General features: G+C 68.0%; 50 protein-coding genes. 23 read left to right on the top strand and 27 right to left on the bottom strand.

The features are described 5' to 3' along the window. Positions 1-184: 184 nt before the first annotated feature. Positions 185-1300 carry a GlxA family transcriptional regulator gene (locus DTA15_RS15290; protein WP_012493530.1) on the top strand — a complete coding sequence of 372 codons (1116 nt, stop codon included), beginning with the start codon at positions 185-187 and terminating at the stop codon, positions 1298-1300. A gap of 60 nt (positions 1301-1360) precedes the next feature. Here DTA15_RS15290 and DTA15_RS15285 read toward each other — a convergent pair whose 3' ends face one another. Beyond that, a complete protein-coding gene (locus DTA15_RS15285) occupies positions 1361-2770 on the bottom strand; it encodes a discoidin domain-containing protein (RefSeq protein ID WP_006488982.1) in 1410 nt (469 codons plus the stop codon). 275 nt (positions 2771-3045) lie between these two features. On the opposite strand from DTA15_RS15285, the gene DTA15_RS15280 reads away from it, so the two are divergent. Beyond that, positions 3046-4467, top strand: a complete 1422-nt coding sequence (locus tag DTA15_RS15280; protein WP_006488994.1) for an aminotransferase-like domain-containing protein — start codon at positions 3046-3048, stop codon at positions 4465-4467. On the opposite strand, the gene DTA15_RS39060 is transcribed toward DTA15_RS15280, so the two are convergent. Further along, positions 4464-4751, bottom strand: coding sequence for a hypothetical protein (locus DTA15_RS39060; RefSeq protein WP_227743168.1), 288 nt, complete (start codon positions 4749-4751; stop codon positions 4464-4466). The two genes, DTA15_RS15280 and DTA15_RS39060, sit on opposite strands and share 4 nt — an antisense overlap. Here DTA15_RS39060 and DTA15_RS15275 point away from each other — a divergent pair. Beyond that, the gene (locus tag DTA15_RS15275; RefSeq protein ID WP_012493531.1) at positions 4671-5444 is read left to right on the top strand and encodes a hypothetical protein; all 774 of its coding nucleotides are present in this window, start codon (positions 4671-4673) and stop codon (positions 5442-5444) included. The two genes, DTA15_RS39060 and DTA15_RS15275, sit on opposite strands and share 81 nt — an antisense overlap. Before the next feature lie 163 nt (positions 5445-5607). Continuing rightward, positions 5608-6495, top strand: a complete 888-nt coding sequence (locus DTA15_RS15270; RefSeq protein WP_006488985.1) for a DMT family transporter — start codon at positions 5608-5610, stop codon at positions 6493-6495. Here DTA15_RS15270 and DTA15_RS15265 read toward each other — a convergent pair. The 9 genes from DTA15_RS15265 to DTA15_RS15220 all read right to left on the bottom strand — a co-directional run bounded on the left by DTA15_RS15265 (position 6484) and on the right by DTA15_RS15220 (position 17417). Next, on the bottom strand, positions 6484-7398 hold the full coding sequence (locus tag DTA15_RS15265) for a LysR substrate-binding domain-containing protein (RefSeq protein ID WP_006488990.1): 915 nt from the start codon (positions 7396-7398) through the stop codon (positions 6484-6486). The genes DTA15_RS15270 and DTA15_RS15265 overlap by 12 nt on opposite strands. Positions 7399-7551: 153 nt before the next feature. Continuing rightward, complete coding sequence (fdhA, locus tag DTA15_RS15260; protein WP_006488979.1) at positions 7552-8748, bottom strand: formaldehyde dehydrogenase, glutathione-independent; 1197 nt, start codon at positions 8746-8748, stop codon at positions 7552-7554. Between the two features lie 226 nt (positions 8749-8974). After that, positions 8975-10165: an HlyD family secretion protein gene (locus tag DTA15_RS15250; RefSeq protein ID WP_006488980.1), complete on the bottom strand. Its 1191-nt coding sequence runs from the start codon at positions 10163-10165 to the stop codon at positions 8975-8977. Then, complete coding sequence (locus DTA15_RS15245) at positions 10165-11949, bottom strand: efflux transporter outer membrane subunit (protein ID WP_341772294.1); 1785 nt, start codon at positions 11947-11949, stop codon at positions 10165-10167. The genes DTA15_RS15250 and DTA15_RS15245 overlap by 1 nt, the downstream gene beginning before the upstream one ends. A gap of 80 nt (positions 11950-12029) precedes the next feature. Further along, positions 12030-12968, bottom strand: coding sequence for a glycosyltransferase family 2 protein (locus DTA15_RS15240; RefSeq protein WP_006482184.1), 939 nt, complete (start codon positions 12966-12968; stop codon positions 12030-12032). 10 nt (positions 12969-12978) lie between these two features. Beyond that, positions 12979-14580: a DHA2 family efflux MFS transporter permease subunit gene (locus DTA15_RS15235; protein ID WP_006498734.1), complete on the bottom strand. Its 1602-nt coding sequence runs from the start codon at positions 14578-14580 to the stop codon at positions 12979-12981. Then, positions 14577-15860, bottom strand: coding sequence for a glycosyltransferase (locus DTA15_RS15230; RefSeq protein WP_006498733.1), 1284 nt, complete (start codon positions 15858-15860; stop codon positions 14577-14579). The genes DTA15_RS15235 and DTA15_RS15230 overlap by 4 nt, the downstream gene beginning before the upstream one ends. 17 nt (positions 15861-15877) lie before the next feature. After that, entirely contained in the window at positions 15878-16447 is a 570-nt protein-coding gene (locus tag DTA15_RS15225; RefSeq protein WP_006482692.1) for a methyltransferase family protein, read from the bottom strand. Between the two features lie 67 nt (positions 16448-16514). Continuing rightward, the gene (locus DTA15_RS15220) at positions 16515-17417 is read right to left on the bottom strand and encodes an alpha/beta fold hydrolase (RefSeq protein ID WP_006498732.1); all 903 of its coding nucleotides are present in this window, start codon (positions 17415-17417) and stop codon (positions 16515-16517) included. Between the two features lie 721 nt (positions 17418-18138). Between DTA15_RS15220 and betI the strand changes: the two genes are divergently transcribed. Genes betI through betA form a run of 3 tightly spaced genes read left to right on the top strand, consistent with a single transcriptional unit; the run spans position 18139 to position 21942 of the window. Further along, positions 18139-18723 (top strand): transcriptional regulator BetI, encoded by a 585-nt coding sequence (betI, locus tag DTA15_RS15215; protein ID WP_006482690.1) that lies wholly within the window; start codon positions 18139-18141, stop codon positions 18721-18723. A 32-nt stretch (positions 18724-18755) separates the two neighbouring features. Next, positions 18756-20225, top strand: a complete 1470-nt coding sequence (gene betB / locus DTA15_RS15210) for a betaine-aldehyde dehydrogenase (protein ID WP_006482702.1) — start codon at positions 18756-18758, stop codon at positions 20223-20225. A 16-nt stretch (positions 20226-20241) separates the two neighbouring features. Beyond that, positions 20242-21942: a choline dehydrogenase gene (gene betA / locus DTA15_RS15205; RefSeq protein WP_006482695.1), complete on the top strand. Its 1701-nt coding sequence runs from the start codon at positions 20242-20244 to the stop codon at positions 21940-21942. Between the two features lie 73 nt (positions 21943-22015). On the opposite strand, the gene DTA15_RS15200 is transcribed toward betA, so the two are convergent. The 6 genes from DTA15_RS15200 to DTA15_RS15175 form a co-directional block, all read right to left on the bottom strand. Further along, positions 22016-23119, bottom strand: coding sequence for a hypothetical protein (locus tag DTA15_RS15200; RefSeq protein WP_006482701.1), 1104 nt, complete (start codon positions 23117-23119; stop codon positions 22016-22018). A 413-nt stretch (positions 23120-23532) separates the two neighbouring features. Further along, positions 23533-24036 carry a PraA/PraB family alkane oxidation protein activator gene (locus DTA15_RS15195; RefSeq protein ID WP_006480638.1) on the bottom strand — a complete coding sequence of 168 codons (504 nt, stop codon included), beginning with the start codon at positions 24034-24036 and terminating at the stop codon, positions 23533-23535. Positions 24037-24157: 121 nt separating this feature from the next. After that, positions 24158-24982 (bottom strand): OmpW/AlkL family protein, encoded by an 825-nt coding sequence (locus DTA15_RS15190; RefSeq protein WP_006482693.1) that lies wholly within the window; start codon positions 24980-24982, stop codon positions 24158-24160. A 73-nt stretch (positions 24983-25055) separates the two neighbouring features. Further along, positions 25056-26309 carry a DUF2957 domain-containing protein gene (locus DTA15_RS15185; RefSeq protein ID WP_006482703.1) on the bottom strand — a complete coding sequence of 418 codons (1254 nt, stop codon included), beginning with the start codon at positions 26307-26309 and terminating at the stop codon, positions 25056-25058. A 71-nt stretch (positions 26310-26380) separates the two neighbouring features. Next, positions 26381-27979 (bottom strand): DUF2957 domain-containing protein, encoded by a 1599-nt coding sequence (locus tag DTA15_RS15180; protein ID WP_012493533.1) that lies wholly within the window; start codon positions 27977-27979, stop codon positions 26381-26383. A gap of 629 nt (positions 27980-28608) precedes the next feature. Beyond that, complete coding sequence (locus DTA15_RS15175) at positions 28609-28905, bottom strand: cupin domain-containing protein (RefSeq protein WP_006482698.1); 297 nt, start codon at positions 28903-28905, stop codon at positions 28609-28611. 424 nt (positions 28906-29329) lie between these two features. Here DTA15_RS15175 and DTA15_RS15165 point away from each other — a divergent pair, with 424 nt between their 5' ends. From DTA15_RS15165 to DTA15_RS15150, 4 genes are all read left to right on the top strand, one after another. After that, positions 29330-30274, top strand: coding sequence for an ABC transporter ATP-binding protein (locus tag DTA15_RS15165; protein WP_006481959.1), 945 nt, complete (start codon positions 29330-29332; stop codon positions 30272-30274). A gap of 3 nt (positions 30275-30277) precedes the next feature. After that, positions 30278-31039: an ABC transporter permease gene (locus tag DTA15_RS15160; protein ID WP_006481964.1), complete on the top strand. Its 762-nt coding sequence runs from the start codon at positions 30278-30280 to the stop codon at positions 31037-31039. A 159-nt stretch (positions 31040-31198) separates the two neighbouring features. Next, positions 31199-32623 (top strand): MFS transporter, encoded by a 1425-nt coding sequence (locus DTA15_RS15155; RefSeq protein WP_006481961.1) that lies wholly within the window; start codon positions 31199-31201, stop codon positions 32621-32623. 48 nt (positions 32624-32671) lie between these two features. Beyond that, complete coding sequence (locus tag DTA15_RS15150; RefSeq protein WP_006481965.1) at positions 32672-32974, top strand: hypothetical protein; 303 nt, start codon at positions 32672-32674, stop codon at positions 32972-32974. Here DTA15_RS15150 and DTA15_RS15145 read toward each other — a convergent pair. Then, on the bottom strand, positions 32932-33162 hold the full coding sequence (locus DTA15_RS15145; RefSeq protein ID WP_006481962.1) for a hypothetical protein: 231 nt from the start codon (positions 33160-33162) through the stop codon (positions 32932-32934). The two genes, DTA15_RS15150 and DTA15_RS15145, sit on opposite strands and share 43 nt — an antisense overlap. A gap of 155 nt (positions 33163-33317) precedes the next feature. Here DTA15_RS15145 and DTA15_RS15140 point away from each other — a divergent pair, with 155 nt between their 5' ends. From DTA15_RS15140 to DTA15_RS15120, 5 genes are all read left to right on the top strand, one after another. Then, entirely contained in the window at positions 33318-35084 is a 1767-nt protein-coding gene (locus DTA15_RS15140; protein ID WP_006481958.1) for an ATP-binding protein, read from the top strand. A 160-nt stretch (positions 35085-35244) separates the two neighbouring features. Beyond that, the gene (locus DTA15_RS15135) at positions 35245-35676 is read left to right on the top strand and encodes a YciI family protein (protein ID WP_006481960.1); all 432 of its coding nucleotides are present in this window, start codon (positions 35245-35247) and stop codon (positions 35674-35676) included. Between the two features lie 109 nt (positions 35677-35785). Beyond that, on the top strand, positions 35786-36592 hold the full coding sequence (locus tag DTA15_RS15130) for a DinB family protein (RefSeq protein ID WP_012493534.1): 807 nt from the start codon (positions 35786-35788) through the stop codon (positions 36590-36592). After that, the gene (locus DTA15_RS15125; RefSeq protein ID WP_006485429.1) at positions 36589-37329 is read left to right on the top strand and encodes an alpha/beta fold hydrolase; all 741 of its coding nucleotides are present in this window, start codon (positions 36589-36591) and stop codon (positions 37327-37329) included. Before DTA15_RS15130 ends, DTA15_RS15125 begins: the two co-directional genes overlap by 4 nt. Before the next feature lie 108 nt (positions 37330-37437). Continuing rightward, positions 37438-38298 (top strand): alpha/beta hydrolase, encoded by an 861-nt coding sequence (locus tag DTA15_RS15120; protein WP_006485432.1) that lies wholly within the window; start codon positions 37438-37440, stop codon positions 38296-38298. Positions 38299-38463: 165 nt separating this feature from the next. Here the strand turns inward: DTA15_RS15120 and DTA15_RS15115 are convergent, their stop codons facing one another. Continuing rightward, positions 38464-38694 carry a hypothetical protein gene (locus DTA15_RS15115; protein ID WP_006485435.1) on the bottom strand — a complete coding sequence of 77 codons (231 nt, stop codon included), beginning with the start codon at positions 38692-38694 and terminating at the stop codon, positions 38464-38466. A 207-nt stretch (positions 38695-38901) separates the two neighbouring features. Then, the gene (locus DTA15_RS15110) at positions 38902-39801 is read right to left on the bottom strand and encodes a hypothetical protein (protein WP_006485430.1); all 900 of its coding nucleotides are present in this window, start codon (positions 39799-39801) and stop codon (positions 38902-38904) included. A 78-nt stretch (positions 39802-39879) separates the two neighbouring features. On the opposite strand from DTA15_RS15110, the gene DTA15_RS15105 reads away from it, so the two are divergent. Continuing rightward, positions 39880-40218, top strand: a complete 339-nt coding sequence (locus DTA15_RS15105) for a helix-turn-helix domain-containing protein (RefSeq protein ID WP_006493567.1) — start codon at positions 39880-39882, stop codon at positions 40216-40218. A 210-nt stretch (positions 40219-40428) separates the two neighbouring features. On the opposite strand, the gene pqqE is transcribed toward DTA15_RS15105, so the two are convergent. The 6 genes from pqqE to DTA15_RS15070 form a co-directional block, all read right to left on the bottom strand. Next, positions 40429-41568, bottom strand: coding sequence for a pyrroloquinoline quinone biosynthesis protein PqqE (gene pqqE / locus DTA15_RS15100; protein ID WP_006485434.1), 1140 nt, complete (start codon positions 41566-41568; stop codon positions 40429-40431). 1 nt (position 41569) lies between these two features. After that, positions 41570-41851, bottom strand: a complete 282-nt coding sequence (pqqD, locus tag DTA15_RS15095; RefSeq protein ID WP_006480620.1) for a pyrroloquinoline quinone biosynthesis peptide chaperone PqqD — start codon at positions 41849-41851, stop codon at positions 41570-41572. Further along, the gene (gene pqqC / locus DTA15_RS15090; RefSeq protein WP_006485426.1) at positions 41851-42567 is read right to left on the bottom strand and encodes a pyrroloquinoline-quinone synthase PqqC; all 717 of its coding nucleotides are present in this window, start codon (positions 42565-42567) and stop codon (positions 41851-41853) included. The genes pqqD and pqqC overlap by 1 nt, the downstream gene beginning before the upstream one ends. Before the next feature lie 2 nt (positions 42568-42569). Further along, the gene (pqqB, locus tag DTA15_RS15085) at positions 42570-43493 is read right to left on the bottom strand and encodes a pyrroloquinoline quinone biosynthesis protein PqqB (RefSeq protein WP_006485431.1); all 924 of its coding nucleotides are present in this window, start codon (positions 43491-43493) and stop codon (positions 42570-42572) included. 61 nt (positions 43494-43554) lie between these two features. Continuing rightward, entirely contained in the window at positions 43555-43629 is a 75-nt protein-coding gene (gene pqqA, locus DTA15_RS15080) for a pyrroloquinoline quinone precursor peptide PqqA (protein ID WP_006485436.1), read from the bottom strand. Between the two features lie 315 nt (positions 43630-43944). Further along, on the bottom strand, positions 43945-45975 hold the full coding sequence (locus DTA15_RS15070; RefSeq protein WP_012493535.1) for a sigma-54-dependent Fis family transcriptional regulator: 2031 nt from the start codon (positions 45973-45975) through the stop codon (positions 43945-43947). A gap of 305 nt (positions 45976-46280) precedes the next feature. Between DTA15_RS15070 and DTA15_RS15065 the strand changes: the two genes are divergently transcribed. After that, positions 46281-47279 (top strand): alpha/beta fold hydrolase, encoded by a 999-nt coding sequence (locus tag DTA15_RS15065; RefSeq protein WP_012493536.1) that lies wholly within the window; start codon positions 46281-46283, stop codon positions 47277-47279. Between the two features lie 69 nt (positions 47280-47348). Here the strand turns inward: DTA15_RS15065 and DTA15_RS15060 are convergent, their stop codons facing one another. Beyond that, positions 47349-49682, bottom strand: coding sequence for a TonB-dependent receptor (locus tag DTA15_RS15060; protein WP_006486137.1), 2334 nt, complete (start codon positions 49680-49682; stop codon positions 47349-47351). Positions 49683-50113: 431 nt separating this feature from the next. Here DTA15_RS15060 and DTA15_RS15055 point away from each other — a divergent pair, with 431 nt between their 5' ends. The 5 genes from DTA15_RS15055 (at position 50114) to acs (ending at position 57626) form a co-directional block, all read left to right on the top strand. Then, complete coding sequence (locus DTA15_RS15055) at positions 50114-51835, top strand: methanol/ethanol family PQQ-dependent dehydrogenase (RefSeq protein WP_006486135.1); 1722 nt, start codon at positions 50114-50116, stop codon at positions 51833-51835. An 80-nt stretch (positions 51836-51915) separates the two neighbouring features. Next, positions 51916-53112, top strand: a complete 1197-nt coding sequence (locus tag DTA15_RS15050) for a c-type cytochrome (RefSeq protein ID WP_006486133.1) — start codon at positions 51916-51918, stop codon at positions 53110-53112. A gap of 98 nt (positions 53113-53210) precedes the next feature. Then, positions 53211-53525: a high-potential iron-sulfur protein gene (locus DTA15_RS15045; protein ID WP_006486122.1), complete on the top strand. Its 315-nt coding sequence runs from the start codon at positions 53211-53213 to the stop codon at positions 53523-53525. Further along, the gene (locus DTA15_RS15040; protein WP_006486125.1) at positions 53509-55395 is read left to right on the top strand and encodes a sigma-70 family RNA polymerase sigma factor; all 1887 of its coding nucleotides are present in this window, start codon (positions 53509-53511) and stop codon (positions 55393-55395) included. Before DTA15_RS15045 ends, DTA15_RS15040 begins: the two co-directional genes overlap by 17 nt. Positions 55396-55643: 248 nt before the next feature. Next, on the top strand, positions 55644-57626 hold the full coding sequence (gene acs, locus DTA15_RS15035; protein ID WP_006486128.1) for an acetate--CoA ligase: 1983 nt from the start codon (positions 55644-55646) through the stop codon (positions 57624-57626). Positions 57627-57671: the final 45 nt, after the last annotated feature.

Below are 57671 nucleotides of genomic sequence, written 5' to 3'. Positions count from 1 at the left end.
GTTTTATACAAGTGACCGGTCGTGCTTTTCGGGATGACCTGCCGAAACGGTATCGATGATTCACCTATGGACACGCACACCGGCAGTGCGTTTGCCGCTCATTCGGGTGCGGCCTGTCCCGGATACGGTGCAGTGCAGCATCGGCCTTACGCCCAGACAACGTATGGAGCTAGGGTTTAGCCGTATGGCACGCTTGTTGCGCTCGCTCACACAATACCGCAGCCCGATCCGTGCCCCGGGCGAAAAGCTATTAGAGATTCAAGGAACGCTCCCCATGTCGCCCGACCGCACAGCGTCGCTGTCCCACTTCGCGTTCATGCCTTTACCGAACTTCACGATGATCGCGTTCACCAATGCGATCGAGGTGCTTCGGATGGCGAACTACCTGAGCGGCCAGCCGCTCTACCGCTGGTCGGTGATCAGTCCGGACGGCGGCCCGGTCACGGCGAGCAACGGCCTCACGGTCGATACGGGCCCGGCCGAATGCGCGGGGCAACCCGACATCGTGTTCGTCTGCGGCGGCGTCGACGTGCAGCGTGCGACCACGCCTGCCCATCTTTCGACCCTGCGCCGCTTCGCGCGCGCGGGCATCCCGCTCGGCAGCCTGTGCACGGGCACCTATGCGCTTGCGAAGTCGGGGCTGCTCGCGGGCTACGCATGCGCGATCCACTGGGAGAACATGTCGGCGCTGAAGGAGGAGTTTCCGGACACACGCTTCCTGAAGGAACTGTTCGTGATCGACCGCGACCGCATCACGTGCACGGGCGGCGTCGCGCCGCTCGACATGATGCTGAACCTGATCGCCGCGCGCGTCGGCACCGCACGCGTCACGCAGATCGCCGAGCAGTTCATCGTCGAACACGTGCGCGACACGAGCGCGCAGCAGCGCATGCCGCTCGTCGCGCGCCTCGGCTCGGCAAACAAGTCGTTGTTCGAAGTGATCGCGCTGATGGAGAACAACATCGAGGAGCCGCTGTCGCGCGAGGAACTCGCGCGGCTCGCGAACATGTCGCAGCGGCAGTTGCAGCGCCTCTTCCGCGAGCATCTCGGGATGACGCCGACGCACTACTACCTGACGTTGCGGCTGCGCCGCGCGCGCGAGCTGCTGCTGCAGACCGACATGTCGATCATGCACATCACGATGGCGTGCGGGTTCCAGTCGGCATGCCACTTCAGCAAGAGCTATCGCGACGCGTTCGGCGTCGCGCCGACGCGCGAGCGCCGCAAGCAGGTCGCGCCGCTCGCGCAGGGGGCGGCGAGTGCAGCGCCGGCGTTTCCGGCGCATGTGCTGCATGTGTGAAGCGGGCAGCATTTGAAGCAAAAAAAGCGGCCTTCAATCAAGGCCGCTTTTTGCTAGCCCTTACGATCCCCACACCTGCATTTCATCGAGCGAGTACCCCCACTGCGTCGCCCGCTTCGTGCCGAGCATCCGCACGTAACGGCCCTGCCCGTTGAGGTTCGGCAGCGTCACATGGCCGTACGACACGCCGTTGCTCGTCGAGTAGATCGTCGTCCAGTTCGCATTGTCGTTCGACGTCTGGATCTGGTAGACGAGCGCGCCCGCGTCCCAGTACAGATCGATGCTGCTGATCGTCTTCGTCGCGCCGAGATCGACGGAGATCCACTGCGGATCGACGCCCGCGCCTTCCGGCGAATCCCAGCGCGTGCTCGTCGTGTTGCCGTCGAATGCCTTGTCCGGCGTGAGCGACGCGTTGTAGCTCGCCGACGCCGCGGCCGGCCGCCCCTGCGACAGCAGCGTGCGCGCCGCGGCCGGGCCGCCGTAGTAGTTCGCCCCGAGCTTCGCCTTCGTCGCATCCGCATTCACGCCGAACTGCGACAGGCTCCAGCGCTGGCCGGTCGTCACGTCGCCGACGTAGAGCTGATAGCCGCCCGCCGTCGTCGACGAGAAGAACAGGTAGTTCGTGCCACTGACAGGTGCCGGATCCGAGTTGTTGCTCATGCAGTCGTTGAGCGCCAGCGCGCTCGGCGTCGACGCCGGGTCGGCCGTCTTCGCGTAGATCTGGTCGGCCCCGCCGCTGTCCTTCCAGCGCGCGTAGTACACCATGCCGTCCGCACGCACGGTCGGGTAGTATGTTTGCAGCCCGGCCGGACGATCGAACACGGCGGTGACGCCGGTCGCGATCGTGCGCTTCATCAGCCCCATGTTCGAGCCGGTGCCGGTCGCGTAGTACACGGCGCTCGCGTCCGGCGCGAGGAACGGCATCGAGTATTCGGCGCCGGCCGGCGCGTTCGTCAGGCTCACGATCGACGTGAACACCGGGCCCGCGCTCGTGTACGACAGCGTCGCCTGCTTGACGTCGCCGTTCTGCTTGAACACGAGCGTCTTGCCGTCCGCGCTGAACTTCGGGTCTTCGTTGCGCGTGGCGCCCGTGCTGTGCGTCATGTTGACGGGCGGCGTGCCGGCGCCGAGCTGCAGCATGAACACGTTCCATGCGCCGTTGCTGATCCCCATGAACGCGAGCCACTTGCCGTCGGGACTGAACACGCCGTTCATCGGATCGGTGATGCCCCACGCGCTCTTGCTGAGTTGCGTCAGCGTGCGGGCCGAGAAATCGTAGAGGAACAGCTGGCTCGTGCCGTCGCCGTACTTGACGTAGCTGTGATAGACGAGCTTGCCGGTCAGCGCGGCGGGGAACGTCGCATTCGGCTGGGCGGCGGGATTGTTGACGCAGGCTGCGGCTGCCACGCCGCTGAACAGGTTGAGGGCGAGGCCGGCCACGAGGCCCGCGACGAGGGTCTTCAATTTCACGCTGGATACTTCCGGGTAAGGTAAGGACTAGGACGGCCGCAGAAAAGGACCCGCGCGGAAAGCGCGGGCGCCACGGATCCGCCGTCGGGCAGCGTGAATTCCGTATCGGTCGGACATCGGGAACAAAACTTGCGGGAGTGTGCCTTCTGGTCAGACGAAAGAAAAGGATCAGAGCACGCCTGAAACATACGGATCAGCGATTTGGGGCGCGCTTGCACGTGACGGCTGCCGTACTACTCTTTGTCATCGAGGCCCGATCGGCCCGGGGGACAGGCATGAAGCGCTATGCGGTGCTGGCACAGACGATCGCCGACGCCATCCGGCGCGGCGACCTCGCGGCCGGCGCGCGCATCCCGACCGTGCGAGCGGCATGCCGCGCGTATCGCGTGAGTCCGTCCACCGTGTTTCGCGCGTACTACGCGCTCGAAAGCGAGGGCCTGATCGTCGCGCGGGCGCGCTCCGGCTATTTCGTGGCGAACCTGGCCGACAAGCACGTGCGGTTCGGCCACGATCCGCCGCGCAAGCCAGGTGCGGCACAAACCGGCGACGACGACGCGTTGTTCCGCCTGCTCGACTCGCTCAAATGCGACGACGTCGTGCCGCTCGGCTCGGCATTCGCGAGCTATTCGCTGTTCCCGATGAGCAGCCTGTGGCGTCACGTCGCGTCGGCCGCCCGCAACATGGACCGCGGCAAGCTATTGGCGGGCTTGCCGCCCGGCTACGACGCGCTGCGCCGCCAGATCGCGTTGCGTTACCTGAATGCGGGCGCGTCGCTGCCGCTGGAGGAGATCGTCATCACGACGGGAGCGATCGAGGCACTGACGCTCAGCCTGCAGGCGCTGACGCGCCCGGGCGACATCGTCGCGATCGAACGGCCGGCATTCCACGCGGTGCTGCAGGTCGTCCAGTGCCTGCACCTGAAGGCCGTCGAGATTCCGGTCGACCCGCGCACGGGCCTCGATCTCGACGCGCTCGCCGAAGCGCTCGACACGCATCCGGTGCGCGCGTGCTGGTTCATGACGTCGTTCCACAACCCGACCGGCGCGACGCTGACCGACGAGCGCAAGCGCGCGCTGATCGAGCTGCTCGCGTCGCGCGGCGTGCCGCTGATCGAGGACGACGTGTATGGCGAACTGCAGTTCGGCACGGCCCCCACGCGCCCCGCGAAACTGTATGACGACAGCGGGCTCGTCCTGCATTGCGGGTCGTTCTCGAAATGTCTCGCGCCCGGGTTCCGGATCGGCTGGGTTGCGGCCGGCCGCTTCGTGCAGCAGATCCGTCAGGCCAAAGGCGCGAGCGGGCCGGCCGCCGACGTACCCGCGCAGATGGCGATTTCGAGTTACCTGCGCGACGGCGCATACGACCGGTTCCTGCGCAAGCTGCGACGCAATCTCGCCGCGCACCAGGCGCAGATGCTGTCGGCCGTGCGCGCGTATTTTCCGGCTGACACCGAAGTGTTCGCGCCGCGCGGCGGATATTTTCTGTGGATCGAACTGCCGCCGCACATGGATGCGATGCACCTGTTCGACGACGCGATGGAGAGCGGTGTCAGCATCGCGCCCGGGCCGATCTTCTCCGCGACCGGCGGCTTTCGCCGCTATCTGCGGCTCAACTACGGGCGGCCGTGGACACCGGCCGTCGAGCGCGCGCTGGAGACGCTCGGCACGCTCGCGTCCCGGCAACGGCACGGCGGCTAGCACAAGACGGGCGGCACGAAATGTGCGGCACGCGACGCGCGACATGCGCCTTGCGTTTCACGCGCGAACGACCAAGAATGAAGCGGCAGGCAGCCGCGGACGAACGGGTTCCACGCGTCCGATGTTATGGAGAATGACATGAACACCGCATGCGAACGACCGCCGATGTGTAACCCGACGATGGCGCGCGCCGGTCGCTGACGATGCGCGTCCTGCCCAACCGGCGTGTCCGCGCGCGCGATGCCTGGCGGGCCGTGCTGAACACGCGCGCCGAATCGCGGCACGCCGCTTGCTGCCGCTGCCGCGAATGCGGTTTCGTGGCGTTCCGCGCGCTCGAGCATTGCCCCGTCTGCGGTCAGTGGAACTGGCCGTTCGAGTCGATTGGCCACACACCGGCCGACGCGCGTGCCGCGCATGCGCCGCGGTCGTTCCATACATGGTCGTCGCGCATCGCCCGCGCGCTGCGCAACGCGGCGTTCCAGCGGCCGCGCGCATCGAGCGCGCCAATCCTGAGCATACTGACGCTCGTGCTGCTGGTCGGCGGCTACGTGATGGTCGACCAGACCTGCAAGGCCGATCCCGTCTGTCGGGGCTCCGGTGTGCCGGGCGCCGTCGCGACCGGAGCCGTACTTCAAGCGTCGAACGAGCCATTGATACCGGTCGTGCCGGCACCCGTCTACCCGTTTCATTCGACCGATGAAACGGCGGTGGCAGCCCGTCCGCCACTGGCCAATCCGCCACAGGACGCCCCGCTCGCCGGCAAACCCGCGCGCCGGATGGCGGTTGCACAGGCCGCGCCGTCGTTGCGCGCGCCTGACCGGACGCGCACCGGCGCGGTCCGCGTCGCCGACTGGAAAGGCAACCGCGACACCGCCCATCGCACGCGTGCGATCCGCCGCGTCAGCCTGCACACCGGGCGGACACGTCGCGCCGCGGCCAGCAACGCCGAACTCGCGAAGCTCTATCGCGGCCACTGAGCGCGCGATCCGGGCCCGCGTGCCCGTCGATTCAATTTTCTAAACCGCCCCTCACGAAACCTCGTTTGTGCCGCGACGGACGCATGACGTTCAATGGGTCATTCGCCCGCGCCGGCGCGTATCGCACGCCGGCGCAGTCCGATCCACCGAACGGAGTCTGTCGATGAATGCACTGCAGCTCGTGACCCTGGCTGCCATCTGGGGCGCGTCCTTCCTGTTCATGCGCATGGGCGCGCCGGAATTCGGCGTCGTCCCGCTGATCGCATTGCGCGTCGCGATCGCGGCCGTGCTGTTGTCCCCGGTGCTGCGCGATGCGCAAGCGCGGCACGAATTCCGCGCGCACGTCGTGCCGCTGTTCGTCGTCGGCATCGCGAACTCGGCGCTGCCATTCTGCCTGCTGACCTATGCGGCCCTGTTCGTGACGGCCGGCACCGATTCGATCCTGAATGCAACGACCCCGCTGTGGACCGCGATCGTCGCGTACGTGTGGCTGCGCGCGCCGCTGACGAGACCGCAGGCGATCGGCCTCGCGCTCGGCTTCGCCGGGGTCGTCGTGCTCGCCGGTTCGGCGCTCGGCACCGGCACGCCCGGCGCGCCGAGCGCGATCGCCGCCGCGATGCTCGCGACGCTGTCGTACGGGTTCGCGGCGCATTACTCGAAGCGCAAGCTCGCGAACGTGCGGCCGTTCGTGTCCGCGTTCGGCAGCCAGTTGTTCGCGGCCGTCGCACTCGTGCCGCTCGCGCTGCCGATGTGGCCGCACGGTCCCGTGCATGCGTCCGCATGGATCGCGGTGGTGTTGCTCGGTGCGATCTGCACGGCGGTGGCCTACCTGCTGTATTTCGGGCTGCTTCGCAGTGCGGGCGCGCAATACGCGGCGTCGGTCACGTTCCTGATCCCGGTCTTCGGCGTGGTGTGGGGCGCGATCTTCCTGCACGAGACGATCACCGTGCAGACGGTCGCCGGGTGCGCGATCATCCTGCTCGGCACGGCGCTCGCGACCGGCAAGCTCAAGGGCTTCGCCTCGGCTGCCGTGCGCGGGTCAAGCCAGTAGATCGGAGGCGTCGCGCTCGTCGCGGCCGATCTCCCGCGCCAGCCAGTCGCGGAACGCGGCGATCTTCCACTCGTGCTGGCGCACTTCGCTGCATACGACGTAATAAGAGAACTCGGTCGGCCAGGGCCGCGCCAGCACGCGAACCAGCCGCCCGGCCGCGACTTCGTCGCGCGCATAGATGTCGCGCACCAGCGCGATGCCCTGCCCGGCGACCGCGGCCCTGATCAGCAACGCATCCTCGCTGAAGCTCGCGCCGCGCGGCGCGCGTGCGTCCTCGATGCCCTGCGTGCGCAGCCACAGCACCCAGTCGGCGCGGTCGGCGTCCTGCAGCAGCGGGTACGACAGGCAATCGGCGGGGGCGTCGATCGGGCGCGCGGGATCCAGCAGTTGCGGGCTGCACACGGGCCACAGCTCCGGCGTCCAGATGCGGAACGATGCGTGCCCGGGATAGCGGCCCAGCCCGTGCCGGATCGCGACGTCGACGTAGTCGCGGCGCAAGTCGACCAGTTGCGCGCGCGTCTCGACGGTGATTTCGATTTCGGGGTACGCGGCATGGAACGAACCGAGCCGCTGCACGAGCCACGTGTTCGCGAACGACGCGGTGGTCGTCACCGCGAGCCGGACGATGCGCCGGTTCGCGCCGTGCACGCTCGCCCACGCGGCCTCGATCTCGTTGAAGCCGCCGGCGAGCTGGTCGAACAGCGCGCGGCCGGTGCCGGTCAGCTCGAGTTCGCGGCCGGTGCGCTCGAACAGGCGCACGGCGAGGCGATCCTCGAGATTGCGGACATGCTGGCTGACGGCGCCCGGCGAAATGCAGAGCAGGTCGGCCGCCTGTTTCATGCTGCCGCAACGCGCCACTTCGACGAACGTGTGCAACGCGGCGAGGGGAAGTGACTTGGCCATCCGTGGAGCGCCGCCGCGCGGCGGTGGAGGGTTCGGGAACGGGCGATGATTATCGCAGCAATTGCGCGGCCCCGCCTTTGCTCCGGCAACGAAAACGGGCGGCCCGTTTCCGGAACCGCCCGCTTCGTGTGGCGCGTGTCGAACGCTAGTGCATCACGCCGCCAGCAACCCGTGCGGGTCGATGACGAATTTGCGCGGCGCGCCGCCGTCGAACTTCTTGTACCCTTCCGGCGCCTGATCGAGCGAGATCACTTCGACGTTGACGATCTTCGCGATCGGCAGCCGGTCGAACAGGATCGCCTGCATCAGGTTGCGGTTGTACTTGAGCACCGGCGTCTGGCCCGTGAAGAACGAATGCGACTTCGCCCAGCCGAGGCCGAAGCGGATGCTCAGGCTGCCGTGCTGCGCGGCCTTGTCCTTCGCGCCCGGATCGTCCGTCACGTACAGGCCCGGGATGCCGATCGCGCCGGCCGGGCGCGTGATTTCCATCAGCGAGTTCAGCACCGTCGCGGGTGCTTCCTCCGCATGGCCCGACGAGCCGTGGCCGTGCGCCTCGAAGCCGACGCAATCGACCGCGCAGTCGATCTCGGGCACGCCGAGGATCTGCTCGATCTGCTCGCCGAGCGACGCGTCCTTGGACAGATCGACCGTCTCGAACCCCATCGCCCGTGCATGCGCGAGACGTTCCGCGTTCATGTCGCCGACGATCGTCACGGCCGCGCCGAGCAGGCGCGCCGATGCGGCCGCCGCCATCCCGACCGGGCCCGCGCCCGCGATATAGACCGTCGAACCGGGTTTCACGCCGGCGCTCACCGCACCGTGATAACCGGTCGGCAGAATGTCGGACAGGCAGGTCAGGTCGCGGATCTTCGCCATCGCCTGGTCGCGATCCGGGAATTTCAGCAGGTTGAAATCGGCATACGGCACGAGCACGTACTCGGCCTGGCCGCCGATCCAGCCGCCCATGTCGACGTAGCCGTACGCGCCGCCGGCACGCGACGGGTTCACGTTCAGGCACACGCCCGTATGCGTGTCCTTGCACATCGCGCAGCGGCCGCACGCGACGTTGAACGGCACCGACACGAGATCGCCGAGCTTCAGCGTCTCGACGTCGCGGCCCACTTCGACCACTTCGCCGGTGATCTCGTGACCGAGCACGAGGCCGACCGGCGCGGTCGTCCGGCCGCGCACCATGTGCTGGTCGGAGCCGCAGATGTTCGTGCTGACCACTTTCAGGATCACGCCGTGGCCGATCGCGCGGCCGCTCGGGTCGACCATCTTCGGATAATCGATTTTCTGGACTTCGACCTGGCCCGGTCCAAGATAGACGACACCTCGATTGCTGCTCATCGTATTGTCTCCATGTCTCGTTGGATGGCGCCGCGGCGCGCCGGCCCTTGCGGCGCACGCGCAACGTGCTGTTCGAGAGTAGTCCGGGAGGCAGGGGCGCCGATGTCTCAAACGCGACATGCGTTTGATCGGCGCCGACATCGATGGCGGAAATACGAAAGTCGGGCGGGAATCTACCGGGGGCCGGACCGGCCCTTGCGGCCGGCCCAACCTCGACGGGCCGGCGCTACCCGCCCTGATTCTCGCGGATGATCGCGGCGGCGGCCGCTTCCGCGTCGCTCGCGACGCCGTCGTGCACGCGCGTGCTGACGGCGGGCGTCGGCGGCTCGCTGTCGAGCGCGTGGCCGTTGCGGTCGTGCGTGTCGACCGTCGCGCGCATCGACAGCCCGACGCGCAGCGGATGCGCGGCGAGATCGCGCGGATCGAGCGCGATCACGACCGGCACGCGCTGCACGACCTTGATCCAGTTGCCGGCCGCGTTCTGCGACGGCAGCATCGAGAACGCGCTGCCCGTGCCCGCCGAGAAGCCCTGCACGCGGCCGCGATAGGCGATGCGCGAGCCGTAGAGATCCGACACGACCTCGACCGGCTGCCCGACGCGCATGTGGCGAATCTGCCCTTCCTTGAAATTCGCCTCGATCCACAGCCGGTCGAGCTGCACGATCGACATCAGCGGCACGCCGGGCCCGACCTGCTGGCCGACCTGCACCGAGCGCTGCCCGACCGTGCCGTCGACGGGCGCGACGATCGTCGTGCGCTTCAGGTTCCGGTACGCGAGCTTGAACTGCGCGGCCGCCTGCACGACGGCCGGGCTTTCGTCGACGGGCAGCTTGCCGCCGAGCGCGCGCGCCGCGTCGAGCTGCGCCTGCGCGGCCGCAAGGTTCGCCTGCGCACCGGCCACGGCCGCGCGGGCCCGTGCCAGTTCTTCGGGCGCGACGATCTCGACCGATGCACCCGAACGCGCGGCGAGCGCGCGCTGCGCCAGCGACAGGTCGGCGCGCCGCGCATTCACGGCCTCGACGTACATCGTGTTCGAGATCTTCGCGTTCGCGACCTGGCGCACGGCCTGCGCGAGCTGCGCCTTCGCCTGCGCGAATGCGACGGACGCCTCGGTGTCGTCGAGCCGCACGAGCGTCTGCCCGGCGCGCACGGCCTGCGTATCGGCGACCACCACGTCGGTCACGGCACCCGGGATCTGCGCGGCGACCTGCACGATGCTGCCCGCGACGTACGCGTCGTCGGTGTCTTCGTAATAGCGGTCGCTCAACAGCCAGTACGCGGTCCATGCGATCGCGGCCAGCAGCACGATCGCGAAGAACACGGTGAAGCGCTTGCGGCGCGTCGCGCGGCGCGCATCGAGGGCCGGGTCGTTCAGCGCGGCAGGCGGCGCGGCGGAATGAAGGTTGTCGTGGTGCATCAGTCGCTTTGCGTAACGATCAGACGATCGTGCTGGAAGACGGGAATCGCGGGCATCGGCGACGCGCTCCGCGCCGGACTCGCCGCGGCCGTGCGCGCGAGCACGGGCGTGCCGCGAGGCGCTGCGTCGGGACGGGTCGCGCCGACCGTCGACGGGCGCGCGGTGTCGTCGCGTCGCGCGGATTCAGGGGCGGGCGCGGCCCGCGTCGTGGCGAAGGCCGCCGACATCGCCGTGCTCGCCGTACTGGCCGCCGGCGAGTCGTTCGAAGGCCCCGCCACCGTCGCCCGGTTCGCGGCCACGGCAGTCGCGGCCCCGCGCCGGGCCGCCCCGCCGCGCGCCTGATGCACGGCCGGCGTCTGCGCCTGCGCGACCGTTGCGCCCGCATCGAACCCGCCGCCCAGCGCGCCGATCAACCCCACGCGGAGCATGCGCTGCTTGCCGAGCAACGCGATCATCTGCGTACGCTCGTCGATCAGCGTGAGATCCGCGACATCGACGTCCTTCTGCATCAGCACGCCGCGCCGATGCCGATCCGCCGCGATCTGCACGATCTTCTGCGCGGCCGCGACCGCGTCCTGCTGCTGCGCGACGAGCGTCTGCGACGTCTGCAGCGACGTGACGAGTTGCGCGACCTGCCCGAGCGCGTCGTCGACGGTCTTGTTGTACAACCCGATCGCGACGTCGGCTTGCGCGACGTCCGCGCCGAGCTTCGCCTTCAGCCGGCCGCGATCGAAGATCGGCAGCGAAATCGCCGGGCCGACGGAGCCCGCGAGCGAATCGCGCGAGAACAGCGACGCGGGCGTCAGTGCGAACACACCGCCGAGCGCGACGAGGTTCACGTCCGGATAGAACTGCGCGCGTGTCGAGTCGGCATTCGCGAACGCGGCCTCGACCCGCAGCCGCGCGGCGACGATGTCGGGCCGGCGGCCGAGCAGATCGGCCGGCAGCCGCGCCGGCACCGCGCCGCCCGCGAACGCGCCGACGCGCGGCCGCTGCAGCGCGAGCCCGCGCTCCGGGCCACGGCCGGACAGCACGCCGAGTTGCAATTGCGCGAGCTTGATCTGCTCGTCGTTCAGCGCGATCTGTTCGAGCAGGCGGCTGCGCTTGATCGACGCATCGCTCGCGTCGTACGCGTTGTCGAGGCCGCGCGCGGTGCGCTCGCGCAGCACGGCCGTCACGCGCTGGCTGATCTTCAGCTTCTGCTGCAACAGGTCGCGCACCGCGTACGCCTGGTCGAGCTGGCAATACACGGTGACGATCGCGACGGCGAGCGTGAGCCGCACCTGCTCGGCCTCGACGCCGGCCGCGTCGCGCAACGACATCAGGCTCTTCGTCGCCGCGCGGTTCTTGCCCCACAGATCCAGCTGGTAGTTCAGCCCGACGAAGATCGACGACGGCGACACGTTCGGATCGCCGAAGATCTGCACCGGCACGCGATAGCCGCCGGCCGTCACGTCGGCGATGTCGCCGGGCTTCGGCATCCGCGCGCGGCTGATCGTCGCGCCGGCCGTGCCGGTCAGCCCGGTCAGCGAATCGAACTGCTGAAGCTGCGCCTGCGCGATCCTCAGCCGCGCCTGCGCGACCTGCAGGTCGGGGTTGTGCTGCGACGCCTCGGCGACCAGATCGTCGAGTTGCGGATCCTGCAACTGCTTCACCCAGTCGGGCGCCGGCCACGCGCCGTTCGCGCCCGGGCCGGCGGTATGCACGAGCGCATCGTCGGCCGGCGCACGCAGCGACAGCGACGGCAGGAAGCCCGACGGCACGCATCCGCCCAGTGCGAGCATTGCCGCGGCGGCCGCCGCGATCAACGAACCGCCCTTCACGCCCCGCGGCACACCCGCCGCTTGCTTCGTCGGCTGCATCGTCACCCCTGTCGAACGCGCTGCGCCCGCGCGGCCAGACGCGGCCGCGTGCGCTCGAGCGGGCCGAGCCGGCCGAACAGGCCGTCCGCGACGCCGAACAGGATGCCGGCCAGCTTCGCGCGCTTGTCGCGCTCGACGAGCGCGATCTGCACGACCTGCCACACGGTCAGCAGGTTCGGCACGAGCGCCACCGGAAAGCGCAGCCCGTACTGCATCCCGAGCTGCACCGCATTGCGCGCGCTGTAGTAGCGCCGTTGCCACGAGTGATTCATCGACGTCATTTCAAAAGGGCCGATCGCGTGCCGCTGCTTCGCGCCGATCCGGTGCGGCAGCACCAGCGACGGCACGACGTAGAGCGGCACGTTGCGCGCCAGCGCGCGGAAGCTGTATTCGGTATCGACGTGATCGATGAACAGCGTCTCGTCGAACCGGCCGAGCACGTCGAACGCGTCGCGCGACACGACGCAGCCGGACGAGATCAGGAATGCGCAGCGCTGCATCGGCGTGCCCGGCTCGATGCGCAGGCGGCGCAAGCCGATGCCGTTGGTCGCGAGTTCGGGCAGGAAGCTGCGCGCGTTCTCGTCGAAGATGCGCGGGCCGGCCAGGAACGCGCGCCCCGCGAGCCCCGCGCAGACGTCGCGCATCGTCGGGAAATACGCGGCCGGCACCGACGAATCCTGGTCGAACAGCGCGACTGCGTCGACGCGGTCGCGAAACAGCGCCGCGAGCCCCGCGTTGTACGCCCCCGCGATGCCGCCGCGATTGCCGTGATGCAGCAGCGCGATGCCTTCGCGTGCGCACAGTTCACGAGCCCGCGCATCGGGCTGCGGCGTGTTGTCGACGACGAGCAGCGCGTCGCACGCGTGCCGCCATCCGCGCAGCGCGTCGAGCTGCGCGTCGCTCGGGTGATACAGGATCACGAGTGCGCCGAGTGTCGTCATGGTCCGCTCCTCAATGCCCGAACGACGCGGCCGCGCCGCGCTTGGGGCGCGTCAGCCACATCATCGCCGCGAGCGCGAGACACGTCATGCTCGCCATCCAGAACATGTCGTTGGTCGCCATCATGTAGGCCTGCTGCATCACGACGTGGTGCAGCGTCGTCAGCTCGCGCACGCCGTCCACGCCCATCGCGTTCAGCGCATGCACGAAGCGTTGCGTGTTCGCCGACGCATGCGTGACCGATTGCGACACGACGTCGTAGTGATAGGTCGCGCGGTTGTCCCACAGCGTCACGCTCATCGCGGTGCCGAACGCGGCCGACAGTGTGCGCAGGAAATTCGACAGGCTCGACGCGGCGGCGAGCCGGTCGTCCGGAATGCGCGACAGCGTCGCGGCGGTCAGCGGGATGAAGAAGCACGGCAGCCCGATGCCCTGGATCAACCCGGGTGCCGCGATCTGCGCGAACGTCATCTTCAGCGTGAAATGCGCGTCCCATGCGAGCACGGCGGCGAACACGAGAAAGCCGAACGTCGCGAGCACCCGCGCGTCGAAGCGGTGCGCATGCAGCCCGACGAGGATCGAGAACACGAGCGCGAGCACGCCGAGCGACGCGGTCGCGAGCCCCGCATGAAACGCGTTGTAGCCCATCACGGCCTGCATCCACAGCGGAAACACCACGCCGACCACGGAGAAGCTCATCATCCCGAGCGAGATGATCAGCACGCAGAACGAGAACGTGCGGTCGCGAAACAGGCTCAGGTCGACCACGGGATGCGCTTCGCCCGCTTCCCAGATCAGCAGCGACACGATCGCGAGCGCCGCGACCACCGCGAGCGTGACGATCAGCGGCGAATCGAACCAGCCGCGGTCGTGGCCGAGATCGAGCATCGCCTGCAGCGAGCCGACGCCGATCACGAGCAGCACGATGCCCGGCACGTCGATCGGGCCGGCCGCGCCGCGCTGCGCGTCGGGGCGCAGCATCGCGGTGCAGACCGCGAACGAGAACAGCCCGATCGGCAAATTGATCAGGAAGATCCACGGCCACGAGAAGTTGTCGACGATCCAGCCGCCGACCACCGGCCCGAAGATCGGCGCGAGCAGCACCGTCATCGCCCACAGCGCGAGCGCGATCGTGCGTTTGGTCGGCGCAAAGGTGCGCAGCAGGATCGTCTGCGACAGCGGCACCATCGGCCCCGAACACAATCCCTGCAGCGCGCGGCAGATCACGAGCACGTGCAGGTCGCGCGCGAGCCCGCACAGCAGCGACGTCAGCGTGAACAGCAGCACCGCGCCGACGAACAGCCGCAGCTCGCCGACGCGGCGGGCCAGCCAGCCGGTGAGCGGCACCGCGATCGCGGCCGCGACCGAATACGAACTGATCACCCACGTGCCCTGGCTGTTCGATACGCCGAGACTGCCCGAGATCGCCGGCACCGCGACGTTCGTCACGGTCGAGTCGAGCACCTCGATGAAGGTCGCGAGCGACAGCGCGAACGTCAGCAGCGCGAGCCGGATGCCGCGCACCGGCTGCGCCGCGGGCGCGGGCGCGGGCGCCGGCGCGTCGAACGCGGACGGCGCGACGGGCCCGTCGTGAAGCGGCGACGCGGCGCTCATGCGCCGGCCACCGCGACATCGGCCCGCGCGGCCAGGCGCCCGCGCCTGGGCACGAACCGTTCGATGAAACCGGCGGCCGCGTCGCAGCCGTCCGGCGCGGCCGCGAGCAGCGCGCGCGTACGTTCCGCATGCACCGCGAACGCGGGTTCGTCGAGTACGCGCGCGAGCGCCGCGCCGAGCCGCGCGCCGTCGAGCGGGCCGTCGACCCGCACGCCGCAGCCGTTTGCGACGACGCGCTGCGCGTTGTCGAACTGATCGTGCGCGAACGGCGTGACGACCTGCACGATGCCGGCTTCGCACGCGAGCGCCGCCGTGCCGATCCCGCCGTGATGCACGAGCGCGCGGCAACGCGGCAGCAACGTGCGCATCGGCACGAAGCGGCGCACGAGCAGCCGGTCGCCGCCGGGCGCCGCATCGTGCGGCGTCAGCAGGATGCCGCGCGCGCCGGTCGCGCGCAGCGCGTCCGCCACCGCACGCGCATACGCCGCATGATCGACGAGCGTCGACCCGGCCGTGAACACGACCGGGGCTTCGCCGGCCGCGAGAAACGCATCGAGTGCCACATCATCGTCGGGTGTCGCGATATCGTTGAACAACGGAAAACCGCTTTGCAGATGATTCGACGGCCAGTCGGGCTGCGGCGGCGCGAACCAGCCGGGGAACAGGCACAGCACGCCGTCGGTCGAATGCAGCCAGCGGCCGAGCACGCGCCGCGCGGGTGGCAGCCCGAGCTCGCGGCGTACCGCGTCGAGCGCGGGGCCGCACACGCGGTCGAGCACCTGCCGCTCGATCAGCGTCATCAGCGCCGATTTCACCGGCAGCGGCCAGCGCGCGGGAATCGTCAGGCGCGGGTGAGTGGGCGGCGCATGCGCGGACAGCAGTGTCGACGGCGACACCTGCACCGACACGTACGGCGTGCCGTGCAGTTCCTGCATGAAGCGCGCGGAGAACGCCCACAGCGTGCCGACCAGCACCGTGTCGGCATCGGTCAGCGCGCGCAGCGCATCGTAATGCGGGCGCAACGTCGGCGCGATCACCTGCCACAGCGTGCGGAACGACGTGCGCGGATCCCACAGCGCGGGGTTCGCCATCGCCGCGTCGTATTCCGCCGCGGTGCCGACCGGCACGAACGCGAACCCGCAGCGGCGCACGGCCGCCTCGAACGGCGCATGCGTGCAGAACACGACGTCGTGACCGCGCGCGGCGAGCGTGCGCGCGACGCCGAGCAGCGGATGCACGTCGCCCGCCGAGCCGATCGCGGTCACGATCATCTTCGCCATCGCGCGCCTCGCGGGTGTCAGTAGAAGCCGGGGATCAGCGCCGCGACCTCGCGGCGGTACTGCGTATACGCCGGCCCGAAATATCCGGTCAGCCAGCTCTCCTCGACGCGCACCTTGTACGCGAGCGACGCGAACACGAGCAGCACGCCGATCGCACCGCGCCATTCGCCGCCGATCAGCGCGGCGCCGACCAGCGCGATCAGGCAGCCGGTGTAGATCGGATGACGCACGAGCGCATACGGCCCCGTGCGCACGAGTTCGTGGTTTTCCTTCAGCGTGACCGACACGCTCCAGTTCGTGCCGAGATGCAGCCGCGCCCACACCGAAAACAGCAGGCCGGCCACCAGCACCGCGAGCCCGCACTGCGCCTGCAGCCCGAAGCGCTGCCAGTCGGGCACGAGCGCCTGCCACGACGGATCGGGCAGGATGATCAGCGCGCCGCCGACGATCAGCGGAATCGACTGCAGCGTGCGCGAGCGCGACGCCTCCTTGCGCACGGTCGTCTTGACTCCCTGCGACGTGGCGATCCAGTACGCGAGCCACGCGGCCCACGGAACGACGATGGCGATGGTCTGAACGATATTCACGGCTGGCCTGCCTCGTTGGGATGGGAATTCGGATACGCGGGACGAACGCGATGCGCGGCGGATGGCGTCACGACGACAGCGCGTGCATCGGTGCGGGTATGCACGCCGGCGCGGTCGCACGTGCGATGCCGGCCGCGACGGACGCTTCGCCACAGAAGAAATCGAGCAACGCGGCACGGGTGTATTCGCGCTGCGCACGGCCTTCGATGTCGAGGAAGTGGCCGGCGTCCGGCACCGTCGCGAACCGCGCGCGCGCCACGTGCGCGCCGAGTTGCCGCACGTCGGCCGGCGTCGTGTATTCGTCGCGCTCGCCGTTCAGGAACAGCAGCTCGCAGCCGATGTTCGCGAATTCGCTGAAATAGCGCTCGGGCTGCAGCGACAGGATCTGGTCGACGTGGAACGCGACCTGGTCCTGCTCGTCGCGCGGCAGGCGCGTCAGATACCGGTAGTTGTACAGCTTCATGATGCGCGGCAGATAACGGCCGACGGTGTCGTTCAGCAACTGCGCGGCCTTCAGGTTCTCGCCGGCCGCGATGTGGTCGCGGGCGCGCGTCACGTAGTCGACCATCGCGTCGTTCAGGAACGGCGAGAACGAACAGATCGCCGCGCGCCGCACGCTCGGGCAGCCGCGCGCGAGCGCGAACAGCGACGCGACGCCGCCCCACGACACCGACACGAGGAACGACGGCGCGAAGTGCTCGACCAGGTACTGGAGGATCGCGGCTTCGTCGTCCTTGGTCAGGATGAAGCAGCCGGGATTGTGCTGGCGCGACTGCCCCGCATACGGCAGGTCGAAGCAGATCGTGTTCATCCGCTCGCCGAGATACTGGACGGTCTGGCCGAACGACGCGGTCGTCGCGAGCGCGCCGTTGACGAGCATCGCCGTGTCGAACGCCGGGTCGAACACGTTCCGTTCGACGTAGACCTTCAGACCATTCGGCAGCGGGACCACGTGTTTTTCGGTCGGCATCGTCGTTCTCCGGTGGATGCGGCGTCTCGACGTCGCGGCATGCTGCAGGTGCGCAATGGCTGGCGCCGGCCGGGCGCGCGATCCGTCCGCGCGGCCATTGCCGACGCACCGCGGCAATGACCGGCGGCGCCATTCATTCCTCGTAGTGCGGCGCCATACTAATACGGTCGATATTACTGACTCAAGTCATTCCAAAAATCCCTCTACTCGGCCCGGAAATACACCGGATTCAAATTTTTTCATCAATTTCTATGGTATGCGGAATCCCAAAAAGAACGAACGCAATCGTTTGCGAGCAGTCCACGCCGGCATTCACAAATCCGTAAATACGCATTGTTTTCAATCAATTACATCATTTCAATCGACCGATTGAAACGGTTTTTAGAAAACCGCGCATCTTCACAATCCGATTTGACAATTTCACATCATGAATAATGTTGCAGATTTCGACACTCTTTCGATTTGTAATAGAAACAGGTGGGGAAACGGTCCATCGCATTGCGTCATTTTTTCATGAACCGTTTTAAACAGATTCAAACTTAATTAACGTTCTTTCAAGGCGTTTTTCCGCACCTGCACATGACGCTCGCGACGAACGACCGTGCCTCGTTTAGAACACCGCACCTCGTTCGGCCCCGATTTTTTGTTGATTGAACGATCAATAAAAAACCGATAAGCTCTCGACTTCCATGGACGGCCCGCCCGGGCGAAGGGAGTCGCGATGCCGAAAGTCGGAATGCGGGAGATACGCCGCGCACAGTTGATCGACGCCACGCTGCGCTCGATCGACGAAGCGGGCCTGCCCGGCACGACGCTCGCATCGGTCGCGCAACGCGCGAACATCTCGACGGGCATCGTCAGCCATTACTTCGGCGACAAGGACGGCCTGCTCGAAGCGACGATGCGACACGTGCTGCGCGACCTGTGGTCGGCCACCACGCGTCGCCGCGTCGCCGCACGCAAGGACCCGCGTTCGCGGTTGCGCGCGGTCGTCGCCGCGAACTTCGACGACACGCAGGTCAGCGCGCCGGTGATGAAGACGTGGCTCGCATTCTGGTCGCAGAGCATGCACGACCCGATGCTCAAGCGCCTGCAGCACGTGAACACGCGGCGCCTTCATTCGAACCTGTGCGCCGAGTTCGCGAAAGCATTGCCGCGGACGAAAGCGCGCGAAGCCGCCAGCGGCCTCGCCGCGCTGATCGACGGCCTGTGGCTGCGCGGCGCACTCGCCGGCGGCCCGATCGACACCCGAGCCGCGTTGAAGCTCGCCCACGATTACATCGACCTGCTGCTCGCGTCCGACTGACGCGTCACGCAGTCGCCCTCAAGGAGATCCTCATGTCCGTATACGGTTTGCAGCGCCTCTACATCGGCGGCGGTTACGTCGACGCCACCAGCGGCAAGACTTTCGACACCTTCGATCCCGCCACCGGCGAACTGCTCGCACAGGTGCAGCAGGCGAGCGCGGCCGACGTCGACCGCGCGGTCGCGTCCGCCCAGGAAGGCCAGCGCGAATGGGCCGCGATGACCGCGATGCAGCGCTCGCGCATCCTGCGCCGCGCGGTCGACCTGCTGCGCGAACGCAACGACGAACTCGCGGCCATCGAAACGCGCGACACCGGCAAGCCGATCGGCGAGACGCTCGCGGTCGACATCGTCACCGGCGCGGACGTGATCGAGTACTACGCGGGCCTCGCGACCGCGATCGAAGGGCTGCAGGTGCCGCTGCGCGCCGAGTCGTTCGTCTATACGCGCCGCGAGCCGCTCGGCGTGTGCGCGGGCATCGGCGCGTGGAACTACCCGATCCAGATCGCCTGCTGGAAGACGGCGCCCGCGCTCGCGGCCGGCAACGCGATGGTGTTCAAGCCGAGCGAAGTCACGCCGCTGACCGCGCTGAAGCTCGCGGAAATCTATACGGAAGCCGGCGTGCCGGCCGGCGTGTTCAACGTCGTGCAGGGCGACGGCTCGGTCGGCGCGCTGCTCACCGGCCATCCGGACATCGCGAAGGTGTCGTTCACCGGCGGCGTCGAAACCGGCAAGAAAGTGATGTCGCTGGCCGGCGCGTCGTCGCTGAAGGAAGTGACGATGGAGCTCGGCGGCAAGTCGCCGCTGATCGTGTTCGACGATGCGGACCTCGATCGCGCGGCGGACATCGCGGTGACCGCCAACTTCTTCAGCTCGGGCCAGGTCTGCACGAACGGCACGCGCGTGTTCATGCACCGCTCGGTCAAGGACGCCTTCACGCAGAAGGTGCTCGAACGCGTGAAACGCATCCGCGTCGGCAAGCCGACCGATGCCGACACCAACTTCGGCCCGCTCGTGTCGGCCGCGCAGCTCGACAAGGTGCTCGGCTTCATCGAAAGCGGCAAGGCCGAAGGCGCGAAGCTGCTCGCGGGCGGCACGCGCCTGACCGACGGCCATTTCGGCAGCGGCCAGTACGTCGCGCCGACCGTGTTCGGCGATTGCCGCGACGACATGAAGATCGTGCGCGAGGAAATCTTCGGGCCGGTAATGAGCATCCTCGATTTCGAATCGGAGGACGAAGTGATCGCACGTGCGAACGACACGCACTACGGGCTCGCGGCCGGGGTCGTGACCGAGAACCTGTCGCGCGCGCACCGCACGATCCATCGCCTCGAAGCCGGCATCTGCTGGATCAACACGTGGGGCGAGTCGCCGGCCGAAATGCCGGTTGGCGGATACAAGCAATCCGGTGTCGGGCGCGAGAACGGCATCACGACGCTCGAGCACTACACTCGCATCAAGTCGGTGCAGGTCGAGCTCGGCCGCTACAACCCGGTGTTTTAAGACAAGGAGATCCGTCATGACGACACGCGAATACGACTACATCATCTGCGGCGCGGGTTCCGCGGGCAACGTGCTCGCAACGCGCCTGACGGAAGATCCGGACGTCACGGTGCTGCTGCTCGAAGCGGGCGGCCCCGACTACCGCTTCGACTTCCGCACGCAGATGCCTGCCGCCCTCGCCTATCCGCTGCAGGGCCGCCGCTACAACTGGGCGTACGAGACCGATCCCGAGCCGCACATGGACAACCGCCGGATGGAATGCGGCCGCGGCAAGGGGCTCGGCGGCTCGTCGCTGATCAACGGGATGTGCTACATCCGCGGCAATGCGCTCGACTACGACAACTGGTCGACGCACAAGGGCCTCGAGAACTGGACGTATCTCGACTGCCTGCCGTACTTCAAGAAAGCCGAGACGCGCGACGTCGGCCCGAACGACTATCACGGCGGCAGCGGCCCCGTGTCGGTCACGACCAGCAAGCCGGGCGTGAACCCGCTGTTCGAAGCGATGGTCGACGCGGGCGTGCAGGCCGGCTATCCGCGCACCGACGACCTGAACGGTTACCAGCAGGAAGGCTTCGGACCGATGGACCGCACCGTCACGCCGAAGGGCCGCCGCGCGAGCACCGCGCGCGGCTACCTCGACCAGGCGAAGGCGCGGCCGAACCTCGAGATCGTCACGCACGCGCTCGCCGACCGCATCCTGTTCGACGGCAAGCGCGCGTCGGGCGTCACCTACCTGCGCGGCAGCGAGCGCGCGACCGCGCATGCGCGTCGCGAAGTGCTCGTGTGCAGCGGCGCGATCGCATCGCCGCAACTGCTGCAGCGCTCGGGCGTCGGCCCCGGCGCATGGCTGAAGGCACTCGACATTCCCGTCGTGCTCGACCTGCCCGGCGTCGGCCAGAACCTGCAGGACCACCTGGAGATGTACATCCAGTACGAGTGCAAGGAGCCCGTCTCGCTGTACCCGGCGCTCAAGTGGTGGAACCAGCCGAAGATCGGCCTCGAATGGATGCTGAACGGCACGGGCCTCGGCGCGAGCAACCACTTCGAGGCGGGCGGCTTCATCCGCACGCGCGACGACGATCCGTGGCCCAACATCCAGTACCACTTCCTGCCGGTGGCGATCAACTACAACGGCTCGAACGCGATCGAGATGCACGGTTTCCAGGCGCACGTCGGCTCGATGCGTTCGCCGAGCCGCGGCCGCGTGAAGCTGCGCTCGCGCGATCCGAACGACCATCCGAGCATCCTGTTCAACTACATGGCCGAAGCGCTCGACTGGCGCGAGTTCCGCGATGCGATCCGCGCGACGCGCGAGATCATGCGACAGCCTGCGCTCGACCGCTATCGCGGCCGCGAGCTGAATCCGGGCGCCGACTGCAAGACCGACAAGGAACTCGACGCATTCGTGCGCGCCCGCGCCGAAACCGCATTCCATCCGTCGTGCTCGTGCAAGATGGGTTACGACGACATGGCGGTGGTCGATGAAGAAGGCCGCGTGCACGGGCTCGACGGGCTGCGCGTCGTCGACGCGTCGATCATGCCGATCATCACGACCGGCAACCTGAACGCGCCGACGATCATGATCGCCGAGAAGATCGCCGACAAGATCCGCGGCCGCACGCCGCTCGCGCGGGTCGACGTGCCGTACTTCGTCGCGAACGGCGCACCGGCGAGGAATGTCGCGAAGGCCGTGCGGCAACCCGAGACGGTCTGATGCAGGCAGGCGCCTGCCCGGGCGCCGCGATACCACCCGCGCGGCTCGCGGCGTTCTCGCCGCGAGCCGCATTTCATTGCGCCTTCTCGTTTGCGCTGCGTGGCCGGGCTGCCGAAACACCCCGCATCCGCTTGGCGCGGACGATCGGGTTCCTGCGCGACGTCAGGCTCATCGCGTCACGCAAGCGGTCGAATGCGACATCTTCCTTCACCCCGAAGCGGCTGACCGCCGGCCATGCGAGCACGTGGTCGAGCCACGTTTGCCATGTGTCGCCCCAAAACCGGTGGCCGATTTCCCGAACCGTGCCCGGCGCGGCGATCACGATGCCCGCCAGCAGGTAGCAGGCCCAGAAGCTGCCGGCGCCAACGAGTCGATCGAGCCGGCACACGGCAAGTGCAGCAAGCAGCCCGTCCTTCGACGCGAGATCGGTGCGATGCGTTCTGATCGCTTGCGCGACGAAGTTGTGCCGACCGCCGTACGCCTGAATGGAAACGCCGTTGCCCGCGGCGAGTTCGGCCGCGAACATCGCGAGTGCGGCCATCTCGTCGACGCGCGCCGCGTCGTCGCGCGGGCCGCATACGCGCAACACGGTCGCATCGATGACCGCGCCGGGACGAGTCGGTGTTGCCGCGATAGCGGCCAGCCTGTCTCTCAGGTTCTTTGCAGGCGGCGTCTCGCACCGCCCGTCATGTCGAGCCGCGATGCGCGCGCCCGAGTCGCGGCCTGCGCATTCGACACCATCGGCAATCCGTTCAAGCGCGGCCCAGCCGACGTCGGGATCGTCGAACGTGCATGCATCGATCACGCCGTGCGCGGTGTCGAATACGGCGCGCGAGCCGGGGCAGCAACGCTCGGCCTCGGCGAGTTGCTGGACCGAAGGCACATGCGAGCACGCGCCGGGCGGATCGGTCGGGTCGCATGCACAACCGCCGCCGTCCGCCGCGATCCACGGGACGAGCCGATGAAAAACCGCAGTCGCTTCGCGGGAGAGGTTCGCGCCTGCGCCCGCACGGATCGCGTGCGAAGCGGCGACGGTCGCATCGCCCACGCCGGTTGCCGCCATCGCGCAAACCGCCGTGTCGAGATGGTCGATCAGGTACTGCAACCACGCGGCCGTGCGCAGCCGGTCGGGCGTCGCGCCGCGGGCATCGCCATACTTTGCTGGATCGGTCAGCATGGGTCGTCCGGGATGGTTCTGGCCAATTGGCCTGGTTTTGTTTCAATCGGATCGGGTGGCGCAATACACGCCACGCCGGCCCTGCAAGTCCGCCCGTATCGGATCGCGACACGGGCGGTCAACCGGCCGTCGCGCCGGTAAGCATGACGGCTCGCATGAATCGGAGATGCGAAAACTCGCGTATGCGCCGCACGGCTCGCATGCGCGGCGGGCGCCCCGCTTCGCGGCGCCTACTGCACGCGGCGCTTCGGCAATACATGGATGGCGGCATACACGACCACGCTGTCGGACGAATCCGGCCGCCGCGCCGATACGCGCGACGGCGCGAACCCATCGAAGCCGCGAAAACCCGCCGCGCATACCGCATGCACGGCCCTCGCGCGCGGCGGGTTCCCGCTTCGCTCGCGCGATGCTTACTGCACGTGGAACTTCGGCGACGTCAGGACCGTACCGGTCACCGTGCAGTCCGGCGTCAGCACGGAGTTGTTGAACGCCAGCGACGAGTTCGCGTCGCTCCACGCGGTCACGACCTTGCTCGGCCCGCAGGTGCCGAGCAGCGTGACGTTGACCTTCACGTTGTTGATCGACAGCTGCGTCGTGCTGTCGGCTTGCCCCGTCCACGGCGACGTGCTGCTCGCGCTGCCGCTGATCAGGCCGCACGTCGCGCCGCCCGCGAACGTCGTCGACGTGATGTTGACGATGCCGGTCGACGTGATCGTGCCGTTGAAGGTCGCGGTACAGCTGGCGTTGATCGATCCCTTGCTGAGATTCGTGAGCCCCGTCGCCGAGAACGGCTCGCCGTTCGGATTCATCGGCTGGCCGTCGGCACGCGAAACGGTGACGGCGAAAGCAGGCGCGGCCGAAACCGCGGTGAAAGCCACTGCAGCAACAAGCGATACGATTTTGCGAATGCTCATTTGAACTGCCCCCTCTCTTCACAAATGGCGGCACGCCGCCAGGAACGCGACCGTCCGGCCGGAACGATCCGGCCAGCCGGTCGCAGGAAGCCGCCGGCACGCGTCATGCGCGCCGGTCGGCTCAGAACTTGTAGGAAATCCCGACGAACGTGATCAGCGGATCGGCCTTCAACTTCGTGCGCGTGGTCGCGAGCGTCGACCCGTCGGCCGCCTTGATCACGAGCGACGAGTAGGTCTTCAGCGGCATGTACGTCAGCGTCGCCGTGAGCCCCCAGTGCTTGTCGATCGCGTAGCTCGCGCCGATGTTGTAGACCGGCGTGAACGACGACGACGCCTTGCCCTCCACCGACGTTGCCCCCGGCTTGCCGGCGCCGGCGGCGAGCACGCTGCCGAGGTTCTCGTTGATGTCCCTCGCGAAGTTGCCGTTCAGTTCGATGTTGCTGAACCAGCTGTAGGCCACGCCGATCCCGACGAACGGACGAAACTTCGCCGTCGACGAATTGAAGTAGTACTGCAGAATGATCGTCGGGCTCCACTGCCGCGCGTTCTTCACGGCCGGCTGGTTCGCCGGATTGTCCATGTTGACCGAACCGAGCGCGCCGGCCGGGCCAGGCGGCTTGATCACCCCGTGTCCGGTCAGCGTGAATTCCGGCGGCACGCCGAGCACCGACGTCACCGCGATGTGATCGGTGAAGAAGTGCGTGAGCGTGAGGCCGACCGTATCGGCGTTGTTGACCGTCAGGCTCGTGCCCGGCGACGTGAACGAACCGGGCAGGCGCAACGGTCCGTTGATCGGCATGTTCGCGAGATTCGTCGTCAGCCCGTTGGTCGAATCCTGCGGCATGATGTGCAGCCAGCCCAGCGTCGCGACGTTGTCGCCCGCCTGCTGGGCCGATGCGAGCGTCGATACGCCTGCGACGACACCCGCGACAATCAGCTTCTTCATGAAGTCTCCCCCTCATTCTGTCCGGGCGCCGCGCCTTCGCGCGCGGCGCCGCCGTGTCTCCATCCACACGCGGTCACTGCACGAACGCGCCGACCGTGAAGTACGGGTTGCTCGTATCGGCCATGTCGAGGAACCCGAACACGCCGCCGGTGAACACGAACTTGCCGGTCGCTGGCCCCGACGCCGCATCCGCATGCACGGTCGTCACGACGCCCGGCACCTTCTGCGTGTAGTCGAGGTTCAGCGCGCGCGTGAGCGCGGCCTGCGATGCGTTGAACGGATCGAGCAGCGTGGCCTGCGCGCCAACGAGCGCGGTCGCGCGGTAGTTGAACGCGCTGTCGACGCCCGTGTACTCGCCGTCCTGCGAGCCCTGCGCGATCGCCGTCCGCGGGCTCAGGAACGAGATCCCCGATTCGTCGTCCGCGCTCGGCGGGCCTTGCGTGAGGTCCGCGTTCGCGGCGCCGGTGCGGATGAAGATCGGCACGAGCTGGTTGCGCAGCTTGCCGACGATCAGGATCCCCTTGCCGGCCTTCGCCGGATCGAGCGCGGCGAGCGTCGGTGGAATCTGCGGCTGGTAGTTCAGCGACTGGAATGCCGGCGCATCGGGGCGCAGCGTGAACGGCTGATTCACCGTCGCGCTCGACGCAAGCGGCTGCCCGCCGTTCTTCTTGCCGAAGTTGTCGGTTTCCGTGTAGCTGCCATCCGCGTTGATCGTCACCTGCTGGTCGAGCGCCACCGGCTGGAAGTTCTGCGACGGCACCTGGTGATAGCCGAGCTGGTTGTACGTGCCGGCGATCTTCGTCAGGTCGGTTTCCAGCGACGAGAAGCTGATGAACGGGTAGTACGGGAACGTCGTCTTCGTGATCTTGCCGACGCCGATCACGCCGTCGAACTGGATCGTCGCGCCGGGGATCGCGCCGCCCAGCACGCCTTCGCCGAGGAACAGCCGCGCGGGCCGGCTCGGGTCGAGGCTCGCGTTCTGCATCCGGAACGTGCACTGGTTCAGCTTCACCGTCGGCAGCCCCGTCTCGTCGGCCAGCGTGCCGTCGACCACGTTCGCGGGCGCGGTGTCGCGCGTCGGCTGCACGGTACCGGTGGTGGCGGGCACCGGCGACGCGAGGTAGGTCATCCGGTACGTCATCTTCGTCGTGTCGAGCTGCACCTTCACGAGCTCGCCCGACCCGGAGCCGCCGATGAACACCGTGTTGTAGTCGATCGTCTGCGGGCACAGCCGGACCACCGGCGCGGGCGGCGGGTCGCCGTCACCGCCGCAGGCGGCCAGCACGGGCGCGAGCGACGCCGCGACCATCCAATGTTTCACATTCATAGGAATCCTCTTGAAATTCGATTCACCGGCGGCGACGCATGCGCCGCCGGTGTGACGTGTTCAATGCGGGGTTACTGGACGAACGCGCCGATCGTGAAGAACGGGTTGACCTTGTTGTTGTTGACGACCATCGCGTAGACGTTGCCGGCCGTCACGAGCCAGCCCGTGTCGCCCTTGCCGAAGATCGCCGCGTTGCCGTTCGCGCCCTTCGCGTTGAAGTCCTGCGCGGCCGTCACCTTGATCTTGCCGGGCGTGGCCTGCGTATAGTCCAGCGCGAACTGCGAGGTGACCGACGACGTCTGCGGATCGATGAACGCCGCGGTACTGCCCTGGAACAGCGTGGACGTATAGTTCGCGGCCAGCGTCGACACCGCGGTGCCGTCGTTGCAACTGCCGGCTACCGAATAGAAGGCGTTGTTGGCGAAGATGCCGGGCAGGTCCGGGTGCGGCACGTTGGGGTTGAAGCTCGGCCCCGCCGACGCCAACTTGTTCCCCTGGCCGCTGGATGTCACGATGCCGCATGCAGAGGCGCTGGTCGCGCCGATGTACCCGCCCTTCAGGGAGTTCGCGGCAATCGCTTTCGTCGACGACAGCATCGAGATGCCGACTTCGGCATCGGCGACCGATGCGAGCAGATTGACCGTATCGACGTGCGTGTAGCCGACACGAATCACGATCGGCACCAGTACGCCGTTCAGCCTGCCGACGATCATGATGCCTTTCGCCTGGCTCGGTGCAATGATCAGCGTCGAGCCCTGTCCCGCGATCGGATACCCTGCCCCGCTGGCCGGATTGCTCACGAACACATTGTCCGCCGATCCGTCCGCGTTCTTGCGCAGCGCCCACGGCGTCCCGGTCGTCTGACACGAGTAGTCGCTGCCCTGCGTGATCGAACACGAACCGTCCGCGTTCAACGTCTGATTCCAGTTGACGACGTCGGATTCCCAGCCGACCGCCCCGGTCGGGCTCTGACCGTCACCGCCGATGGGCGACAGATGGATGCCTACCTCGTTGTAGTTGCCCGCCACTTTCCTGAAGTCCGTCTCCGTGTCGGTGAAGCCGATGAACGGATAGAAATCGAAGGTGCGCGACGGTACGACGCCGAGCGTGATGCCCGGAAGCAGCGGGATACCGGCGAACGCAATCGTCGCCCCCGGAATCCCGCCGCCCACCACGCCATTGCCGACGAACAGCATCGGCGGGTCGGCGCGGTTGATCGTCACCGAATACGCGCCGTCGCTCGTCGCGCCGCTGTCGAGCACGAACGCGCAACGGTTCTGCTCGGCCGTCGGGAGATTAGTCGGATGATGGAATGCACCGCTGATCGTCAGGCCCGCGCGCGTGTTGTTGACTTGCCCCGCCGAGGTCGGCACCGACGATTCGATGAACTGCAGCTGGTAGGTGAGCTTCGTCGTGTCGAACTTCACCTTCACGTATTCGCCGCTGCCGGCGCCGCCCGTGTACGTCGTCGTGTAATCGAGCGCGTCGGGACACAGCTTCGTCACGACGGGCGGCGTCGTGTCGGCGCCGCTCGGCCCGCAGGCGCTACCCGAGCACTGCGGCACGGTGATCGGCCCCGGATCGTCGCCGCCGCCGCAACCGGCGACGAACGGCAGCGCCAGTACCGCGCACGACAGGACCGCCTTCCGCCATTCAGGAATGCAAATCATCAACCCCTCCTTTTCAGGTACGACAAGTCTCGTCCGGCCGGGCTGCATGGCCCGCCGGTTGGTATCGCGCCGCCGCACGAAGGCGCGGCGCATGACGATGCACGCAAGGCCGCCGCGATGCCGGTCAGGCAGATGCGGCACATGCCGCGGCGGCAGACGAGCGCGCTCCCGCAGCGCCGTCATGCGGCACGGCGCCGTCGGAACGATCGAAACGGAAAGTAGCTTGTCGCTACGGTTCGCCGCTACACGGCGTGGTGACGAGGCAGGCACGCGACCTGCGTCGCGCCTGCATTCAGCGAAAAATCGGGAAACGGCAGTCCGGCTGGCCCCGCGGATAGGCGTCTCATGGTGTGGTCTCCATACGTACGCTTGATTCGTTATCGTGATGCGTCGTTTGTCGAGACTATGATCGGACCATTCCCACAAGTAAATGGATGCAGAGTTCCAAACGGATGAAACCGCGCGATCCTAGCGTTCATACGGTATTTGACAGATTTTCAAACAGCCTTCATTTTATTTGCTCAGACAAATACACGGACCATGGAACACGCGTTTGAACGACGGACGACAATCCGCGCCGAGCCAGGCCAGCCGGCCCTCGGCGGCCCGCACGCATGTTGCGGCGCACCTCATACGTCGATGATCGCGAGCGTGCCGTGGCTGCCGGGCAGCACCGCGTGGCGCGTGCCGGCGCGCGCGAGATACATCTGCCCGGCGCCGACCACGACCGTTTCCGCCTCGACCTCGAGCCTCAGCGTGCCGTCGAGCACCAGCAGCCCCTCGTTGTAGTCGTGCACTTCCGCTTCGTAAGGCTGCGCATCCATGCGCAGCACCTTGATCCGGGCCGGCCCGACTTCGCCGACGATCGTGGATTTCCATGCGGCGGCCTGCGCGTCCGCCACGGACTTGAAATCGATCAAAGACATGCGCCCCGCTCCGTATCACCGTGAAAGGCACGCATTATCGCGAGCGCCACGCGTGCCGTCCCGGTACGGCGCGAGGGACGGCAGGCAGCACAGTCGGCCCGCCCGTCGAGCGGCAACGCGCTCGCGGCCCGATTCGCGGAAAACCATCCGGATTATTCGCATCATTCAAATAAAACGCCAAATCGTTGAGCGATATCACCGCAATTCCCGCAAATCCGGCGCCAGTCCAGCCCAGCCTTTCCATCAGAATGCATTTCGATCTGCCGATTGCTAATATGGCGGTCCCGCGATCCCGCACTACCCTGCCGTTCGACATGACGCCCGTTCGCCATGCCGTCCCCGGTCCCGGCCGCTTCGCAGCGGCGGCGGCGCCGGGCACGCGCGGCGCCCGCCGTCGCGCCGGGCGGCCGTGCCATCCGTGAGCATGCAACCGATCCTTTCCGTCTCCGACCTCTCCAAGACTTACGCGTCCGGCTTCCAGGCGCTGAAGCACGTGACCCTCGACATCCGCCCCGGCGAGATCTTCGCGCTGCTCGGGCCGAACGGCGCCGGCAAGACGACGCTGATCGGCTCGATCTGCGGCATCGTCACGCCGACCGAAGGCCGCGTGACGGTCGGCGGCCACGACATCCGCGATCAATACCGCGCGGCCCGCGAAATGATCGGCCTCGTGCCGCAGGAGCTGACCACCGACGCGTTCGAAACCGTCTGGGCCACCGTGTCGTTCAGCCGCGGCCTGTTCGGCAAGGCGCCCGATCCCGCGTACATCGAGAAGACGCTGAAGGCGCTGTCGCTGTGGGACAAGCGCGACAACAAGCTGATGACGCTGTCGGGCGGCATGAAGCGCCGCGTGATGATCGCGAAGGCGCTGTCGCATGAGCCGCGCATCCTGTTCCTCGACGAACCCACGGCCGGCGTCGACGTCGAACTGCGCCGCGACATGTGGAAGCTCGTCGATTCGCTGCGCGAAAGCGGCGTGACGATCCTGCTGACCACGCACTACATCGAGGAAGCCGAAGAGATGGCCGACCGGATCGGCATCATCCTCGGTGGCGAGCTCGTGCTCGTCGAGGAAAAGCGCGAACTGATGCGCAAGCTCGGCAAGAAGCAGCTGACTGTGCAACTCGAGCAGCCGCTCGCGGAGGTGCCGCCCGCGCTCGCGCCGTTCGGTCTCGAACGCGCGGAAGACGGCGCCGCGCTCGTCTATACGTACGACTCGCAGCGCGACGACGCGAGCATCGCGAAGCTGATCAACGCGCTCGGCTCGGCCGGCATCGGCTTTCGCGACCTGCACACGACGCAGAGCTCGCTGGAGGACATTTTCGTCAGCCTGATCGACAACCGCCGCAACGGCGTGCAAGGAGCCTGACCCATGAACTGGCATGGAATCCGCGCGATCTACCGCGCAGAAATGGCCCGCACGCGCCGCACGCTGATGCAGAGCATCATCGCGCCGGTGATCTCGACGTCGCTGTATTTCGTCGTGTTCGGCTCCGCGATCGGCTCGCGCATCAGCGACGTGAACGGCATCGGCTACGGGTCGTTCATCGTGCCGGGCCTCGTGATGCTGTCGCTGCTGTCGCAGAGCATCTCGAACGCGTCGTTCGGCATCTACTTCCCGCGCTTCACCGGCACGATCTACGAGATCCTGTCCGCGCCCGTGTCGTACTGGGAGATCGTGATCGCGTACGTCGGCGCGGCCGCATCGAAGTCGATCCTGCTCGGCGTGATCATCCTCGCCACGGCCGGCCTGTTCGTGCCGCTGCACATCCTGCATCCGTTCTGGATGGTGCTGTTCCTGGTGCTGACGGCCGTCACGTTCAGCCTGTTCGGCTTCGTGATCGGCATCTGGGCCGACAGCTTCGAGAAACTGCAGCTCGTGCCGCTGCTGATCATCACGCCGCTCACGTTCTTGGGCGGCAGCTTCTACTCGGTCGACATGCTGCCGCCCGCGTGGCGCGTGGTCACGCTGTTCAACCCGATCGTCTACCTGATCAGCGGCTTTCGCTGGTCGTTCTACGGGATCGCCGACGTGCACGTGTGGATCAGCCTCGCCGCGACCGCGCTGTTCCTCGTGATCCTGCTCGCGATCGTCGCGTGGATGTTCCGCACCGGCTACAAGCTGAAGAACTAACGCTGCCTGGCGTCACGCGCCGCCCGCCGATGACGCATTTCGGCAAGCGGGCGGCGCTTTTCCTCCGATGCGGCAGTTTGTGGTCGCGTCTACTGAATACGAAGCATCGGGGCCCTGGAGCATGCGCTGCGCGGCCCCTTTTTCATTTCAGAGGACGCCATGCCCGCCGCCACCGCTCCCGCCTCCGCCGCCGCCCGGCTCGAACGCCTGCCGTTCTCCGGCTATCACAAGCGCATCTTCTTCATCATCGCGATCGCGTTCTTCTTCGATTCGGTCGACCTCGGCACGATGACGTTCGTGCTCGGCTCGATTCGCAAGGAGTTCGGGCTGTCGACCGCGGCCGCCGGCCTCGTCGCGAGCGCGAGCTTCTTCGGGATGGTGCTCGGCGCGGCCGTCGCCGGCCTGCTCGCCGACCGTTTCGGCCGTCGGCCGGTGTTCCAGTGGAGCATGGTGCTGTGGGGCGCCGCGTCGTACCTGTGCTCGACCGCGCAGAGCGTCGACGCGTTGATCGTCTATCGCGTGTTGCTCGGCATCGGGATGGGGATGGAGTTTCCGGTCGCGCAGACGCTGCTGTCCGAATTCGTGCCGACCGAGAAACGCGGCCGCCTGATCGCGCTGATGGACGGCTTCTGGCCGCTCGGCTTCATCACGGCCGGCATCGTCGCGTATTTCGTGCTGCCGCAGTTCGGCTGGCGCACCGTGTTCGCGCTGCTCGCGATTCCGGCCGTGTTCGTGCTCGTCGTACGCCGCATCGTGCCGGAATCGCCGCGCTGGCTCGAACATGCGGGCCGGCACGCGGAAGCCGACACGGTGATGCACTCGATCGAGGCGAAGGTGATGCGCTCGGCCGGCGTCACGACGCTGCCGCCGCCGTCGCGGCTCGCCGAGCCGGCCGCCGCACGCGGTCGCGGCGCGCTGCGCGAGATCTGGAGCGGCGTGTACCGTCGCCGCACGGTGATGGTGTGGCTGCTGTGGTTCTTCGCGCTGCTCGGCTTCTACGGCCTCACGTCGTGGCTCGGCGCGCTGCTGCAGCAGGCCGGCTTCGAAGTCACGAAATCGGTGTTCTACACGGTGCTGATCTCGCTCGGCGGCGTGCCGGGCTTCCTGTGCGCCGCGTGGCTCGTCGAACGCTGGGGCCGCAAGCCGACCTGCATCGCATCGCTGATCGGCGGCGGTGCGATGGCGTACGCATACGGCCAGAGCGCGCTGTACGGCGGCAGCACGACGCTGCTGATCGTCACGGGCCTCGCGATGCAGTTCTTCCTGTTCGGGATGTGGGCGGCGCTGTACACGTACACGCCCGAGCTGTACGGCACCGGCGCACGCGCGACCGGTTCGGGCTTCGCGTCGGCGATCGGTCGCGTCGGTTCGCTGATCGGGCCTTACGTGGTCGGCGTCGTGTTGCCGGTGTTCGGCCAGGGCGGCGTGTTCACGCTCGGCGCGCTGTCGTTCGTCGCGGCGGCCATCGCCGTGTGGACACTGGGAATCGAGACGAAGGGCCTCGCGCTGGAGCAACTGGCGGCAGGCGACGACGCGGGCGGCAACGGCCGGTATCCGGCGACGGCGGCGGACAAGGCGTCCTGATCACCGGCCTGGCCCGCGTACACGCTGCTGCTGTCGTCGGACATCCTGATGCGTTTCGGCGACGAGGAAACGGACGACCCGCTGCCGGCGATCGTCGATTCGATCGCACGCTCGGCCTACCTGCCGTCGCTCCCGCACCTGGCGAGCGCGCTGGATCCACGCGCTCGATCTCGACATCGCCCTGCCGATGCACGGCCGGTGATCGCGCACGACATCCCGCGCGTGCTCGCCGGCGCGCTCGCTCATCGCGAAGCCGCGCCGCGTAAGCCGCGGCGGCGGTCTTCCGGCGGCGCGACGGCCGGGGCCGGTCAGGCGCCGGCGACGATGAACTCTTCGGCCGCCTTGCGCTGAACCGCGGCCATCACCGCCAGTTCGCGCTTGCTGCGCGCGTCGCCGGACACGACGCCCGTCGCGTGCTTGGCCTTCGCACCCAGCGGGAAAAAGACGAACGACGCGCCGGCCGGGGCCGCCGGCTCCGCACGCAGGCGTTTGTTCAGGATCTTCAGGTACTTCTTCTTCGAGACTTCCTTAGCAGCCATGGCGCCCTCCGCGTAAACGTGGTGTGGACCAGCATACCAGTTTTGCCGAGGCGCTCCGTGACAGCGGCCGCGCGGATCGATCTGCTCTAAAATGGACCACGCTTACGCGACCTGCCGCACCGCCCGCGGCCGCATGTCCTCATCGGAGCGCTTCCATGCATGTCGAGTTGTTCGCGCAGCATCACGCTTGCCCCGGCTGGCAGGGCGACATGGCCCGACGCATTACCGCATTCGACTGGTCGGCCACCGGGCTGGGCCCGATCGACGGCTGGTCCGCCAGCCTCGTCGCGGCAGTCCGCGCCGTGCTTGCCTCGCCGCTGCCGCTGGTGATGCTGTGGGGCCGCCCCGGCTACATGATCTACAACGACGCGTATGCCGGGTTCGCCGGCGGCCGCCATCCGTATCTGCTCGGCCAGCCGGTCGAACTCGGCTGGCCCGAAGTCGCCGATTTCAACCGCAACGTGATGAACACCTGTCTCGCCGGCGGCACGCTGTCCTATCGCGACAAGGCGCTCGTGCTGCTGCGCAGCGGCCGCCCCGAAGACGTGTGGATGGATCTGCACTACAGCCCGCTGCCCGACGACGACGGCGCGCCGGGCGGCGTGCTCGCCGTCGTCGTCGAGACCACCGAGCGCGTGCTCGCCACGCGCCATCGCGATCGCGCGGAAGCGGCGCTGCAGGCATCCAATGCCGAGCTGCGCAACCTGACCGAAACGCTCGAACAGCGCGTGACCGACGCGATCGCCGAGCGCGCGGCGATCGAGGAACAGTTGCGTCACGCGCAGAAGATGGAAGCGATCGGCAGCCTGACCGGCGGCATCGCGCACGACTTCAACAACGTGCTGCAGGTGATCAGCGGCAACCTGCAGATCCTCTCCGTCGAACTCGGCGCACATGCGAGCGCGCAGCCACGGATCGAGAACGCGAACAACGCCGTGCGGCGCGGCGCGCAACTGGCGTCGCACCTGCTCGCGTTCGCGCGACGCCAGCCGCTTGCGCCGACCACGCTGAACCCGTGCCGGCTGATCGACGGCATGCACGAGATGCTGCACCACGCGCTCGGCGAAGCGGTGCGAATCGTCCCCGCGCTGTCGCCCGACGTGGGCAACGTACTCGCCGACCGGCACCAGCTCGAAAACGCACTGCTGAACCTCGCGATCAACGCGCGCGATGCGATGCGCGGCGGCGGCACGCTGACAATCGCCGCATACAACAGCACGCAGCCCGGCCCCGCGGCCGGCACGCGCCGCGCGCCGATGCCGCCCGGCGAATACGTGACGTTCGAGATCGCCGACACGGGTGTCGGCATGACGGCCGACGTGCTCGAACGCGTCTTCGAACCCTTCTTCACGACCAAGCCGGACGGCGAAGGCACCGGGCTCGGGCTCAGCATGGTGTTCGGCTTCGTCAAGCAGAGCGGCGGCCACGTGTCGATCGACAGCACGCCCGGCCAGGGCACCACCGTGCGCCTCACGTTTCCGCGCTGCCACGAGGCGGCCGACGAGCCTGCCCGCACGCCGCAGCACGACGCGATGCGCGGCCGCGAAACGATCCTCGTCGTCGAGGACGATGCGGATGTCCGGCTGACGGTGGTCGACATGCTCGCGCAGCTCGGCTACAAGGTCATCACGGCGTCCGACGGCGAAGCCGCGCTGCGCGTGCTCGACAGCGAGACGCCGATCGATCTGCTGTTTACCGACGTGATCATGCCGGGCCGCGTGAAGGGCGGCGAACTCGGACGCCGCGCCGCGCTGCGCAAGCCGCCGTTGCCGGTGCTGTTCACCTCGGGCTACACACGCGACGAGATCTTCCATGCGGGGCGGCTCGACCCCGGCGTGATGCTGCTTGGCAAACCTTACCGGCGCGACGAACTCGCCGCGCGGATCCGCAGCGTGCTCGATGCGCAGGCCGACGCGGCCTGACGCATTGCCGACACGGCGCCCCTCGCCATTCCGATCGCCGCTGAATTTTTTTACCCGCGATGTCGATTCGCGTCGCCGTCGCGCGTCGTGTTGTCGTAACCGATCGTTTTGCCGTCGCACCGCCGGCAAACGTCCTATTCACGTTCAAGGAGATACGACAATGCGCGTCATGGTCATCGTCAAAGCCACCGCCGATTCGGAATCCGGCCAAATGCCCGACACCGAAATCATGGCCGAAATGGGCCGCTTCAATGAAGAACTCGTGAAAGCCGGCATCCTGCTCGCCGCCGACGGGTTGCGCCCGAGCAGCCACGGCAAACGCGTGCACTTTTCCGGCAAGAGCCGCGCCGTCATCGACGGCCCGTTCGCCGAAACGAAGGAACTCGTCGCCGGCTACTGGCTGTGGCAAGTGAAATCGATGGAAGAAGCGGTCGAATGGGTGAAGCGCTGCCCGAACCCGATGCCCGGCGACTCCGACATCGAGATCCGCCCGCTGTTCGAGGCGGAAGATTTCGGCGACGCATTCACGCCGGAGTTGCAGGAGCAGGAGGCGCGGATGCGTGCGGAGGTCGACGCCCGGCAGAAGTCCTGAACCGCAAGCGGGCGGCGCACGCGAATCTCGCACGCGCCCGGACGAGCCCGTTGACGAAGCCCTGCCGAGTAACGTATCGTTTTGTCACGTTACTCGGCAGGGCTTCGTCATGCATTCCCGTTTCGACCGTTTCCGCTCGACCGCGCTCGGCGCCCAGCTCGAAGCGCTGATCGAGCAGCCCGAGCGCTATCTCGAGTTCGCGGCGCTGTCGCGCGTCGGCGTCGCCGCGATCGGCGCGATCCAGGACGAGATCGTACGCAAATTCCCCGAAGTCGAAGCCGACACGACGGCCCGCCAGTTCTGCGGCGCGATGGTCGCCGACGTGATGCGTCGCCACGGCCATGAGGTCGTGCAGGCGCGCGGGCGGCTCGGCGGCGCGCTGTTCAGCTACGGCGCGGTGTTCGCCGCGCACCCGCAGCGGCTGCCGTTCGCCGACGTCGCCGCCGCGCTGGCCCGCATGCCCGCCCGGCTCGCCGCCCGTGCCGCGCATGTACCGGCGGCGCTGGCCACGCGCCGCCCGGCCGGCACCGGCTTCTCGCTCGTCGAACATGCGTGCCACCTGCGCGATCTCGATGCGGTGTTCGCCGCACGCATCGACGCCGTGCGCACGGCCGAGCTGCCCGTGATCGAATCCGTCGACGGCACCGCGCTCGCCGCGCAACGCGACTATCTCGCGCAGCCGCTCGATCTCGCCGTCACGGCGTTCCGCAGCGGCCGCGCCGCGCTGTGCGCCACCGCGGCCACGCTGGACCCATCGCAACTCGCACGCTGCGGGCTGCGCGACGGCATTCGCCGGATGTCGCTCGACGAACTCGTGCGCGAGTTGCTCGACCACGACCGCACGCACCTGCTCGAGCTCGACGAACTGCTCGCCGAACTCGAATTGCCGCCGCTTCCTTCCGCACACGCCGCATGATCCAGCCCACGCCCGTCGTCTTCATTCACGGCTTCATCGGCACGTTCGACGTGCGCGGATGGCACGGCCCGCATCTGTGCCCCGACCTGCTCGGCTACGGCGCGCATCGCGCCACGCCGCCCGACGCGATCTCGCTTGCCGCACAGGTCGAGCACGTGCGGCAAACCGTCGAGATGCACGTCGGCATGCAGCCGGTCGATGTCGTCGGCCATTCGGTCGGCGGCGCGATCGCGATGCTGTTCGCGCATGCGCACCCCGAACGCGTGCGGCGCATCGTCAACGTCGAAGGCAATTTCACGCTCGACGATGCGTTCTGGTCCGCATCGGTCGGGCGCATGACGCCCGACGAAGCCGACGCGATGCTCGACGGCCTGCGCGCGGCGCCGCTCGACTGGCTGCGCGGCGCGATCGACGCACCGTCGCCGAGTCAGCTCGACGACGCACGCCGCTGGCTCGCGCATCAGCCGGCATCGACGCTGCGCGCGATGGGCCGCTCGGTGGTCGAGACGACCGGCGACGCGGGTTACCTGCCGGCGCTCGCGCAAGTGTTCGAGCGTCATCCGGTCTGGCTGATCGCCGGCGAACGCTCGCGCGCGGGCTGGCACGTGCCCGAATACGCGCTCGCCCGCTGCGCCGGCTTCGACACGATCGCCGGCTGCGGCCACCTGATCGCGGCCGAGCGGCCCGATGCGTTGCGCGCCGCCCTCGCGCGCATCGTATGCAAGCCGGCCGCCTGACAACCCGTAGGATTCGCCGAAATATGGTTGAAAGGCGCGGTTGCTAGAGTCGTCGCAACAGGGTTTTCCCGGCATCCGGCCGGACTGGGTCGACACATGCAAGGATCGATGCGCCTGGCACGTACCTTCTGGCTGCTTCTGCTGCTCGCCGTCACGCCCCCTGCGTTCGCATTCCATGCGCGGGTCGTCGCGATCCCGAGCGCCGCGATGAGCGAGACGCTCAAGGCCACCATCGTGCTGCCCGACGATTACGCGCACGACAACCACGGCGAACGCTACCCCGTCGTGTATCTGCTGCACGGCTCGGGCGGCGACCATACCGACTGGACGTCGAACACGCACATCGCCGCGCTGGCCGACCGCTACCGCGTGATCCTCGTGATGCCCGACGGCGGACATGAAAGCTGGTACATCGACAGCCCGTTCGATTCGGGCAGCCGCTACGAGACCTTCATCGGCGACGAAGTCGTGTCCTACGTCGACCTGCATTTCCGCACGATCGCGACCCAGCACGCACGCGCGATCACCGGGCTCAGCATGGGCGGCTTCGGCGCGCTGCGCATCGCGCTCGACCGCCCCGACACCTTCGGCGCGGTCGGCAGCATCAGCGGCGCGGTCGATCCGCGCTGCTGCACGGAGGAGCCGGGGATCGCCCACGTGTTCGGCGATCCCGACCGCCATCCGTCGTTCTGGAACCGCAACGTGATCGTCGAAAGCGCGCGGTCATTCGTGCGCGCGCATCTCGACCTGACGATCGATTGCGGCCGCGACGATGCCTTCGTCGGCTCGAACCGCACACTGCACGAACGGCTCGTCGCGCTCGGCGTGCCGCACGACTATGCGGAGCGGCCAGGCGGCCATACGTGGGATTACTGGGCGAATGCGATCCGCTATCAGATGCGGTTCTTCGCGACGTCGTTCCAGCATCGCGGCTACGCGTTCGTGCCACGCCCGCCGCGCCGGGCATGACGCGCGCGGGCCGAGGCGCGGCTACCGCCTGAGACGGCAAAGCCTGACGTCGAAAGTCGACGAAAGTCGAAACAGGATGACGAACCGGCATGCCGCGCAGCGCGCCCGGCAAGAAGATGAACGCGCGTCGCCCGACGCGCGTGGCAAACGAAAGCGGCGAACCGGTCAGTTGTCGTGCGTGGTGTCCGCGCCGACGACGCGATCGAAGAATTCCTGTGCACGCGCCAGCTCGTCGAGCGCGCGATCGAGACGCGACATCGCGCGTGCGTATTCGGCCGACGAGCCGTCGTCGTCGCTTTCGCCGCGCACCGCGCGAAACGCCTGATCGACGTTGCGCGTCGCTTCGACGAAGCGTTGTGCGGCCCGTGCTTCCGGCGAACAGATGTGGGTCGACATCGACACTCCTCCCTCAGGATTGCAGTGTGAAGCACGCCGACGCTCAGTGTGCGTGGTACGCATGTCGGCGGCGTGAACCACGACCCGTCGCGTGTCGACGCATCGGCCGCCGCACCGCGCGCTTCGTGCCGATTGTCCCTCCGCGCTCGCCGAGCCGCTACGGCGAGATTGCAACAAATTCTTGCGCGAACGGCTACGCGCGTGGCGTCACGCGCGCCCGACGCGCGGATGCGCCAGCCCCGCGAACGCGGCCGCCTCGCCCGGCGACAGGTCGAACAGATCGCCGGTGAGATCGCGCGGATGCTCGGCCGCCGGCCGGTTGCGCAGGCGCGCGACGTGGGTGGGCGGCACATACGCGGCCGCCGTTTCGAGCGGCGGCACGTCGAACAGATCGCGCGTGACGCCGCGCACGGCGTCCGTCGGCGAACGGCCGCGCAAGCGCGCGACCAGCTCGACGAAGCGATCGAAATCGCCCGCGCGCGTGGCCTTGTTCACTTCCGCGAGATCGCGCGCCTTCAGCACGCACGGCTGCGCGAGCCGCACGAAATACGGTGCTTCGAGCTCGACCGACAGCGCGAGCGGATAGCTCTTGCCCGTCTGCTCCTTCGCCCGCCCGATGCAGTCGACCACGGCCGCCCCTTGCGCGGCGCCCAGCGGCTTGCCGGTGCTCACGCTGCGCAGGTGGTCGGGAAACACGCGCAACTGCGTGCCGACCGTCAGCGCGGTGGACGACGCGCACACGAGTGCGTAGTGCTGCTCGCGACGCCGGCCCGACGGCAACGTCGAGCGGCTGGCGATGAACGTATGCGGCGGCAACGGCCGCACCTGGCCGCTTGCGTCGACCCACGCATTCCACAGCAGCGCGTCCTTGCGCTCGCCCGCGCGCGGACGCGACGCGACCGGCGAAAACAGCGCGAGCAGCGAACCCGTGCGATGCGCGGCGACTTGCGCGCTGCTGCCGAGCGGCTGGTTGATGCCCCACAGAAAACGCCCGCCCCCGAGCCGGCGCTCCCATTCCTTGCGGAGCACGACGGTCGGCAGTTCCTCGCCGGACTCGGTACCGATCTTGGTCCAGCAGAACGTGGGAGGGAGGTGTTTCAGTGTCATCAACTTTCTCGGGATACAGCCTCGCTGGTGACAGCAAGCCCATTCAACAGCCGTAACTGTATAGGTATAATGCATCGCATGGAAGCCCCGGACCAAGATTTTCCCGTTCAAGACCTGTTGCGCCGCCTGCTGGCAGATACACGCTCGTCCAGCGAAATCGCGCGACTTTCCGGGGTCAGCCAGCCCACCGTGTCGCGCCTTCGGCTGTCGAACGGGCGCCGGCTGCGCCGCAGCGCGCCATTCAACAAGCTATGCAGTTTCTACGGTGTCGACACGGAGCCGTCGCGCCGCCGGTACAACGACCTGCTGCGCGACGCGATCGTCGACGCGTGGGACGGCTCGGACGAGCACGGGCGCGCGCTGCTGGTCGTGATTCAGGGGCTGAAGGATTTGCAGGCGAAGGCGGATGACGGGTAATGGCGGCGACGGGCCCCGTCATTCATCGAGATTGAACGTGATCGGCACGCGCGCCCGGATCGGCGACGGCGCGCCGTTTTCTACATGCGTGGCGCAGCGGCGCGTGAGCCACGCATCGCGCAGCACCGCATCGAAGCGCGGATAGCCGCTGCCGGCGGCAGCGACACGCGCGGCGACGACGCGGCCTGCCGTCGTCCCGGCCGTGCCCCGTCAACCGTCGCACGTCACGCCGCATTGCGCGAGCGAATTCTCCTTGCTGCGAAAAACCAGCGGCCGTTCGTCGCGCGGCGCGCGCCGGCGCGCGAACTGCACGGCCTGTTCGACCTGGCCGTGATGGGCGGATTTCGCGCACACCGGATCGGCTTCATTCGGATCGCCGGCCAGCAGGTACGCCTGGCAGCGGCAACCGCCATGATCCACATGCCGCTCGTCGCACGTGCGACACGGCTCGCGCATCCAGTCGTCGCCGCGAAACGCGTTGAACGCGTCGCTGTCGTACCAGATGTCCCGCAGCGACCGGTCGCGCACGTTCGGCAACGCGAGCCCCGGCAGCGACCGCGCGGCATGGCACGGCAGCGCGGTGCCGTCCGGCGCCACACCGAGGAACACCGAGCCCCAGCCGTTCATGCAGGCCTTCGGGCGGCGCTCGAAATAGTCGGGCACGACGAACAGGATCTTGCAGCGCTCGCCGATCAGCTTGCGATAGCGGTTGACCGTATCCTCGGCCTCGCGCACCTGCTCGACGGTCGGCATCAACTGGTCGCGATTGAGCATCGCCCAGCCGTAGTACTGCGTGTTCGCGAGTTCCAGGTAATCGGCGCCGAGATCGAGCGCCATCTCGATGATCTGCCCCACGTGCGGCAGGTTGTAGCGATGCAGCACGCAGTTGAGCACCATCGGATAGCCGTGCGCCTTGATCAGCCGCGCCACGTCGCGCTTCAGTTCGAACGTGCGTGTGCTGGTCAGGAAATCGTTCAGCTCGCGCGTCGAATCCTGCAGCGACAACTGGATGTGGTCGAGCCCGGCGGCCTTGAGCCGCTCGATGCGCGCGACGTTCAGCCCGATGCCCGACGTGATCAGGTTCGTATAGAAGCCGAGCCCGCGCGCATGCGCGACGAGCGTCTCGAGGTCGCCGCGCTGCAGCGGCTCGCCGCCCGAGAAGCCGATTTGCGCGGCGCCGAGCGCGCGCGCGTCGCTGATGACCGTGCGCCACGCGTCGGTGTCGAGTTCCGCGCCGTGCGTCGCGAAGTCGACCGGGTTGTAGCAGAACGCGCAGTGCAGCGGGCAGCGGTACGTGAGTTCCGCGAGCAGCCACAGCGGCGCGGACGGACGGGGGGTGTCGGGCGTCATGTCAGTCCAGCCAGCCGCGCAGTCGCGCATGATCGAGAAAACGGTAGACGTCGGTCGCGAGATCCGACTGCATGAACAGGCGCTCGAGCTCGCCGATGATGTCGTCCAGTTCGCGCGTGCCGTCGCAGCGCGCGAGAATCTCGCCCGCGCTCGGGTTGAGCTTGACCATGCCCTCCGGATAGAGCAGCACGTACGCATCCTGGGCCGCCTCCCATTGCAGGCGGTACATGCCCCTGAGGCAGGGGCGCAGCGGCACGCCGCTGGCGGCTTCGATCGCGTTCATCACGGGTAGGCCTTTTCGACGGCGTCGAGCATCGACCACAGGATGTCGAGCTTGAATTGCAGAATGCCGAGCGCGCGCTGCTGCGCGTCCGGTGTCGTGAAATGCGCGAGCGTGACCGCGAGCCCATGCTCGACGTCGCGCTGCGCGAGCGGCACGCGGCTGCGGAAGTAATGCAGCCCGGCCGGCTCGATCCACGGGTAATGCGACGGCCAGCCGGCGAGCCGGTCGAGATGGATCTGCGGCGCGAACATCTCGGTCAGCGACGAGCACACGGCTTCCTGCCACGGCGCGCGCCGCGCGAAGTTCACGTACGCGTCCACCGCGAAACGCACGCCGGGCAGCACGTGTTCGAGCGACCACAGTTCGTCGCGCGTCAGGCCGCACGCTTCGCCGAGCCGCACCCACGCCTCGATGCCGCCTGCGTTGTCGCCCTGCCCGTCGTGGTCGATCAGCCGCTGGATCCAGCGGCGCCGCGTGTCGCGATCGGGACAGTTCGACAGAATCGCCGCATCCTTGAGCGGAATGCAGATCTGGTAGTAGAAGCGGTTCGCGACCCAGCCGCGGATCTGCGCGGGCGAACAGGCGCCGCTGTTGAGCCGCCGGTTGAACGGATGATGGATGTGATAGCGCGATTCGAGCGCACGCAGGCGCGCCTCGAATTCGGTCGCGGTCCAGGGCGTCGCGTGCAACGCCGTAGCGGAGATCGGTGCGTTCATCGTCAGACCTGGAATTGCATGCCGTCGTGCGCGACGTCGATGCCGTGCGCGCGCAGGTGCGCGTGCTCGACGGAATGCGGATCGAGAATCGGGTTCGTGTTGTTGATGTGCGTGAGCACCTTGCGCGTTCGCGCAGGCAGCGTGTCGAGCCAGTCGATCATGCCGGGCTGCCCGTGTTCCGCGCACTGCGCGAGATGTCCCATGTCGGCCGCGTGCTTGTGCGACAGGCCGAGATCGATCATCTCGGTCCCGGTCCAGAACGTGCCGTCCACCAGCACGAGATCGGCGCCGTCCATGGCCGCGCGTACCTCGTCGGTGACCGACGCGAGCCCCGGCGCATAGAACGCGCGCCGCCCGCTCGCGACGTCCTCGATCGACAGCGCGATGTTGTCGCCGGGTGCGGCCGACGCACGCCGCGGCGAATAAGGCGGCGGCTTGCTGTCGACCGCGATCGCGGTGAACCGGATCCCGCTCGCCGCCGGCACCGCGAACGGCTCGCCGGGCGCGATCGTATGCGCGGCGACGCCGCAGTAATGGCCGAGCAGCGGCACGAGCGGCAAGCCGGTCGACAGGTCGTCGAGCACCGGCGCGCTCGCGTAGAGCGGCAGCGGCGTCGAGCGCTCGCGCAGCATCAGCAGGCCCGTCACGTGATCGATCTGCGCGTCGCACAGCACGACGGCGGCGATGCCGCTGTCGCGGATCGCGCGTGCCGGTTGCAGGTCCGGATCCGCGCGCAACTGGGAAAGAATGTCGGGCGACGCATTGACGAGGACCCAGTCGATGCCGTCGTCGCTGACCGCGATCGACGACTGCGTGCGCGGCAGCACGTGGCCGCTTCCGCTGCGTACACGGCGGCAGTTCGCGCAATTGCAGTTCCATTGCGGCAGCCCGCCGCCGGCTCCCGAGCCGAGTATCTTGATCTTCATGGGCGTCAGCTCCCGAGGCCGCCCGCGCCGACCACGGCGAAACGGGCGGCACGCACGGCGATCAGCGGTTGGCGATGTACATCGTGATTTCGAAGCCGAAGCGCAGGTCGGTGTAAGACGGTGTCGTCCACTGCATGGTGTGTCTCCTGTTGAGTTGATGAGTTGATGTGTTGCCGGATGAATCGAACGACCGCGGCAATCGAGCGGTCGGTTCCTCTTCAGCAAGGAGCGTGCCGAAGCGGTATTTCGGCGGCGGCGCGGCGGTAGACGGCCGTCGTCCGGGCATCGGCGCGGAAACCTTACGAATCGCCGACACGATTCGCGCGAATGCGGTCCGCCACCCCGGCGACGCGATGTCCGCGAGTGGTGACAGGTGTTGAATCGTTGAACACCGGTGTTGCAACTTGACACACCGGCTGTGACAGGTCGCGCACGGCGCGACGGCCGCGCGTCAGCCCTCTTCCGACGGATGGCGTCCCGCGTCGGCGGCCGGCATCTTCCGGTAGATCGTGTTGCGCGACACGCCGAGCGCGCGCGCCGCGGCGGACACGTTGCCGCCATGACGCGCGAGCGCGGCGGCGATCGCGGACGCGGCGACGTCCTGCAGGCGCGCGTCGGCGAGCGGCAACGCGTCCGCGACGCCAGGCCCGGCGCTCGCCGCGGCAAGCGAATCGGGCGCCGCCTGCACGGGCTGCGCATCACCGCGCCGCAGGTCGTCGAAGAAGTCGTCCGGCAGGTGCTCGCGGCGGATTTCGCCGTCGTCGTCGACCATCGCGGCCGCCGTGCGCAGCAGGTTGCCGAGCTGGCGGAAGTTGCCCGGCCACGTGCAGCGCACGAACAACTCCATCACGTCCGGCGCGACCGACAGCGGCGGCCGGCCCGGCCCCGCGAACGCTTCCCGCTGCAGCATCTTCTGCACGACGACCGCGAGATCGGTGCGGTCGCGCAACGGCGGCAGGCGCACCACGAGGCCGGTCAGCCGGTAGTAGAGATCCTCGCGAAAACGGTTCTGCGCGATCATGTCGCGCAAATCGCGGTGCGTCGCGCAGATGATCGCGATGTCCACGGCGATCGTCTTCGTCGACCCGAGCGGGTTGACGAGGCGCTCCTGCAGCACGCGCAGCAGCCGCACCTGCAGCGGATACGGCATGTCGCCGATCTCGTCGAGGAACAGCGTGCCGCCGTTCGCCTGCAGCAGCTTGCCGATCGCGCCCTTGCGGCGCGCGCCGGTGAACGCGCCTTCCTCGTAACCGAACAGCTCAGACTCGATCAGCGTCTCCGGAATCGATGCGCAGTTGACCGCGACGAACGGCGCGTCGCGCCGCGGCGAGTCGTTGTGGATCGCCTGAGCGAGCAGCTCCTTGCCGGTGCCGGTCTCGCCGGTGATCAGGATCGGGATGTCCTTGCCGATCACCTTGCGCACCTTCGCGATCACGCACGCGACCTGCGCATCGCCGGTGTCGAGATAGTTGAGCCGCGACAGGCCGGCCGACGTGCCCGCCGCCGGCGCGGGCACCGCGTTCGCGCGCGCGGCCGGCGCCGCCGCGTCGTGCACGTCGGTCGGCCGGCTGCCTTCGGCGAGCGTCGCGCGGCGAAAGTGCACGCGCGCGCAGACCACCGCGCCGTTGCCGAGATTCAGCATCAGGTGCCGGTCGGTGCTCGCGCGCATGCGGTCGATCAGCTGCGCGCTGGTGACGTCGAACAGCGACGACAGCGTATGCGCGCGCAGCGCGGCGAGCGGCATGCCGAGCTGGAACTGCGCGCTGCGATTGGCCGACAGGAAGCGGCCGTCGGCCGTGAACGCGACGATCCCCTCCATCAGCGTGCCGAGAAACTCCGGGCGGCCATGGAACGACACCTGCAGCGTTTCCTGAAAGGTCGTCGTAAACAGATGATTCTCGATCATCTGCACCGACATCTTCGCGAGCGCCATCGTGTGCTGGTGATAGCTGCGGTGGTCGCCCGTCACGTCGAGCACGCCGATCGCGTCGCCGTACGGATCGAGGATCGGCACGCTCGAACAGGTCAGGAAGCGGTTCGCGGCCAGGAAGTGCTGGTCGCCGTGGACGACCATCGGACACAGCTCGGCCAGCGCCGTGCCGATCGCGTTGGTGCCCTGGCGACTCTCCGCCCAGTTCGCGCCGGGACGCAGCGCGACCTTCTCCGCGCGGCGGAGGAAATCGTCGTCGCCGATCGAATGCAGGATCAGCCCTTCCGCATCGGTCAGCACGATCATGCTCTGCGTGTTGACGATCTGCTCGTGCAGCGTCTCCATCACCGGCATCGCGTGCACGCACAGCACTCGGCTCTGCTCGCGCTTGAGCACCAGTGCCGCGTTCGACAGCACGTCGTAGTCGGGCCGTGCCGATACCTGCAGGCCGAACGTCTCCGAGCGCTCGTGGGCCTTCTGGATCGACGGCGCGGGCCAGCCAGCGGGATGCGCGGCCCGTGATCCGGCCGCCTGCTCTACGTCATCGCGCATTGTCTCCTCCGGGGGATCCTTCCGGTCAACTGCCGGACTCTTTGCCGTCGTTGCAAGCAAGCATCGGGCCACACCGGCGCCGCGGCATACATTGAAAGCTCGATGTAATGAATCGTCCGGGCAGAGCGTGTCGCGTCGCGCGACGGCCAGGCCTTCGTGATACCGTGATTTACCGACGCGTGACTACCCGTGCGAATCCGGATCTTCGCGGCTGACGCGTTTCTGGCTCGCTTCTCGCTTTGTCGCAGGGCAAGCCCGGCCACCGCCACGCCGCCGATGACTCCCCCCTCTCGTACCCTATCGACATGACGCGTCGCCCGACTCGATCCACATCGTCGCCCGCCATGCGGGTCTTGCCCGACACGCCCGCGCGCCGGCACCTGCACCGCGACGCGCAATCGATCGCATTCGCCGTCGCCGGCACTGAACAAGGCCACCCGGTCGTCGTGCTGCACGGCGGCCCCGGCAGCGGCAGCCAGGCCGGCATCCTGCGGCTGTTCGACCTCAGCCGCTTGCGCGTCGTGCTCGTCGACCAGCGCGGCGCGGGTGCGTCGGGGCCGCGCGGCGGCACGCGCCACAACACCACCGCCCGGCTGATCGCGGATCTGGAGGCGGTGCGCGAGCAGCTCGGCATTGCACGCTGGGGAGTCGTCGGCGGCTCGTGGGGCGCGGCGCTCGCGCTCGCATATGCGGGCACGCATCCGGCGCGGGTCTCGGGCGTCGTGCTGCGCGGCCTGTTCCTGACGTCGCGACGCGAAGTCCGCGAACTCTTCATGACGTCCCGCACGCGTGCGCCGCGCGAATGGCGGCGCCTGCATGCAGCGGCCGGCGGCGGCCGGCCGGATCGCCTGCTCTCGCGCTGCGCGCAGCGGTTGCGTCACGGCGCGAGCGCGGCCCGCCAGCGCGCAGTGGCGCTCGCGTGGCACGCATACGAAAGCGCGATCCTAGCGTCAGTGCGAACGCGCCGCTCGCCCGCCCACACGATCCGTTCGAACCAGACCGTCGGCCGTCTGATCGACAAATACCGGGTTCAGGCGCACTACCTGCAACATGACTGCTGGCTGGGCGAGCGCCGCGTGCTCGCGCTCGCGCGACGCGCCGCGCAAGCCGGCGTGCCGCTGTTCGCCGCGCACGGGAGGCACGATCCCGTGTGCCCGGTCGGCAACGTCGAACGTCTCGCGCGGGCCGCACCCGAAGCGGAAATCGAACGCGTGCAGGCCGGGCATCTGGCAAGCGACCCGGCATTGGCGCGCAGCGTCGCACGCGCCGTCAATGCGATGTTCGCGACGGTGCCGCTCACGTGACGGCCCCGCGCTCGTTCCTGTCATGACGCGACGACACACGCAAGCGCGCCACACGCGATCGTGCGCCGCTCAATCCCACGCATAGCGCACGCCGACCCACGCGCCGCGCGGCGCGCCCGGCCCGACGAACTGTTCGTTCACCGGACGGGCGCCGTCGAATGTATGGTTCGGCCCGTTGAAGAAATTCTGGCCGAGTGCGCCGAAGCTCGCGTAGCGCTTGTCGAGCAGGTTCGTCACGCTCGCGAACACCTCGAACCGCTTCGTGATCCGGTAACGCATGTCGAGATCGACCAGCACGTAGCCGGCAAGCCGGCCGTTCACGTCCCCGTTGTTCTCGTCGCCGCGTGCATACACGCCGCCGCGCCAGGTCACGTTCGCGCCGATGTCCCACGCGGGCGTCGCCGCGTAGTCGAGCCGCAGTTTCACCGTATGCGCGGGAATGCCGGGGATGCGATCGCCCGGCTTGACCGTCACGTTGCCGTTCGCGCCGGCCGTCGAATTCGCCGGGCTGTGTTCGGTCCACGACGATCGGTAGGTTGCGTCGACATAGCTGTACGACAGCCCGACACCGAGCGGGCCGACCCGCGTGCGGCCGGCGAGCTCGATACCCTGCCGCCGCGTATCGCCGACGTTGCGGAAGTAGCCCTGCGCGCTGGCCGGGCTGCTGATGAACTGGATATCGTCGGTCAGCGTCGTGCGGTAGGCCGCGGCGCTCCAGGTCGTCGCCGCGCCGATGCGGCCGCGCATGCCGGCCTCGAACGTCTTCGAGATTACCGGCTCGAGCGGCGGGTCGGCGATGAAGTCGTTCGGCAGCGAACACGGCGCGGCCGGGTCCGCGCACGCGAGCTCGATCGCGGTCGGCGAACGCATGCCTTCGTTGTACGTCGCATAGGCGGTCAAGCCCGGCACCGGGTTCCAGTTGAGTCCGACGGCCGGGTTGAAGCGCGAGAACACATGGCTGCCGTCGAGCAGCGGCTGCACGCCGCTCTCGTCGCCGATCCGCGCTTTCGACCAGTCGTAGCGGCCCGACAGCGTCAGCGTCCAGTGCGGCGTCAGCGACAGCGCATCGCTCAGGTACACACCGACGTTCGCATTGCGCGTCTTCGCGCTGGTCTGCGGAACGAAATCGCCGATGCCGATCGCCGCGCGCGCATCGGTAAACGATGCGTCCTGCGACGACGCGACGTAGCTCGAATTCGCGACATCGGCCGAGACGCCCGCGACCAGCCGGTTCGCCATCCCGCCGAGCTTGCCGAGCCGCGTGAGTTGCACGCTGCCGCCGTAGCTGTCGGTGACGATCGTCGATTGCGCATTGCTGCCCTGCACCGTGTCGATCGCGCCGTCCTCGTCCACCGATCCGTAGTCCGTATTGTTGTTGCTGCTCGTGTTGGTGTTGCGCAGGTGCCGGTAGTACGCGTTGCCGCTCAGCTCGACGTGCTCGCCGAAAAATCGCTCGCCCGACAGTGTCAGGTAGCCGGCGCTGTTGCGGTTACGGTCCGGATACGTATACGCCTGCTTCCGGTTGTCGAGGAACGAGCGCGGGATCGTCTGGGTGCCGGACAGCGTGTTGTCCGCGCCGCCCGCGGCAATCGACAGCGTCGTGTCCGCATCGGTGTAGCGCAGCTTGCCGAACGCCTGCCGCACGCGGCTCGCGTTATGGTCGGCCCAGCCGCCGTCGTTCGCGACGTTCGCGGTCGCGTAGTAGTCGAGGTTCGAGCCGATCGTGCCGCCCTGCTCGACGCTGGCGGTCTTGCGGCCCCATGAGCCGCCCGACACCTCCGCTTCGCCGCCCGGGTTCGACCTGCCGTTCTTCGTCGTGATCGCGAGCGCACCGCCGAGCGTGTTGAGCCCGTACACCGGGTTCGAGCCCGGAATCAGCTGCACGCGGTCGATCGCCTGCATGGGCAGGATGTCCCAGTTCACGACGTCGCCGAACGGCTCGTTCACGCGCACGCCGTCGACGAACACCGACAACCCCTGCGGCGTGCCGAGCAGCGGCGACGCGGCGAAGCCGCGATAGTTGACGTCCGCCTGATACGGGTTGCCCTGTGCGTCCGAGATCGTCACGCTCGGCAGGTTCGCGGCGAAGAAATCGGCGAGCGTCGCGCGGTGCTGCGCGTCGAGTTCCGCCGCGCGCACCGTCTGCACGTTCGCCGGCACCTTCGACAGCGGCGTGCCGATCCCGGGCAGCGGCGTCGTGCCGACGACGACCACCGCGGGCAGCACGACGGCCGGCGGCTCGGCCGGCGCAATCGTGCCGCCGTCCGCCGGCTGCTGCGCGCGCACGCTGCCGGGCGGCAAACCGAACAGCGCCAACGTGCCAACGGTCACGCCAACGCATCGCGCACGCCGGCCATGCCGCATCGCGCCGTACCACCCGGCGGCCTTTGGTCTCCTGATCATTCCGTTGTCTCCGCACTTTTATTCCGCCGGCGCGTGCGATGCACCGCACGGCGACGGGTTGTCGCGAAGCCGGCGTGCGAGAACCGTGCCAGTACCGCGAGCACGAACGGTGCACGCCGCGCCGCGCATCACTCGGGTACGCGATGCGCGCGACCGGCGCGCCGCTGTCCGGCCGACTGCGCCACCTGTCATGTTTGGCAACACTTCACGCGCGACGGTGTACCTGAATGCAACACCTGCGTCGACGTCGCCGCGCACGCCGTCGCTCGACGCATCGCCTGCGATGCGCCGGTGTGCCGCACCGTACCGGCTTCCGGCCGCGATGGCATGCGACTTGCGTAACGGGCAGGGCACTCGGCCCGGAAACCCCAACCGTGCCGGCGCGACGCAACGTTCGCGGCGGTGCGACCACAATGACCCAGGAGACAACCATGAAGAAACTCTCGGCTTCAGCGAGCCGGCTGGCGACGATCGGAATCGCGGTGGCGGCCGCCGTCGCGCTGAACCCCGGCCTCGTCGAAGCGGCCGCGGACTACCCGGCCGTGACCTACCAGCGCCTGACCGATGCACACGGCGACCCGGGCTGGCTGACCTACTACCGCACCTACGACGGCCGCTCGCATTCTCCGCTCAAGCAGATCGACGCGTCGAACGCGAAGAATCTCAAGCAGGTGTGGGCGTACAAGTTCCCGGCCGACCTGAAGCAGGGCTTCGAGGCCACGCCGATCGTCAACGGCAACTATCTGTTCGTGACGACGCCGAAGGACAACGTCTACGCATTCGATGCGAAGACCGGCAAGCAGTTGTGGAAATACGAGCCGAAGCTCGGCGCGGCCTCGTTCAAGACCGCGTGCTGCGACGTCGTCAACCGCGGCGTCGCGCTGTACGGCAAGAACGTCTACATCGCGATGCTGAACGGCGAAGTCGCGGCGCTCGACGCGCAGACCGGCAATCTCGTGTGGAAGAAGCAGATGTTCGAGCCGGGCCTCGGCTACGCGTTCTCGCTCGCGCCGCTCGCGATCGACGGCGCGATCGTCGTCGGCACGTCCGGCGGCGAATACGGGATTCGCGGCTACATCGCGGCGCTGAATCCGGAGGACGGCTCGCAGGTCTGGAAACGCTACACGATCCCCGCCGCCGGCGAAAAGGGCGCGGAAACCTGGCCCGACGGCATGCAGAGCCATGGCGGCGGCGCCGCGTGGCTCACGGGCACGTACGACGCCGCGTCGCGCACGCTGTACTGGGGGGTCGGCAACCCCGGCCCGTGGCTCGCGGCGCTGCGCCCGGGCGACAACCTGTATTCCGACTCGCTGCTCGCGCTCGATGCGAAGAGCGGCAACCTGAAGTGGCACTACCAGTACACGAACAACGACACGTGGGACTACGACGGCGTGAACGCGGCCGTCCTCGCGGACATCAAGTACAAGGGCAAGGACTACGACGCGATCATCCACGCCGACCGCAACGGCTTCTTCCATGCGATCGACCGCACGACCGGCAAGCTGATCTACGCGACGCCGTTCGTGAAGGCATTGTCGGTCACCGGCTACACGGAAGACGGCAAGCCGATCCAGGACGCGTCGAAGTTCCCGAAGGCCGGCACGACGATCGAGACGTGCCCGAGCTTCCTCGGCGGCAAGAACTGGTGGTCGATCTCGTACGACCAGGAACGCAACATCGCGGTCGTGCCGGCGCTGCATGCGTGCATGAGCCTGACCGGCAAGTCGGTCAGCTACATGGAAGGCCTGCCGTACCTCGGCGAAGGCTTCGAGATCAAGCCCGAACCGGGCAGCGAAGGCTACGGCGAGCTGACGGCCATCGACGTGAACACCGGCAAGAAGCTGTGGAGCCACTGGTCGAAGAAACCGTGGAACGGCGGCGTCGCGACCACGGCGAGCGGTCTCGCGTTCAGCGGCTCGCTCGACGGCCATCTGTACGCGTTCGACACGGCGACCGGCAAGGTGCTGTGGGAAAGCCCGCAACTGGCGAGCGGCATCATTTCGCAGCCGTCGGTGTACGAGGTCGACGGCAAGGAGTATGTCGCGGTGCTCGCCGGCTACGGCGGCGCGAACCCGATCTGGGGCGGCCCGATGGCCGACATCGCGAAGGACGTTCCGCGCGGCGGCACGCTCTACGTGTTCGCGCTGAACTGACCCGGCGCCACGCCCGAGTCGCGCCCGCATGCGCCCGATGCGGGCGCGACGCCCCACCCGCTTCAACCGGAAACACGACCATGAATACTCGTCTCACTTCCGTTGCCGTCGCCAGTCTGCTCGCCGTGGGCGTGGCGCTGACACCGGCAACCGCATCGGCCGGCGTGCGCATCTGCACGCTGCCTGGCAGCCCGACCACCACGCTCGATCGCGCCGTCGCGCGCGAAGTGTTCCGCACCGCGGGCATCGCCGCGACCTTCAACACACGTGGCGTCGACGACAACGGCGACGACGACGGCATCTCCGCCAGCGAACTGACGAAATCGCTCGAACGCGACTGCGACGTGATCGCCGGCTTCCCGCGTTCGGCCATCGCCGATGCGTCGGGATCGAAGATGACGTTCTCGCAGGGCTATCTGCGCTCCGGCTACGTCAGCGTGTCGCTGCGCGATGCACCCGCGCCGTCCGGCGCGAAGGAAACGATCGCGGCCACCTACGGCAGCCCGTCGCAGCTGATCGCCGCGCAGCAGACGAATGCCCGCTTCGATCTCGAGAACACGAGCGAGAAAACGATCGGCGCGCTCGCCGCGGGCCGCGCGCAACGCGCGATCGTCTGGTATCCGAGCGTCGTCGCGTACGAGCGTGCGCATCCGAAACAACGGTTCCAGGTGGCGGCGACGTCGTCGCCGTACTCCGACTGGCAACTGTCGTTCGCGTTCGGGCCGGGCAAGGACGCGCTGCAAAAGCGCATCGACGCCACGCTGTCGCAACTGAGCGGCAACGGCCGCCTCGCGTCGCTCACGCGCGGCTGGACGCTGCCCGACGGCATCGCGCAAGCCGCCGCCTCGCGCGTGCCCGGCCGGTTTCTCGACGGCGCGATCGCGTCCGCGCAGCGGACCGGCTTCATCAAGGTGTCGACGAGCGAAGGCAGCGGCGTCCCGTCGTTCGACCAGGCTCAGGTGCAGCACGGCAAGAAGCTCTACGGCGATGCGTGCGCGAAATGCCACGGCGACCAGCTCGAGGGCAATACCGCACCCGCGCTGAGCGGGGAATCGTTCGCGCCCGAAGGCAAGTCGCACATCACGGTCGGCGGCATCTTCCTGTACATGTCGAGCAACATGCCGGCCGATCGCCCCGGCAAGATGACCGCACAGGAATACGAGGATCTGATGGCGTTCCTGCTTTATTCGAACGGCTACGACGCGTCGAAGAGCAAGCTGACCGCCGAGATCGCCAACGCGTCGAAGGCGCCGCTGATCGCCGGGCCGCGCAAGTAACCGCTCCACCCGCTTTCGTTTCGATCGACCGCCGCGCCGGGCAACATGCCCGGCGCGCGGGCCGGGCTTTTTCCGTTCATTTCATTCAGGACCGCATCATGATCTCCCGTCATCGCAGAACCTTCTTCGTGCAGGCCGCCGGCCTGTGCGCCGCGCTCGCGGCCGGCACGCGCGCATTCGCCGCCGCTCCCCCCGTCGACGAAAACGACGCGACGGCGAAGACGCTCGGCTACCGCGCCAAGGCGACGACCGTCGACGCCGGCAAGTTCCCGAAGTACCAGGCCGGCCAGACGTGTGCGAACTGCCGCTTCTACAAGGCCGCCGCGGGCGAATCCTCCGGGACGTGCCCGATGTTCGCGGGCAAGACGGTTGCCGCGGAAGGCTGGTGCAACGTCTATGCCAAGCTCGCTTGACGCCGGGCCCGCTCGCGAACGCGACGGCGCGCCGTCGCCGTGTCGCGGCGCCCACGCCGACCGCGCCGCGCATCTGCATGCGCTGATCGCGCTCGGCATCGATCGCGGCTACGTGACGCACGGCGAAATCGCCGATGCGTTGCCCGACGACGCGGCCGACGGCGCGGATGTGGACGCCGCCGCGTCGATGCTGCGTGAGCTCGGCATCGACGTACGCGAGCATGCCGGCGCGCACACCGCATGGACGCTCGACCGTCATTTCGCGCAAGTGACGGAAGTCGCGTCGCCGCTCGCCGACGCATCGACGCCGCTCGCGGCCGACGATCTGCTCGCGGGCCGGACCAACGACCCGATCCGGCTCTATCTGCGGGAAATGAGCGCGACGCCGCTGCTCGAACGCGACGAAGAGATCGCGCTCGCGCTTCGTCTGGAAAGCGGCCGCGCGGCATGCATCGACGCGTTGAGCCGCGATCCGGCGGCACTCGCCGCCGTCGCGGCGATCGCGAACGACATCCGCGCCGGCAAGGTGGCGGCGTCGGTTTACGTGACGGGGTTTGCCGGCGATGCCGAATCGGCCGCAAGTGTGCCGACGACGTTACCCGACGATCCAAGCATGACCTCACCCGCGCCCGACGACGACGCAGGCCTTGCCCTCGACAGCCCCGCATGGCGCGATACGGTCGTCGAAGCACTCGAACGCGCCGGTGCACCGGCATCGGCGATGCAGCACGCATTGCACGCGGACGGCTTCGCGTCCACCGCTTACCGGGCGCTGCTGCGCGAGGCGGCCGCGTCGACCGGCCGCATCCGCTTCACCTCGCGCGCGATCGAGCGTATCAGGCAAGCGAACGGCGAGCGCGCGACTCAGGCGCGCACGCTCGAAAAACGGCTCGTCGACACGCTGGTCGCCACGGGCATCCCGCTCGATGCCGCGCGCCACGAACTCTTCGCGCCCTGCGACGACGTACGCGCATGGCTGCACACATGCAGCGCCGCGCATCCCGACTGCGCCGCCACCCTAGCCCGCCACGCGCCGGCGCTGATCGACGCGCGCGGCGCGCTCGCTCGCCTCGCGGCGCAGTCTCCGTTGCCGCTCGACATCACGATCGCGCTCGATGCGCGGCTCTCGCGGATCGAGCGCGCGATGCAGCCCGCGAGAACGAAGCTGTTCCAGAGCAATCTGCGGCTCGTCGTGTCGGTCGCCAAACGCTATGCCGACCGCGGCCTGCCGTTCGCCGATCTGATCCAGGAAGGCAATATCGGCCTGATGAAGGCCGTCGATCGCTACGATCACCGGCGCGGCTTCAAATTCTCGACGTATGCGACGTGGTGGATCCGGCAGGCGATCACGCATGCGCTCGCCGATCTGGGGCGCACGATCCGCGTGCCCGCACATACGGTCGATTCGCTCAACAAGCTGTCACGGCTCGCGCGCATCCATCGGCAACGGACCGGCGACGTCGCCGACGCACGAGCGCTCTCCCCGCAGATGCGACTGCCGGTCGACAAGGTGCGCGAGCTGATGAGCATCGTGCGCGAGCCGATCTCCGCCGACCTGCCGGTTTCGCCCGATCACGACCTCACGTTGTGCGACGTCACGATCGACGCCGACGCGCCGACGCCGGAAGAAGCCGCGAGCGCCGGTCAGTTGCGCGCGGCGGTTGCCGAGCTGATCGACAGCCTCCCGGTACGCGAAGCGTGGATTCTGCGCCTGCGGTACGGCATCGACGTCGACAACGAGTATTCGCTGCGCGAGATCGGCCGGCAACTGAACCTGTCGGCCGAACGCGTTCGTCAGCTCGAGGTATCGGCGCTCGAACGCATCCGGCAATTCAGGCACGCACCGGCACTTCGCTCGTTGCTCGCCTGACGCGGCGGTGCCGGACGATCACCTGCCGGCTCGCCCCGACTGCTCAGGACTGCAACACGACCTGCTGCATTTCTGAACGCCGCGCCGCATCGCGCTACCGTCCGCGATGCCGCCGCTTAGCCGGGAGCGGGCGCGACACGCCGGACTGTCGCGGCTTGCGCCGCATGCCCCCATCCGTCACGCGACTGGCACGCATGTTGCGTTTTCCCGAGCGCCGTCAGGAATCACATGAATGCATGGAGACACGCTTGTCCAAGATCGAATCGGTTCTTCACGAAACCCGTCAGTTCGCGCCGCCCGCGGCGCTCGAGAAGACGGCGGCCATTTCCGGCATGCCGGCCTACCGCGCGCTCGTCGCCGAGGCCGAGCAGGATTACGAAGGCTTCTGGGCGCGTCTCGCGCGCGAAGGCCTCACGTGGCACAAGCCGTTCACGAAGGTGCTCGACGAGCGCAACGCGCCGTTCTACACCTGGTTCGACGACGGCGAGCTGAACGCGTCGTACAACTGTCTCGATCGTCACGTCGAAGCCGGCCACGGCGAGCGCGTCGCGGTGATCTTCGAGGCCGACGACGGCACCGTCACCCGCGTCACCTATGCCGATCTCCTCGCGCGCGTGTCGCGTTTCGCGAATGCGCTGAAGAAACGCGGGATCGGCAAGGGCGATCGCGTCGTCATCTACATTCCGATGTCGATCGAAGGCATCGTCGCGATGCAGGCCTGCGCGCGCATCGGCGCGACCCACTCGGTCGTGTTCGGCGGCTTCTCCGCGAAATCGCTGAACGAGCGGCTCGTCGACGTCGGCGCGGTCGCGCTGATCACCGCCGACGAGCAGGCGCGCGGCGGCAAGACGCTGCCGCTCAAGAGCATCGCCGACGAGGCGATCGCGCTGGGCGGCTGCGAAGCGGTCAAGAGCGTGATCGTCTATCGCCGCACCGGCGGCAAGATCGACTGGCATGCAGGCCGCGACCTGTGGATGCACGAGTTGGTGGACGGCGAATCCGACCGCTGCGAGCCGACCTGGGTCGGCGCCGAGCATCCGCTGTTCATCCTGTATACGTCGGGCTCGACCGGCAAGCCGAAGGGCGTGCAGCACAGCACGGGCGGCTACCTGCTGTGGGCCGCGCAGACGATGAAGTGGACCTTCGACTGGAAACCCGACGACGTGTTCTGGTGCACGGCCGACATCGGCTGGGTCACCGGCCACACGTACATCACCTACGGCCCGCTCGCATGCGGCGGCACGCAGGTCGTGTTCGAAGGCGTGCCGACGTATCCGGACGCCGGCCGCTTCTGGAAGATGATCGGCGATCACAAGGTCACCGTGTTCTACACCGCGCCGACCGCGATCCGTTCGCTGATCAAGGCGGCCGAAGCCGACGACAAGGTGCATCCGAAGAGCTATGACCTGTCGAGCCTGCGCATCATCGGCACGGTCGGCGAGCCGATCAATCCGGAAGCGTGGATGTGGTACCACAAGCACGTCGGCCACGAGCGCTGCCCGATCGTCGATACGTGGTGGCAGACCGAGACCGGCGGCCACATGATCACGCCGCTGCCGGGCGCCACGCCGACCGTGCCGGGTTCGTGCACGCTGCCGCTGCCGGGCATCACGGCCGCGGTGGTCGACGAGACGGGGCAGGACGTGCCGAACGGGCAAGGCGGCATTCTGGTCGTCAAGCGCCCGTGGCCCGCGATGATCCGCACGATCTGGGGCGATCCGGAGCGTTTCAAGAAGAGTTACTACCCGGAAGAGCTCGGCGGCACGCTCTATCTGGCCGGCGACGGCACCGTGCGCGACAAGGAGACCGGCTACTTCACGATCATGGGCCGGATCGACGACGTGCTGAACGTGTCGGGCCACCGGCTCGGCACGATGGAGATCGAGTCGGCGCTGGTGTCGCATGAACTCGTGGCCGAGGCAGCGGTGGTCGGCCGTCCGGACGATACGACGGGCGAGGCGGTCGTGGCGTTCGTGGTGCTGAAGCGTTCGCGCCCGGAAGGCGACGAAGCGGCGGCGCTCGCGAAGACGCTGCGCGACTGGGTCGGCAAGCAGATCGGACCGATCGCGAAGCCGAAGGACATCCGCTTCGGCGACAACCTGCCGAAGACGCGCTCGGGCAAGATCATGCGGCGCCTGCTGCGCTCGCTCGCGAAGGGCGAGGCGATCACGCAGGACACGTCCACGCTCGAGAACCCGGCCATCCTCGAGCAGTTGAACCGTTCGATGTAACGCCGCCCGCCACGGCGGGCGTATCGCTTCACCGCGGCGTCGCAG

Origin of the sequence: Burkholderia cenocepacia, assembly GCF_900446215.1 — a bacterium.
GTDB lineage: Bacteria > Pseudomonadota > Gammaproteobacteria > Burkholderiales > Burkholderiaceae > Burkholderia > Burkholderia cenocepacia.
Note: the sequence above shows the minus strand (reverse complement) of the source record. Positions and strands in the feature narration are given on the sequence as shown.

Bases quoted from the DNA above. Each gene is read 5' to 3' on its own strand.
- DTA15_RS15230 (WP_006498733.1), bottom strand. From the start codon at position 15,860: ATGGCGAAGATGATCGTGACCGCGATCGGCTCGGCGGGCGACGTGCAT.
- DTA15_RS15145 (WP_006481962.1), bottom strand. From the start codon at position 33,162: ATGGCTGCTAAGGAAGTCTCGAAGAAGAAGTACCTGAAGATCCTGAAC.
- DTA15_RS15250 (WP_006488980.1), bottom strand. From the start codon at position 10,165: ATGCACCACGACAACCTTCATTCCGCCGCGCCGCCTGCCGCGCTGAAC.
- DTA15_RS15235 (WP_006498734.1), bottom strand. From the start codon at position 14,580: ATGAGCGCCGCGTCGCCGCTTCACGACGGGCCCGTCGCGCCGTCCGCG.
- DTA15_RS15110 (WP_006485430.1), bottom strand. From the start codon at position 39,801: ATGACACTGAAACACCTCCCTCCCACGTTCTGCTGGACCAAGATCGGT.
- DTA15_RS15065 (WP_012493536.1), top strand. From the start codon at position 46,281: ATGACGCGTCGCCCGACTCGATCCACATCGTCGCCCGCCATGCGGGTC.
- DTA15_RS15155 (WP_006481961.1), top strand. From the start codon at position 31,199: ATGCCCGCCGCCACCGCTCCCGCCTCCGCCGCCGCCCGGCTCGAACGC.
- DTA15_RS15060 (WP_006486137.1), bottom strand. From the start codon at position 49,682: ATGATCAGGAGACCAAAGGCCGCCGGGTGGTACGGCGCGATGCGGCAT.
- DTA15_RS15160 (WP_006481964.1), top strand. From the start codon at position 30,278: ATGAACTGGCATGGAATCCGCGCGATCTACCGCGCAGAAATGGCCCGC.
- DTA15_RS15240 (WP_006482184.1), bottom strand. From the start codon at position 12,968: ATGACGACACTCGGCGCACTCGTGATCCTGTATCACCCGAGCGACGCG.
- DTA15_RS15290 (WP_012493530.1), top strand. From the start codon at position 185: ATGGCACGCTTGTTGCGCTCGCTCACACAATACCGCAGCCCGATCCGT.
- DTA15_RS15135 (WP_006481960.1), top strand. From the start codon at position 35,245: ATGCGCGTCATGGTCATCGTCAAAGCCACCGCCGATTCGGAATCCGGC.
- betI (WP_006482690.1), top strand. From the start codon at position 18,139: ATGCCGAAAGTCGGAATGCGGGAGATACGCCGCGCACAGTTGATCGAC.
- DTA15_RS15270 (WP_006488985.1), top strand. From the start codon at position 5,608: ATGAATGCACTGCAGCTCGTGACCCTGGCTGCCATCTGGGGCGCGTCC.
- fdhA (WP_006488979.1), bottom strand. From the start codon at position 8,748: ATGAGCAGCAATCGAGGTGTCGTCTATCTTGGACCGGGCCAGGTCGAA.
- DTA15_RS15195 (WP_006480638.1), bottom strand. From the start codon at position 24,036: ATGAGCATTCGCAAAATCGTATCGCTTGTTGCTGCAGTGGCTTTCACC.
- betB (WP_006482702.1), top strand. From the start codon at position 18,756: ATGTCCGTATACGGTTTGCAGCGCCTCTACATCGGCGGCGGTTACGTC.
- DTA15_RS15125 (WP_006485429.1), top strand. From the start codon at position 36,589: ATGATCCAGCCCACGCCCGTCGTCTTCATTCACGGCTTCATCGGCACG.
- DTA15_RS15200 (WP_006482701.1), bottom strand. From the start codon at position 23,119: ATGCTGACCGATCCAGCAAAGTATGGCGATGCCCGCGGCGCGACGCCC.
- DTA15_RS15140 (WP_006481958.1), top strand. From the start codon at position 33,318: ATGCATGTCGAGTTGTTCGCGCAGCATCACGCTTGCCCCGGCTGGCAG.
- DTA15_RS15180 (WP_012493533.1), bottom strand. From the start codon at position 27,979: ATGATTTGCATTCCTGAATGGCGGAAGGCGGTCCTGTCGTGCGCGGTA.
- DTA15_RS15070 (WP_012493535.1), bottom strand. From the start codon at position 45,975: ATGCGCGATGACGTAGAGCAGGCGGCCGGATCACGGGCCGCGCATCCC.
- pqqB (WP_006485431.1), bottom strand. From the start codon at position 43,493: ATGAAGATCAAGATACTCGGCTCGGGAGCCGGCGGCGGGCTGCCGCAA.
- DTA15_RS15265 (WP_006488990.1), bottom strand. From the start codon at position 7,398: ATGGCCAAGTCACTTCCCCTCGCCGCGTTGCACACGTTCGTCGAAGTG.
- DTA15_RS15185 (WP_006482703.1), bottom strand. From the start codon at position 26,309: ATGAATGTGAAACATTGGATGGTCGCGGCGTCGCTCGCGCCCGTGCTG.
- DTA15_RS15050 (WP_006486133.1), top strand. From the start codon at position 51,916: ATGAATACTCGTCTCACTTCCGTTGCCGTCGCCAGTCTGCTCGCCGTG.
- DTA15_RS15245 (WP_341772294.1), bottom strand. From the start codon at position 11,949: ATGCTCGCACTGGGCGGATGCGTGCCGTCGGGCTTCCTGCCGTCGCTG.
- DTA15_RS15175 (WP_006482698.1), bottom strand. From the start codon at position 28,905: ATGTCTTTGATCGATTTCAAGTCCGTGGCGGACGCGCAGGCCGCCGCA.
- DTA15_RS15120 (WP_006485432.1), top strand. From the start codon at position 37,438: ATGCGCCTGGCACGTACCTTCTGGCTGCTTCTGCTGCTCGCCGTCACG.
- DTA15_RS15190 (WP_006482693.1), bottom strand. From the start codon at position 24,982: ATGAAGAAGCTGATTGTCGCGGGTGTCGTCGCAGGCGTATCGACGCTC.
- DTA15_RS15105 (WP_006493567.1), top strand. From the start codon at position 39,880: ATGGAAGCCCCGGACCAAGATTTTCCCGTTCAAGACCTGTTGCGCCGC.
- DTA15_RS15280 (WP_006488994.1), top strand. From the start codon at position 3,046: ATGAAGCGCTATGCGGTGCTGGCACAGACGATCGCCGACGCCATCCGG.
- DTA15_RS15220 (WP_006498732.1), bottom strand. From the start codon at position 17,417: ATGCCGACCGAAAAACACGTGGTCCCGCTGCCGAATGGTCTGAAGGTC.
- DTA15_RS15150 (WP_006481965.1), top strand. From the start codon at position 32,672: ATGCGTTTCGGCGACGAGGAAACGGACGACCCGCTGCCGGCGATCGTC.
- DTA15_RS15055 (WP_006486135.1), top strand. From the start codon at position 50,114: ATGAAGAAACTCTCGGCTTCAGCGAGCCGGCTGGCGACGATCGGAATC.
- pqqD (WP_006480620.1), bottom strand. From the start codon at position 41,851: ATGAACGCGATCGAAGCCGCCAGCGGCGTGCCGCTGCGCCCCTGCCTC.
- DTA15_RS15045 (WP_006486122.1), top strand. From the start codon at position 53,211: ATGATCTCCCGTCATCGCAGAACCTTCTTCGTGCAGGCCGCCGGCCTG.
- DTA15_RS15040 (WP_006486125.1), top strand. From the start codon at position 53,509: ATGCCAAGCTCGCTTGACGCCGGGCCCGCTCGCGAACGCGACGGCGCG.
- betA (WP_006482695.1), top strand. From the start codon at position 20,242: ATGACGACACGCGAATACGACTACATCATCTGCGGCGCGGGTTCCGCG.
- DTA15_RS15115 (WP_006485435.1), bottom strand. From the start codon at position 38,694: ATGTCGACCCACATCTGTTCGCCGGAAGCACGGGCCGCACAACGCTTC.
- DTA15_RS15165 (WP_006481959.1), top strand. From the start codon at position 29,330: ATGCAACCGATCCTTTCCGTCTCCGACCTCTCCAAGACTTACGCGTCC.
- DTA15_RS15130 (WP_012493534.1), top strand. From the start codon at position 35,786: ATGCATTCCCGTTTCGACCGTTTCCGCTCGACCGCGCTCGGCGCCCAG.
- pqqC (WP_006485426.1), bottom strand. From the start codon at position 42,567: ATGAACGCACCGATCTCCGCTACGGCGTTGCACGCGACGCCCTGGACC.
- DTA15_RS15275 (WP_012493531.1), top strand. From the start codon at position 4,671: ATGCGCGTCCTGCCCAACCGGCGTGTCCGCGCGCGCGATGCCTGGCGG.
- pqqE (WP_006485434.1), bottom strand. From the start codon at position 41,568: ATGACGCCCGACACCCCCCGTCCGTCCGCGCCGCTGTGGCTGCTCGCG.